We start from the raw sequence: 57671 nt of genomic DNA on the forward strand, positions 1-57671 counted from the left end.
TTCAAGGCGCGACGTCTATCGCGCTGACGAACCTTGACGTTTTGGGCTACTTGGATGTCATTCCGGTTTGTACCGGCTATCGTTTGGCGAACGGCTCCGTGACCGGCCGCTTCCCCGTGACGCCGCTGCTGGAGGACGCTTTGCCGATCTACGAGTGGTTGCCGGGATGGAGAAGCGATATTTCCGCCGCGTCTTCGTTCGAGGAGCTGCCTCGGGAGGCGCAGGCGTACGTCGCGTTCGTCGAACGGGCGACCGGCGTTCCGGTCACCCGGATATCCGTCGGTCCGCGGCGAGAGCAGTTGATCGAGCGGACGCGCATGAACGTGTGAGCCTCGGCAGATGCGTAGAGCTGAACGGCGGTACCAGACTGAGGGGCGCGGCCAGGAACGGCTTCAGCCGCCTGCGGAACCGCCCGACCGGCCGCGCGATGCCGCGCCGCCAAGGCAGCGGCCCCGAACGCCGCCGCCGAACTTCGCGTATGCTAATCAGGCCTGGCCCCGCAAGGCGGCAGGGCCTGATTTTTTTTGCCGTGGCGCGAACGGGCGGCATTTGATTTTCCATGGGCGGGAATGGTAAGATTCCTCTACGAGAAATGCGCCGGGCAGAAGGAGATGAGGAGAGACTTCTTGGAAAATCGTGCATCGGTCGTCGCGATGTGGGTCTCGCTGCTCAGCAACGTCTTGTTGACGGGCATCAAGCTGATCGTCGGCATCTTGTTCGGCAGCCAGGTCCTCGTCGCGGACGGCATCCATAACGCGGGCGACATCATCGCCACCGCGACCGCGTACAGCTCCATGCGGGTGTCCGGTAAGCCGCCGGACGAAGATCATCCGTACGGGCACGGCAAAGCGGAGGTGTTGGGCGCCGGCATCGTCGCGTTCATCCTCGTGCTCGCGGCGCTGTACATGGGCTACCACGCCGTGCTGGCCTTCTTCCATCCGCCGGGCAAAGCGCACGTAATCGCGCTCTTCGCGGCCATCGTCTCGCTCGTCGTGAAGCAGGTTTTGTACCTCTATACGAAGCGGGTCGGCCAGTCGATCAACAGCAAGGCGCTCATGGCGACGGCGTACGATCACTTGGCGGACGTGTACGCGTCGCTTGCGGCGTCCGTCGGGATCTTCCTCGCATGGATCGGCGAGCGCGCGGACATCGCTTGGCTCAGCTACGGGGACCCCGCGGCGGGCGTGATCGTCTCGTTCCTCGTGCTGCGGCTCGGCATCGAGATGTCGCGCGAAACCGTCGACGTGCTGATGGACAAAAGCCTCAGCCCCGACAAGATCGAAGACATTCTCGAGCATCTGCGCGAGGTGAAGGAAGTGAAGCGGATCGACCGGCTCCGGGCGCGGGAGCACGGGCATTACGTGCTGGTGGACGCGCGGGTGGCCGTGCTCGGAACGCTGACCATCCAAGAGGGGCACGACATCATCCGCAAGATCAAGAAGAAGGTGCAGGACGCGCATCCCGAGGTGGACGAAGTGCTCGTGCATCTGAATCCGTGGTACGAGAACGAATAGCGGCGGCCGGCCGGCATGGGAAACCATGCCGGCCTTTGCGTGTCCGAGGCTGGGCCTTTGGTCGCAAAAACGCAACCGCTGCAACCTTTTTCGAAAACCCGCCGTCAAGGGGCGTGTAAGATCTTACAACCCCACTACGCGACGATTTGGAAGGAGCAGAAGATTATGAACAAGAAGAAAGTCATTATCGCGGCAACGCTCGTCGGCCTGATGGGCTCGGCGGTCGCTGCGGAAGCGTCCAGTTTTTTCCAAAAGGTCAACGGTTTCGTACGCAGCGACATCAAGGTCATCGTCGACGGCGAGAAAACGTCCATGAAACCGGTCTTCATTAACGGCCAAGCCTATCTGCCGGCGAAGAGCGAAGCGGATGCGCTCGGATACGACGTCAAGTATAGCGCGAAAGACAGAAGCCTGACGCTGACGTCCCGCGATCAAGGCAACGAAGGCGGCAACGGCGGCGAGGAGGCGCAATTAATGAAGCTGTCCGGCGTCGTGCAAAGCGTGACCCCGCTCGACAACGGCGCGTACCGTCTGGACGTCGTCGGCCGCGGAACGAACAGCTGGGTGCTGCTCACCGTCGACAAAGAAACGAAGCTGACGGACGCGAACGGCAAGCATGTCAACGCCAAGGACCTGAAGGCCGGCACGGAAATCGAAGCCGATTACGGTCCGGTCATGACGATGAGCTTCCCGGGGCAATCCCACGCCGTGAACGTCACGGTCGGCAGCCAGCGCCTCGTCAAGGAAGACGTCGTCACGAACGTCAAGCATACGGATGACGGCTGGCAGGTGACGATCGGCCAAGCGAAGGACGGCAACGGCCTGTCGCAAGTCGTGCTGAACGCCGGCAAGGAAACGAAGCTCATGAACGCCCAAGGTTCGTCGATCGAATGGGAAAGCCTGAAGCCGGGCACGAAAGTCGTCGCGTACTACGGTCCGGAAATGACGAAGAGCCTGCCGCCGATCAGCCCGGTGTTCTACCTGGTCGCGTTGACCGACAAGCCGGCCCAAGACACGCTGGCTCCGGCCCAAGTCAGCGAATTCCGCGCGCTCGCGTGGAGCAAGCTGCCCGACGGCCAAGCGTCCCACGTGAAGACGAAGAAGGACGAAGCGGCCGTCGAGGTCGTGAACGCCTCCGAGTCCGGCGTGCTGGCGACGACCGAAGACGCGAAGAAGCTGCTGCAAGCCGTGAAGGACAAAGGCGGCAAACTGGTCACGGTCACGTATGAAACCGACCAAGACCAGCTGCTCGGACCGCTGACGGTCGTATTCGACCTGGAAAGCAAAACGTTCATCGGCTACAACGCGCGCCGATAAGCATAACGAACGCGAATAACGAACGCCCCGCGGCATGACGCCGGGGGCGTTTTTTTGCGATGTCGAGGCCGGCGGATCCGACGGTCGCTTTGTGAGCTTCCGCGCGATTCGGCCGCTATGCCATGCGGACTTCAGCTTTCTCGCCGCGGCTTGCAGGCGCCATGCGGAGCCGCTTTGCGCGCCGTGCAGCGCGGCGTTCATCCCCCGTGCAGCGCGCGGTATTCGGAAGGACTCTGCCCCGTCTCCTTGCGGAAAAACTTCGCGAAATGGTTCGTTTCCTTGAAGCCGGTCTGGTCCGCGACGTCCTTGATGCTGAGCGACGTGGTCGACAGCAGGATCTTCGCCTTGTCCGCCCGCCGGCGGCTGATGTACTTGAGCGGCGGAACGCCGAACTGCTTTTTGAAATACGCGATGAAATAATTGGGATGCAGGTGGGCGGCCTTTGCCAAATCCTCGACCTTGAGCCCGCTTTCCATGTGCGTATCGATGTACGATTGAATGAACTGAATCCGCTTCAGGTCCTCCGAGCGGTGCTGCAGGATCGCGATCGGCACGTGCTCGAGGTAGCGCGAGATGATTTCGAGCAGCACGGACTTCTCGCGCAGCCGCGCCACCACGGAGGCGTTGCCGTACGAGCCGACGAGCAGCTTGAACAGCGCCGTCATTTCCTCGCGGTCGGCCACGGGAATCGCGAGCGGCACGCCGATCCATTGGAACAGGTCGAACGGACCGATCGAGGCCGTGAAATGGCACCAGTATTTCAAGTAGGGGGGACGGTTCTTCAGCGTCGCGTAGGACTGGTTGACGTAGGCGGGCAGCAGGCACAGATCGCCCTGGACCGGCCGCAGCTCCGTATCGCCGGACTTGACCCAGCCTTCCCCTTCGAGAATATAGTAGAGTTTGTTGTATTCGGGCACGAAGTCGTAGTCCTGCCACTCGCGGGTCACCTGCGTCCGGTAGGCGACCTGCAGGTCGATTTGCAGCGAATGCAGCAGGTCGGTCAAAGCGCCGTGCTCGCGTTTCATGTTCATGCTCATGCGGGAATCTCCTCACTGAGGCCCGAACGGCGTCGTTCGGAAGCGTATGGATTCATCATAGACGATTTGGGCGGCCCTGAAAACGGATACCTTAACTTTGGCACCTTCATTCTTAGCCCTAGCCATTTGAATGCGCTTGGCCGGATCCTATAATGGGGAGGAAAAGAGAACCGAGGAGGACGATGGGCCATGACGCAGCGCCAGCCGCTTTTGCTGACCGACGAACAAATGAAATCGTTTATCGTGAACGGATTTTTGATTTTGAAGACGGATTTTCCGAAGGAATTCCATGAACGGCTCGTCGGGCAGCTGAACGAGATCTACGATAAGGAAGGCAACCCGGGCAACAATATTTTGCCGCGGATCCGCGACCTGCAGCGGGTGTTCGAGCATCCCGTCGTGACCGGCGCGCTGACGAGCGTGCTGGGGCAGAACTACCTGCTCCATACGCACCGTCACGGCCACTACAACGCCGTGCCGAAGCCGGGCGCGTGGCATAAAGACAGCTACTGGGGCTACGACCGGCTCCGCAACCATCACCCGTGGTGGGCGATGATCATGTACTTCCCGCAGGACACGCCGCAGGAGCTCGGACCTACGGGCGTTCTGCCGGGCACGCAGTTCGAGGACGGCCGCAACTTCGCGTCGGACGAGATGGAAGAGGAAGCGACGGCGAAAGGGGAAGCGGGCACGTTCGCGCTCATCCACTATGACATCTGGCATCGTTCCACGCCGAACCTGCTCGGCAACCCGCGCTTCATGCTGAAGTTCGAATTCATGCGGACGCAGGCGCCGACGGCCCCGTCCTGGGATAACCGGACGGCGGATTTCGCTCAGGTGGCCGGCGGCGAGCCCTTCGCTCACCGCGAGATCGCCGAGGACGTCTGGAACTGGTTGTCCGGCCGCACGGCGTCCCGAGCGGGCACGAAGCCGGGCGACGCGGCATCGGTCGAAGCGCTGGCGGCGCGGCTGAAGGAATCGAAGGAGCCGGATGCCCTCGCGGCGGCGTACGACCTGGCGGCAAGCGGACCGGCCGGCATCGAAGCGCTGCTGGCCGCGCTGAGCGGCGGCTACAAGAAGCGCGCGCGCATCGCTTCGTACGGCTTGTCGACGGCCGGCGCCGACGCCGTGCCTGGACTGACGGCGCTGCTCGGCAGCGAGGACGAGACGGCCGTGAATAACGCCGTCTTCGCGCTCTCCGAGCTGCGCGGCTTCGCCGATAGCGCCGTGCCGCGCGTCGCGGCGCTGCTGGATCATCCGGCCGCGGAGGTGCGGCGCACGGCCGTGGAAGCGCTCGGCATCATGAGCGCCGACGCGGGGGCCGTCGTCCCGGCGCTCGTCAAAGCGCTGTCGGACGCGGACACGCAGGTGCGCTTCACGGCGGGCTTGTCGCTCGTGCGCGTCGGTCCCGGCGCCGCGGATGCCGTGCCGGCGCTGGCGGGCGTGCTCGAGGACGGGAACCGCTACGTGCGCGGCCACGCGCTGGAAGCGCTGCGCGCGATCGGCACGCCGGAAGCGCACGAGGTGCTGATGCACGAGCTCTTCAATACGCGCTGGTGCTCCGACACGACGCCGGCGAGCACGTTCTAAAGCGGGTCGGCCGGGCCGGGTTCGGCCGCGAACGCGCAAAGAGGCGATGCGTATGCATCGCCTCTTTGCTTTGCGCGCCAATCGAGGGCGGCTAGCCGCGCCGGCCTAATCGCCGGGGCGGCTTATCCGAGCTCCGCCATCGTCGGCATGCCGTCCTGCGCGCCGAACACGGTCACGGAACGGGACGCGGCCTTAACGGCCAGCGGCAGCGTGTCCTCGAGAGGCCAGCCGGCGGCGAGGCCGTAGCAGAGCGCGGCGTTGAACGCGTCGCCCGCGCCGGTCGTATCGACGACGTCCACGATCGGCGCGGGGACCGTGACGGGCTCGCCGCCGTCCGGCGCGAGGCAGGAGATTCCGTGCTTGCCGCGCGTCACGATCAGCGTCTGGCGGGGATGGCGCTCGCGCCACGCGCGCATCCGGGCGAACAGCTCGTCCTCGTTCGCGGCGGGGCTGCCGCAGTAGTAATCGAATTCCGTCTCGTTCGGCGTAAAATAGTCGCCGAGCGCGATCTGCTCGTCCGTCAAGGCCGCCGCCGGCGCGGGGTTGATGATCGTGCGCACATCGGCCTCGCGGGCGATCCGCAGCGCCGTCTCCACCGCGGGCAGCGGGATTTCGAGCTGCACGATCAGCGCGTCCGCGCCGGCGATGACCGCCCGGTGCGCCTCGATCATGTCCGGCGTGCAGCGTCCGTTCGCGCCGGGCACGATGACGATGCAGTTGTCGCCTTCGGTATGGAGAATCGTGGCGGTGCCGGTCGCGGCGTCTTTCAATTCGGCGATCGCCGCCGTATCGACGCCGAAACCGCTCATCCGCGCCAGGATTTGCGCGCCGAACGCGTCGCCGCCGACGGCGCCGATCATGCCGACGTCCGCCCCGAGACGCGCGCAGCCGACCGCCTGGTTCGCGCCTTTCCCGCCGGAAATATAGTGAATGCTGTCCCCTTGGAGCGTTTCGCCCATCCGAGGCATGCGCCCCATCGTGAGGACCAAGTCCATGTTCAAGCTGCCGACAACGGCGATTTTCGGCTTCCGCGCCATCCGAATCATCCTTTGGCTTTGAATTTCGGCACCGGGTAGCGTTTGGTACCGTTTGCAAGTGATCTACCGCGACTATAGCACGGTCCGAAAACGACCGTCAATTCCGGCGCGAGCCGAAACCCGGACGGCAATAAAAAAAGCCCGGGCGGCGCCCGAGCGTTTGATTACAACCGAATGCGTTGAAGGTTACGAGATGAAGCATCAGGCTCCGAAATCGGAGTATGGATGGTCGGGACGACACGATTCGAACATGCGACCTCCTGGACCCGAACCAGGCGCTCTACCAAGCTGAGCTACGTCCCGTTAAGTAGAGAAATCGATAAGCACAAGAGGAATATTATCATAATCTTCAAAAAGGATGCAAGTCCTTTTTTTCGGTCCGCTTCGCGTACCAGAACCGGAATCCCGGCTTCGGCGCGGCGGGACGTTCCGAAGGCGCAGGGCGGTATCGCGGGTTGTCCCACCGCAGGCGCCTATCCGCGTCGATGGCGAAGCCGAACTTGCCGTAAAAGTGCCGCAGCCGCTCCGCATGGTCCCGATGCTCGGCCTGCTGCAGCCGGCCTTCGATGCGGGCGACATTGCCGCGTTCCGCGAGCGCCAGCAGCTGCTTCATCATCAGCGAGCCGTAGCCGCGGTTGATCTTGTCGCCGAGGATGCGGATATACTGCAGGCTCCACGCGTTGCCGGTCCCGCCTGCCGGCGTTACGTGCATGACCGGATCGTTGAGATGGCGCTTCGTGGCAATGCCGCTCGCGTAGACGATCCGCGCATGGATGTCGAGCCGGCCGGGCGGCGAATACAGAATGACCGTGTCTCCGGTCCGCGACGCGGCGACGTCGTGCACGGCGCACCGGTCGGCACGGAGCAGTTCGAGCTGGCGCTTGACGATGGCGTCTTCCATCGGAGTCCCTCCTTGGTCGCGGCTCGGCGGCCGCCGTTTGTACAGCTTATTACCACCGCCGGCCGCTCATGACGCCCTCCCATTGCGAAATGCGCATTATAAACGCCGTCCTCCCTTCGGGTCGCAGGCGGAGGTTGGCTTCCTCACGGGCCGCGTCGTCGCCCTACCATTATAAATAGAGGCGCGGCGTGCGAACGGTCGCTCGCGAACGTGCGGCGTCGTGGTATATATGGGCCGCGGAACGAAGAATCTATACACGTTATGGAAGCCGCTCGGCGACATCCGGTCTGCGAAACGGCGGTGCTGCCGGGCAGCGGCCGGGTACGAAGCCCTACCGCGGAATTCCGCCGCCGCTGCTCCTAGGGATGGCTCGAATCCGGCTTGCCGCCCGGGCTCCGGGACGGATGGAGGGGCTTTTCGGGGCGGATTCGCCGCGAAAGGCTCTTTTCTTGGTTCGGTTTTGTATGGTAAATTAAGGGTAACCAATGGCAAGGAGGGAGAGACTTGCCCGCGACGGAGGCATGAAGCTCCTGCGCGGCGTTTCCCGCGGCTGGGACCGCATGCCCATCCGGACCCCCTTCGCGCGTCGGCCCGCCATCAAGTCAGGCAACGGCGTCCCCGGCGTCTTGGAAGCGGGAGCCGGAAGGGTTCGAGGAAGTCCCGTCTTCGCGATTTATTTTTGAAACGCATGCTCTCCCGCGGCCGTAATAGGTAACATAAACGCTGACGAACAGCATACCCCAAGGAGGAAAAAGAACCATGTCTGTATTCAAACGCCTGCGCGACCTTACGTTGTCCAACGTGTACGCCCTGATCGAGAAAGCCGAAGATCCGATCAAGCTGACGGACCAATATATCCGCGACATGCAGGAAGACCTCGAAGACGCCGAGAAAGCGGTCGCCGCGCAAATCGCGATCGAGAAACGGTTCAAGCAATTGTACGAAGAGCAGGACGCGCTCGTGCAGAAGCGCTCGGAGCAAGCGCACACGGCGGCCTCCATGCAGAACGTCGAGCTCGCGCGCCGCGCGCTGGAAGAGAAGAATGCCGCCGAACAGAAGCGCGACGAATACAAGATCAGCTACGATTCGAACAAAGCGTCCGCGGACAATCTCCGCGCGAAGCTGAGCGAGATGCGCGACCAGCTGACGGAAATGAAAAACAAACGGGAAACGCTGGTGGCACGTTACAAAGCCGCGAAAGCGCAAGCCGACATCAACAAGTCGATGGCGGGCTTCAGCTCCGACTCGGCGATGTCCGGCCTGAAGCGGATGGAAGAGAAAATGCTGCAAGCCGAAGCGCAAGCCGAAGCAAGCAACGAAATGAACAGCAAAGCCAAATCGCTCGACGACGAGTTCGAGTCGCTCGGCCGGAACAAAGCCGTCGACGACGAACTGGCGGCGCTCATGAAGCAATACGAGAAAAAAGAATAAGCTCGTAGTATACTACAAGTAAGTACCGCAGCAGCCAGCTCATGGAAAGAACGTCTGCCGGCATGGACCGCAAGCTTTGCGCGCTTCCATGCGCGAGGACGTTTTTTCTTTGGTCTTGCGGCCGCTGCGGCAAAATAGACGATGGAGGCTCTTGACGAATGACACTTGACCAGATGCTCGGCATTCTCGTATGGACCGGAGCCGGCGCGGTGCTGCTGATCGTGCTGATGGCGATCGACTCGCTGTTTACCCGGTACAAGGACTTGGAAGAAATCAAGAACGGCAACGTGGCGGTCACGACCCGCTTCATTATGAAGCTGATCGCGCAGGCCTTTATTCTCTCGCGCTCCATCGCGACGTCGGACGACCTCTGGGAAGCGCTGGTCGTATCGGCTATCTCGTTCGTGATTCTGCTGCTCATCGAGAGCCTCGTCGAGTTCGCGCTCCGGGCGATGGCGGGACTGGACTTGACCGAAGGAACGCGGAAGAACCAGATCGCCTCGGCGCTGTTTACGGGTTCGCTGCATTTGGCCGGCGCCCTGATCATCGGAGCCTGCCTGTAATCAAGAAATCGTAAGGAGCGATCGCCATGGGCATTTTCTCACGTATCAAAAACATTATCGCGAAGCCTGAACCGCCCCGCGCGGAGAAGAGCATGCTGACGATCGGACCGGGCGACGTCTGCGAGGTGTCGCTCGTGACCTACGAGGTCATCGGCCGCTTGCAGAACCGCCAGCGCAACCTCATCGTATTGACGCTGCGCGACGGCTCGTCCATCCGCTACTTGACGATCGAGGAACGCGAACGGACCGTCTACGCGCTGTACGAACCGATCGACGGCCGGCTCGATTCCGTGGAGGAAGTTCCGACGGAGCTTGAATTGGACGACCGGACCTACCACCTTGAAGAACAATATTCCGGCTTCGTCGCCGCCGTCGGCAAGACGCCGTTCGTCCAGGGCGGCGAGCAGTACGTGTGGCAGTACCAGTCCGACGACCAGAAGCTGCTCCGCATCGAATGGCAGGACGGGCGGTTCATGCTGTACGAAGGCGATAGCGTGCTTCCCGCCGACGTCCGCGTGCTCCGCGGGACCTAGGAGAGGATGAGGAGGATGCGCAGCAAAGGCTCTTATTTACTCAAATTCCTGCTGGTCTTCACGCTCGTCTTCCCGCTGCTCGCCGCCTGCGGCGTCAATCAGAAGATCGAGGAGCAGTACCCGCTTGAATCGGTGAACGGCAGCGGCGCCAGCACGTCGTACGTCTATCGCGCGGCCGGGGTCAGCGTGCCGGAAGTCGCGAAGGCGCTCGTCGATCAGCAGAAGCCGCAGCAGGAATCCGCCGAGGCGAAGGATCACATGTTCCTCGTCTACAACGACCGGATCATCCATCTGCAGCAGGATACGGAGAAGCCGGAAGACACGCTGATCGAAGTCGACTCGCAGGAATACGTCCGGCAGAACTACAGCTCGAGCTTCCTGGAAGGTTACCTGCTGGCGAGCTTCCTGGGCAACCTGTTCGACAACGGGCGCTACGGCCACGGCTCGTACCGCGGCTACGACGACCGGGGGACGTACAAGCCGACCGGCGGCAGCTACCACGCGCCGACGGCGCAGGAGAAGAAGGCCGTCCCGCCGATGACGGTCACGCGCACGGGCTCGATCTTCAAGCGGTCGAAGAACGCCGATACGACGAGTCCGTCCGGCGCCGGCAGCGTGACGAGCAATCCGTCCAAAGGCAAGATCACGCGCGATACCGACGGCGGCAAGAAGTCGGGCAGCTGGCTGACGCCGCGCAAGTCGTCCAAGCCGAAGACGCGGGTCGGCTTCGGCCGGGTCAGCCGAAGGCGATGACGCTGCAAGCCGCGTTCAAGACGAGGCTGCTTCTGTGAAAGCATTCGGAATTGGCAAAAGTACGGCAAGGAACGGCGAAGAACGGATGAAGGAGCCCGGCGGGCTCGTTCATCCGTTCTTTTTTGTTGGCTTCAAGCTCTTCCGGCGGGAGTCCCCATACGGTATGATAGGTAGGTTATGGTTGACGAGGGTACAAGCATGGAAGGGGAAACGACATGAAACGTTTGCTGTCGCCGCTGAATACGGTCGTGCTTACGCAGTTTTTGAGCGCATTCGCGGATAATTTGAATTTCTTTCTGATCGTGGGCATGGTGAAGCGCCAAGGGGCGGCGAATCCGGACATCGCGGTCAACTATATCCAGATCGCGTTCCTGGCCGCATACATCGTCCTCGCGCCGATCGTCGGCGCGTTCGCCGACAAGAAGGCGAAGTCGAACGTGCTGCTGCTCGGCAACGCGCTGAAGGCCGCGGGCATCGCCATGCTGCTGTTCGGCCTGCCGCCGGCGCTCTGCTATGTCTTCGTCGGCATCGGGGCGGTCGTGTATTCGCCGGGCAAATACGGGATCTTGACGGAGCTGACGACAACGGAGAGCGAGCTGCTGCGGGCGAACGCGAAGGTCGAGGGCTCCACGATTCTGGCGATTCTGCTCGGCACGGTCGCGGGGGGCTTCCTGGCGCAGAATTCAGACTTGCCCGCCGTCGTCGCCTGTCTCGCCGTGTATGTGCTGTCGCTGCTGATGACGTTCCTCATTCCGGCCAAGCCCGGGAACGCAGACCTGCGCTACGGGAAGGAAGCGATGCAGTTCCTCCGCGACTTCGGCACCATGTTCCGCAATCCGCGGGCGCGGTTTTCGCTCATCGGCACCGGTTCCTTTTGGCTGACGGCCGCCGTGCTGCGCATTGCCTTGATCGCGTGGCTGCCGCTGAACCTCGGCATTACGGACACGGACCAGCAATCCATGATGATCGGCATCACGGCGATCGGCGTCGTCGCGAGCGCATTTCTGACGCCGAAGCTGGTGCCCGCGGGCAAGCTGCATCGCGCCTTCTTCTACGGGCTGTTCATGGTGGCGGCGGTGATGCTGGCCACGATGACCTACGTCCTTTGGCTGACCGTCGCGCTGCTGTTCCTGATCGGCGTGTTCGGCGGCATCTTCGTGATTCCGCTCAATACGATGCTGCAGGAGGAGGGCAAGACGACGATCGGCTCCGGCAAAACGATCGCGGTGCAAAATTTCAGCGAAAACGTGCTGACCGTCACCGGGCTGCTGATCTACCTGACCTTGAGCCAGATGCACGTCTCCGTCAATGGCTCCGTCATCGGCATCGGCTTGGTGCTGCTGGCGTTCATCCTGTTTCTCGCGACGCAGCTTCGCGCCATCGCGGGGACGAAACGGCAGAGCCAAGCGGACGGCAGCGGGCAGACCTCGAAGCGGGGCTGACGGCGTTACAACGGCAAGCGGAATGTTGCGTTATTATTAATAGAAGAAACACGTCGCGGCGGAGGCAGGAGAGGGAAAGATGACCGGTTCTTGGGTCGAGTCACGATTGCCTCTATATTGAAGCGCGGAGCGCTGAACGGATGCTTGCCGAATGCGAAGAAAATATAAATTTTTACTAAAAATTACCTAAACGATCCTTTCGCTTTTGACGTCCTTTCGGGCGCGGCGAAAGGATTTTTTTGCTAGATTAACTTTTTTTAAGCATCCTAGCTGTTTCGTTCGGGCTCTCGCGAGGGTAAAATGATTGCCGGATACCAAATTGGGTATGGAGGGCAATCATTCATGCTGGTCAACACGTTTCGAAGGATGAAGTGGATGCTGCGGCACGGCAAGGGCGGGCGTCCGCTGCGCGAGCTTCCATGGATCAAAGGAAAATTGTACGTCAATCAAGGCGGTACGCTGCGCGTGGGCAACCGGGTCCGGTTCGTCGGCAAGCCTTGGGCGTCGCAGCTGACCGTCGAGAAAGGGGCGGTGCTGGAGATCGGCGACCGCACGTTTATCAACGCCGGCGTCGGGATCGCCTCCCGCAACCGGGTGACGATCGGGCGCGACGTGAAGATCGGGCCGCGCACGAGCATTCTGGACAGCATGTACCATCAGCTGGACGCGAGCGACTCCCCGGGCGGGAGCAAGCCGGTCGTGATCGGCGACAACGTCTGGATCGGCACGCGCTGCACGATTCTTCCGGGCGTGACGATCGGCGATAATGCGGTCGTGGCCGCCGGCAGTCTCGTCAACAAGGACGTGCCGCGGAACGCGCTGGTCGCCGGGACGCCGGCCCGCGTCATCCGCGAGCTCGATATTCCGGAAGGATGGATTCGGGAGTAGCGCGAACGCGGACGCCGTTATCCGTTCGGAGCGACGCGATCGGACGCTTGACCGGGCGAATAACCGAACGTTCGGGCCTCTCAGAAATCTCATGGTGACCCCGTATCGTCGCGCGAAAGGACCATGGACGATACCCCATCCTGAGTAGCTTTTGGTATTATTAGGTTGTTTTACTAAACAATAGAAGGAAAATGGTTGATTGCGTTGGCTTGTTTATCCGGAAAATGTGTCTAAGTTGTGAATGGAAAAGGCTGCCGGCGGCGACGGACGCGGTCCGAAGCCGAAAAATGCCCGCGAAAAACCGGGATGCCGCCTGGGTAGAGAGGCCCGTGGTCCTGCCACATTCCGTCACAACGAAAATGGGCTGTTCTGAAACGCTTTCAATTCTTACAGATTTCTTTCAGATCCGGCATTTCGAGCGTTTTTCGCTTCGGCTCCGGGAACGGTTCGAAGCCGGCGGAAAAAGAAGCCGGTCGACAAAATCTCCGAATGCGAATTGAGACCAAGGTCACTGTTAAAGCGCGGACGACCAAGGATTAAATTCAGTACTCCTGATGTATGTCCATGTCCATTTCTTCGCGGTATGTTGGGAATATAGAGCGCTGTCCGATTTTGAGGATAAATGGCGAAAACATTAAGGCTTTCTCATACTTTCCGCAGCACGTCAGGTCGTTTGCGGAACGGATCAGGTCAACTGTCGCGCTGATCGCATAACCGGCTATTGTGTTGAACGAGGGCAAGAAAGGTGATGATAGCGATGGCAATTCAGATCGAATCAAAACGGCTTCTTATCGAGGAACGCAACCGGATCGCCGAAGAGCTTCACGACCGCGTTTCCCAGCATTTGTTCGGCATCATTTACGCGATTCATTCGATGACGTGCGGCTGGAAAGACCTGACGGATCAACAAAAACTGGAACAGCTGAAGGAAATTCAGCAGGCGGCTTCTACGGCTTCCGGCGAGCTGCGCGCGACGATTCACAGCTTAAGCTCGTCCAAGGGCGGGAACGACTCCTGGATCGGCCTCGTCCGTTCGCATCTGGCCAACCAGGCGAAGCTGAGCGGCGTCAATATCGCGTTCAGCGCCGCGCAGACGGTCGGCCAGCTGGCCCTGAACCTGCAGAAGGCGCTGTACCGCATTATCCTGGAAGGCGTGGGCAACGCGATTCGCCACGGCGCCAGCCAGTGCGTCAACATCGAACTCACCGTCAAGCAGGGCGCCGTCCGGCTGACGATCGAAGACGACGGAAGGGGCTTCGACGTCCGGGCGAAGACGGTCAAGACCGGCTCGGGCTCCGGCTTCGGACTGTCCAACATGCGCGCGCTCGCCGTATCGCTCGGGGGCACCTTTGATATCGAAAGCAAGATAGGAAGCGGAACGCGGATCCTGATCTGGCTGCCGCTCGCCGATATTGCCGGCGTAAGCGAAGGCACTACTCAAACTACGAAAAGCGGGTGATAGCATGCGGGTCGTTATCGTTGACGATCATCCATTGGTCCGCAAAGGACTGATTGCCGTACTTGAAAGCGAAAAAGAAGTCGAAGTCGTGGGCGTATCGGAGTCCGTCGAGGACGCCATGACGCTCATCGCGCAAACGGAGCCCGATCTCGCCATCGTCGATATTCGGCTCGGAGACCGGACCGGATTCGAATTGGTCGAGCATTTCGGCGACATGCCGTGCCGGTTCATCATGCTGACCTCGTCCGCGGCGGAGTTCGACGTCCGCAGGGCCGAGGAAAGCGGCGCCTTCGGCTACGTATTGAAGGATTCGATGCCCGAGGAACTGCTGCTCGCGATCAAAATGGTCGACAGGGGCCGCAAGTATTTCGATCAAGGCTTGATGGAAGTGTTGATCCGGAAGGAAGCGGACGATCCGCTCGAGAAGCTGACGCCGAAGGAGCGGGAAGTGCTGATCGCGCTCGGCGAAGGGTTGTCGAACGGCGCCATGGCGAAAAAATTGACGATCAGCGAGTTCACGGTGAAGAAGCACGTCAGCCGGATTTTTCAAAAACTAAACCTGAACGACCGCACGCAGGCCGCGCTGTACGCGCAGTCGCGGGGCATGACGGCCTATTCGCCGCCGGAAGACCGGAAGGAAGAGAATCTGGATCCGACTGGTACGAAAGTATAACAAGAGATGGCTAAATGGCGGTAGGGTGAGCTACGACGGGAGTAGATTTAAAATCATCCTGCCGCGTAATAGTCTTGTAAGGCTTTGTCGCTATAGAATGAAAATAGCGCAAGCGACTTGCAGAAATTTGATGAAATTACAGGCGTCAATGCGAAAAACGACCAACTGAACTGTCATCATAAGTCAGAATATTCAGAAAAAATTTACATTTCGTTCGTACTACGCGAACGAGATCGGTATGGAGGATGCATCTTGGAACTGCTGCGATATTGGCGTTTTATTAAGAAAAGGCTGTGGCTGATCGCCCTGATCGTCATCGTCAGCTGCACCGCCGTCGGCTACTACACGAACCACTTCCTGCAGCCTCAGTATCAGGCTACCGCCCAGCTGATCGTAAGCGGACAGCTGACGGATCCGAAAGCGGACGCCGCGAACGTCGACATCGGCGCCATCAACTCCAACATCGCGCTGATCAAGACGTACAAAGCGATCGTCCGCACGCCCCGCATCATGTCGAAGGTCGCCGAGCGGTTTCCCGATCTGCATGCCAGCGCGGACGAGCTGATCGCGAGGGTATCCGTCGGCTCCGTCAGCGACACGCAGGTCATGACGATTTCCGCGACGGACACGAACTACACGCGGGCCGCCAAAATGGCGAACGCGGTCTCGACGGTGTTCCAGCAGGAAGTCAAGACGCTGATGAAGCTCGACAACGTGTCGATCCTGAACCCGGCGGACACGACGAAGCATCCCGGCCCGCTCTCCCCGCATCCGACGACGAACATCATGGTCGCGTTCATCGTCTCGGCGCTCATCGGCATCGGCATCGCCTTCGTGCTCGATCAGCTCGACAATACGGTGAAGACCGAGGAAGACGTCGCGGAGCTGCTCGGCGTGACCGCGCTGGCGGCCATTCCGAAGGCGAAGCGCCACAACCTGGCCGACCGCCGGCCGAAGGCGCAGATTACGAATTTGGCAGGAGGGAAAGAAAATGTCTCGTTCGACGCTTAACCGCAGCCTGATCGTCGAAACGCATCCGGGCTCCGCGATTTCCGAAGCGTTCCGCGGCCTGCGGACGAATCTGGAATTCTCGGGCGGCGGCGAAGAATACAGAACCGTCTCGGTCACGTCTTCCCTGCGCGGCGAAGGAAAAAGCACGACCGCGGCCAATTTGGCCGTGACGTACGCAAAGGCAAACCGCCGCGTGCTGATCGTCGACGCGGATCTGCGCAAGCCGGCGCTGCACGAGCTGTTCGGTCTGCCGAACCGCCTCGGGCTCAGCAACGCGCTGATGAAGCACGGCAAGCTGGACGAAGTGATCCAGCGCACGAACGTGGCGAATCTCAGCGCGGTAACGGCCGGGCCGATCCCGCCGAATCCGTCGGAAATGCTCGATTCGGACGCCTTCTCGGCTTTGCTGCAGGCGGCGAAGGAGCAATTCGACCTCGTCATCGTCGACACGCCGCCGGTAACCGATCTCTCGGACGGGCTGGTCGTGGCGAGCCGCTGCGACGGCGTCGTCCTGGTCATGAAGGCGGGCAGAGTGAAGAACGAAACGGCGCTGAAAGCGAAAGCGGCGCTCGACTACGGCAAAGCCAAGATCATCGGCGCGGTTCTGACGAACGTCAATCGATAACCGGAAGGGGCGCGCCGCCCGGCCGGCTGTCAGGAAATGTCTCCTGTTCCTTTATCATCGGAGGCACTCGGTCATGCTGTGGGTCAGCCGACCTTAGACGTTCATCGTCAAGGGTATGACGTGAGGACGGGTTGAATGCCCGGTGCTCTATGATCGATCTAAAAGTACGAGCTATGTTTACTCGTCACAAGAGAAAACATAGCTCGTGTTTTTAGCACCATGATAGACAAAACACATAGAACACATAGAAAAAAACGGATAGGGTGAGACATATGAAAAAAGTGAGAAAAGCGATTATCCCAGCGGCCGGACTCGGCACACGGTTCCTGCCCGCAACCAAAGCAATGCCGAAGGAGATGCTGCCGATCGTCGACAAGCCGACCATCCAGTACATCGTGGAAGAGGCCATCGCGTCCGGCATCGAGGACATTATCGTCGTCACGGGCAAAGGGAAACGGGCTATCGAAGATCACTTTGACATTGCCTTCGAGCTCGAACAGTCGCTGCTGGAAAAAGGAAAGCTGGACATCTTGAAGAAGGTTCAGCAATCCTCGAACGTGGAGCTCCACTATATCCGTCAGAAAGAAGCGAAAGGACTGGGACATGCCGTATGGTGCGCGCGGAACTTCATCGGCGACGAGCCGTTTGCGGTATTGCTCGGCGACGACATCGTGCAGTCCGACATACCTTGCACGAGGCAGCTTATCGAGCAATACGAGCAAACGGGAAAATCGGTCATCGGCGTCCAGACGGTCGGGCCGGAACAGACGGACCGCTACGGGATCGTGGATCCGCTGGAGAAATTCGAACGGCTCTACAAGGTGAACCGCTTCGTGGAGAAGCCGCCGAAGGGACAAGAGCCGTCGAACCTGGCGATCATGGGCCGGTACGTATTGACCCCTGAAATCTTCGACTACCTGGGCCGGCACGAGACCGGATCGGGCGGCGAGATTCAGCTGACCGACGCCATTCAGAAATTGAACGAAGACATGGGCGTGTACGCGTACGATTTCGAAGGCATCCGCTACGACGTCGGCGAGAAGCTCGGCTTCATCAAGACGACGATCGAGTTCGCGCTGCGCAACAGCGAGCTCCGTTATACCCTCATCGAAGAATTGGAGGGAATACTCGAACGCGAGAAAGTGAGTGAGCAACATGGCCCAACGGTATGACCGCGAGGCGGTCGCGACCGATTCCGATTCGTTCCGGCTTGCGCTGACGAAGGAGAGCGATCTGTCCTACCTCGTGGTCAAGCGCGTCATCGACATTGCGGGCGCGCTGTTCGGCCTCGTGTTCTTCCTGCCGCTCTTCCTGCTCGTCGCCCTCTGCATCAAGCTGGAGGATCCGAAGGGTTCGGTGTTCTTCTACCAGACCCGGATCGGCAAGGACGAGAAGCCCTTCCGCATGTTCAAGTTCCGTTCCATGGTCTCGAACGCGGAGGAGCGGCTGAAGGAACTGCTCGCCAAGAACGAAATTCAAGGCGCGATGTTCAAGATGAAGGACGACCCGCGCATCACGAAGGTCGGCAAATTCATCCGCAAAACGAGCATCGACGAGCTTCCGCAGCTGATCAACGTGCTGCGCGGCGACATGTCGCTCGTCGGACCGCGGCCGCCGCTGAAGCGCGAAGTCGCGGAGTACACGGAACACGACAAGCTGCGTTTGACCGTGACGGGCGGCTGCACCGGCCTCTGGCAGGTGAGCGGCCGCAACGACCTCAGCTTCGAGCAGATGGTCGAGCTGGACCTGAAGTATATCCAAAACCGCAGCATCGCGGGGGATATGAAGATCATATTCAAGACATTCAAGCTCCTCGTCGGGGCGAAGGACGCTTTTTAAACGAATGGGACGGGAGTTATCATGAAGAAAATCATGTTTATTACGAACCGGCTGCCATTCCCGAACACGGACGGACGCAAAAACATGCTGCTGCAGTACATCCGTCAGATGAAGGAGCTTCATCCGGGCAGCGAGCTCGTGAATCTGTCGTTCGTGGACGACGTGAAGTACTTGAAGGACCGGCCGGAAGAGATCGACGAGCTCGTCTGCATCGAGCTGCCGGGCCTGCCCGAGAAGCTGTTCAACATCGCGGTGTACTCGCTGCTGCTGCGCAAATGGCCGCTTCAAGTGTCCGTCTACTATTCCCGCAAGACGCACCGCAAGGTCAAGGAGATCGTGAAGGCCCAGAAGCCGGAGGTCATCCTGTACGACATGGTGCGGGTCGCGGAATACGCGACGCATAGCGGCGGGCAGCACGTCATGAGCTATGACGACCTGCTGTCGCTGCGCTACAAGCGGCAGCTGGAATGGTTCCAGTACATTCCGTCGATCTTCGGCGGCTTCGCGAACAAGCTGCCGGGCAGCATGAAGAAGCTCGCGGACATGAAGTTCGTGCAGAAATGGCTGATCGAGTTCGAGAGCCGGCTGCTGGACAAGTACGAGAAGAAGGTGGCGCCGCGCTTCGATCATCTCGTCTTCACGTCGCCGGTCGAAGCGGAGAATTTCCGGAAGACGACCCGCCACGAATCGTGCTACGGCATTCCGATGAAGTTCGAGCCGGACCATGCGCGGGGCAAGGGACCGCGGCGGTACGACCGCAACAAGCTGGTGTTCGTCGGGAAGATGGACATTCCGCATAACAGTTCCGCCGTCGTGTACTTCTGCGAGCGCGTATGGCCGAGCATCAAGCGGCAGGCGCCGGACACGACGTTCTACATCGTCGGGAAAAATCCGACCCCGCAGGTGCTGCGGCTGCAGGAGACGTATCCGGGCGTCGTCGTGACCGGGGAAGTGGACGACGTGAAGCGGGTCGTCGGCGACTCGGCGCTCATGATCGCGCCGATGCTGTTCGGGACGGGCATCAAGACGAAGATCGTCGAGGCCATGTCCTGGGGCGTGCCGGTCGTGACGAACCACATCGGCATCGAGGGCATCAACGCGAGTCACGGCGAGGACCTGTTCGTCTGCGATTCGGACGACGACATCGTGCGCAACGTGCTGCTGCTGCTGAACAACGACGAGCTGAACGAGAAGGTATCGCGCAATTCGGTGCGTTACGTGGCCAGCAACTTCAGCAGCTCCGCGACGCGCAAAAACATGGAGCTGATCTTATCGTAACGCCGTATATTGCCAGCAGAGCGAAAGCCGACATGGTTCGAAAGCTCATCATCGTGCTGTTTCTCTTCTCGATCGCCGTCATCTCGTACGATAGTTTGCCGTATTTCCACTTTTCGGTCTACCGGCCGCTTTCGATGTTTTCGATGTTCGCCGCCTCGTTTCTGCTGCTGTTTACCGGCTATCGGTTCAAGACGGGCGATTATTTCCTGGTCGCGTTCGCGATGTACAGCGTCGCCCATTCGCTCATCGTCTCCGTAGGCTACGGAGACACGGGAAGCAGCTTCAAGCATGTCATAACGCTTCTGTTCGGGCTAAGTATGTACCGAACGTCGGTTTATATCGCGGAGCAGACGAAGGAAGATCCCGAATTGATCGGCTGGATCGCCAAGAGCCTGATGGTGGCGTTCATCCCGCCGATCTTCGCCGGGTTCCTGCAGCTGATGGACTCGCTGGTCCTGCACAGCGGCTTCTCGATGCCGTTCACCGGCCTGTTCTCGGAGAAGGTGTACAAAGGCCGGATCCAGCTGCTGTCGGGCGAGCCGTCATGGGGCGCCATCCATATGCTGAGCGGCGGCCTGCTGATGTTCTTCCTGTACAAGCGCGGCTTCCGCAAGCAGCTGCCGCTCCTGATCGGCACCGCCGTGCTGCTGGTGCTGTCGTTCTCGGCGTACGCCTACAGCGTGCTGCTGACCGCGATGCTCATCTACGTGCTTATCGCGAACAAGAACCGCGGGAAGATGCTGCTCGTGCTGGGCGTCTGCGTGCTGGTCGTCGCCGTCGGCGTGCCGTATCTGCTCGAGACGTTCCACGTCAGCGGCTATTTCACCGAGCGGTTCCAATTTAACTTCAATCACTTGATCAAGACGGACAACTCCATGTTCATCCGGGTTTATTTTCCGGCGATCGGGTTCATCGAGTTTGCGCAGCATCCCGTATTCGGCGTCGGCGGCGGGTTTTACTACCGGGAATTCGCGGATCTGCTGCTCCGGCATTTCAGCGACGGGCTGAAGTTCAAGGAAGTGGCCGATCTCGTATTCGACCGTCCGGACATGGCGACGTCGCGGAACCTGCTGTCCAAAGTATTCGCGGAGGAAGGATTGATCGGCGCGGTGCTGATCGGCGGCTTCATGGCCGCGATCCTGAAGAGCGCCGGAAAGAGCCCGTACGCCAAGTTCGCGTTCGCGCTGTGCGTCGCGCTCGTCATGAATTTCGATTCCTATTCCTTCGTGAACTTCTGGCTGCTCATCGGGTTCATCCGCGGCGGGTTCTTCCAGGAACGGCCGGCCGTCCTTGCGGCCGCATCGGATACGCAGAGCATGAAGGGAATGAAACGGATCGCATGAAAATCGTCATCGTAAACAGTCTGTACACGCCGCATATCATCGGCGGCGCGGAAATCTCGACGCAAATCCTGGCGGAGACGCTCACGGCGGCGGCGGAGGTGCACGTGCTGACCGTCGGCCCGCAGCGGAAGCACGCGGGGACCGAAACGGAGGTCATCAACGGCGTCAACGTGCACCGGCTCCCGTACAACAACCTGTACTGGATCGGCGAAGGCGGCGGCGCCGGGACGCTGAAGAAGACGGTTCGCCGGCTGATCGACCTCTACAATCCGGTCCAAATCCGGACGGTGCGCGGGCTGCTCGACCGGATCGGCCCCGATCTGATCCACACGCAGAACCTGTCGGGCCTCGGCGCGGCGATCTGGACGGCGGCGAAGCCGGACGTGCCGATCGTGCACACGCTCCGCGATTACTCGCTGCTCTCGCCGGTCAGCTCGCCGATCTCGAATCCGGCGCTGGCGCGGACGTATCAAGCGAGCTCCCGCGGCGTCAGCAAGCGGGTGGCCGCGGCCGTCGGCATCTCGTCGCACATCCTGCGGCGCCATACGGACGCCGGGCTGTTCCCGAACGCCGCGCGGCTGGTCATCCCGAACGTCGTGGACGGCGAGATCGCCGGCCAGGCGAAGGACTTCGACCGCAAGCCGCTGCGCCTCGGCTACTTCGGCCGGATCGAGCCGGAGAAGGGCGTCCGCGAGCTGGCCGAAGCGGTGCTGGCGCTGCCGCGGGAAGTCGTGGAGCGCGTCGTGATCTGCGGCGAAGGCGGCTTCCGCGAGAAGCTCGCGGAGCTGTGCGGCGGCGACGACCGGTTCCAGTTCACCGGCAAGGTGACGCCGAAGGAAGCGCGCGCGTTCATGGGCCAGGTCGACGTCACGTTCGTGCCGTCGATCTGGGAGGAGCCGTTCGGCCGGGTCATCATCGAATCGTACCAGGTCGGCACGCCGGTGTACGCCTCGGAAGTCGGCGGCATCCCCGACGCGGTCTGGAATCCGGGTTCGTACCTGTTCAAGCCGGGCAGCGCGGAGGCGATCAAGGCGAAGATCCTCGAGTACCACGCGCTGACGGGCGAAGAGAAGCGCCGCGTCCAGGCGGAATGCCTGAAGCACTGCGGCGGCTTCACGAAGGCGTCGCTGCTCGAGAAGCATCTCGGCCTGTACGCGGGCCTCGCCAAGCAGAGCGGCCGGGCGTTCGCCCTTGCGGCCGCGGACGGGAGGTAGCCGAGCATGGGCAACCCGACCGTGTACATGTGGCCCAAGCACAGTCCGGACAACAAATACAGCGAGCTGCTCACCCGCTCGATCGAACGGAACGGCCTGACGGTCGAGCACTACGACCAGAAGGCGGCGTTCAAGCCGCGCAGGGGCGACATCGTCCACATGCACTGGCCGAGCAACTCGTATACGGCGTCGGCCTTCCCGCTGACGATGGTGAAATCGGTCTTCTTCGCCCTGCTGCTGCTGTTCTACCGCGCGAGAGGCATCCGGCTGTTCTGGACGGTGCACAACGTGTGGCCGCACAGCGGCAAGACGCGGTGGGACCGGGTCATGCGGAAGTTCATCCTGTCCGTCTGCCAGAAGGGCTTCGTGCTGAGCGAAGCCGTGAAGACGGAGGTCGCGGAGACGTTCGGCGTGTCGCCAAGCAAGCTCGTGGTGACGCCGCACGGCCATTACGTCGACGCCTACGCCAGCAAGGGCACCGACATTCGCAAACGGTTCGGCATCGCGCCCGATACGTATCTGTACCTGTTCATCGGGCGGATCAACCCGTACAAGGGCGTCGACAAGCTCGTGGACGCGTTCGCGGCGCTCGGCGAGGCGAACAGCGAGCTCTTGATCGCCGGCAAAGTCGACAAGGGCTACAGCCTCGACTTCATCGACCGGGTGAACGACGGCCGGATCCATGTGTATCCGCAGTTCGTGGACGATCACGAACTGGCCGACTACTTGGCGGCGGCGAACGTGATCGTGCTGCCGTACAAGCAAATCTCGACCTCCGGCAGCGCGATCCTCGCGCTGTCCTATAAGAAGCCGGTCATCGCGCCGAGGCTCGGCGCGCTCGGCGAATACGTCTCCGACGGCTGCGGCATCCTGTACGATCCGGACGATCCTGACGGCCTGCGCCAAGCGCTGCGCGCCTCGATGGCGATGGACGCGAAGGAGACGGAGCTGCACATCGCGGCGAAGCTCCGGGAATTGGACTGGGGCCGGATCGCCGGCAAAATGATCCAGGTATATACCGGCACGAAGAGGTACGAGGTGAACGCATGAAAGCAAGCATAGCGATTTGCACGCATAACCGGGCGGCGGACGTGAAGGAAGCGCTCGTCAGCCTGATGGAGCAAAATTTCGACGGTCCTTTCGAGGTCATCGTCATCGACAACCGGTCGACCGACAACACGCGGGAGGTCGTCGAGGAGTTTCGCAAGATGGTGGATATCCCGGTCCTCTACGTCTACGAGGAGCGGCTCGGCCTGTCGGTCGCCCGCAACCGCGCGATCCGCGAAGCGAAGGGCGAGTACATCCTCTTCCTGGACGACGACGCGGTCGCGTCCCCGGACTGGATCCGCTGCATCGTGGCGCTGTTCGAGCTCGACAAGCGCATCGGCGTCGCCGGCGGCAAGATCGAGCCGGCCTGGGAAGGCAGCGAGCCCGAGTGGCTGCCGGAAGAGAACCGGACGCTGTACACGATTCTGGACTACGCGGACGAGATCGTGGAGATGAAGAAGCCGCACATTCCGTTCGGCGCCAACGTCGCGTTCCGCATGTCGGTGTTCGGCGAGACGGCGCCGTTCCGGGAGGATCTCGGCCGGGTCGGCAGCAACCTGCTGTCCAGCGAGGAATCCGAGCTCATCGAGCGGATCCGGGAGAAGTACACCGTGTTCTACACGCCGCACGCGTCGGTGCTGCACAAGATTCCCCGCAGCCGGATCAGCCGGAAGTGGCTGCTGCGGCGCATCTATTGGCAGGGCGTCAGCCGGGCGGTCTCCTCGAACAAGAAGTCGGGGCTCGTCGTGCACTCGCTCGTCAGGCTGCCGGTGTTCGCCGTGCTCACGATCGTATTCGCCTACGACAAGCGGAAGATCTTCCGCAACGTCAGCAAATTATTTTACAACAACGGATTGCTCAGAGGCGTGCTGAAGCTGCACCAATGAAGCGATACGCGCAAGAAGGATGTCGAAGCCATGGGTAAACTGCAAGCCGTCCTGAAGCGGCTCGCCGGACGCGGATCGTTCAAAGCGATTCTGCACACCAGCGCCGCCAATCTGTTCATCATGGTCCTGAGCACGCTGACCTCGATCGTGACCGCGCGCCTGTTCGGCGTCGTGGGGAAGGGCGAATTCTCGGCCATCCTCTTCTGGCCGACGCTGCTGTCCGGTCTCGTCAGCTTCGGGCTGCCGACCTCGCTGATCTTCAACATGCGGACGGACAAGCGCCTCGCGCCCGAGTTCGTCCGGGCCGGGTTCCTGTTCCAGATTCCCGTCAGCATCGTCGTCGGCATCGTCGCCTGGCTCTTCCTGCCGATCTGGCTCGGCAACTATTCGGACGCCGTGGTCGAAACGGCCAGGTGGTACACCGTGCTGACGCTGCCGATGCTGTTGGCCGTCAATCTGCTGGCCGCGCTGACGCAGAGCCTGGACAAGTTCACCTTGTACAACGGGCTGCGCCTGTACGTGCCGCTCTCCAATCTGGTCGGGCTGCTGCTGCTGTGGGCGATCGGCAAGCTGACGATTCCCTACGCGTCGATCGCCTACTGCGCGACGAGCCTGATGGTCATCTTCTGGGCGCTCTTCCGGCTGCGGCGCGAGCTGACCTTCAACTGGATCAAGCCGTTCAAGGACAAGCTGGTGTTCAGGGGACTGTTCGGCTACGGCGGCCGGGTGTTCGGCGTCGAGCTGCTCGGCACGCTGTACGGCCAGTGCGACAAGCTCATCATCCTGTCGCTGCTGACGCCGCGGGATTTCGGGCTGTACACGGTCGTCTACACGCTGTCTCGGGTGTTCAACGTCGTGCAGATGGCCATCTCGAACGTCATCTTCCCGAAGGTGACCGGCATGGACAAGGACAAGATCATCGCCACGGTCGGCCGGGCGTTCCGGCTTTCGTTCCTGCTCATGACCGCCGCGGTCGTGCCGGGCATGATCATCGGCCGCTTCCTGCTCGGCTTGCTGTTCGGCTCGCAATTTCTGGAAGCCGGCACGGCGTTCTACCTGCTCTCGCTCGAGTGCATTCTCGGCGGCGGCTCGTGGATTCTCGCCTCGTCGTTCAACGCCATGGGCCGTCCCGGCCTGGTGGTGATCCGGCAAGCCGTCGCGCTTGCGATTACGGTCGGCCTGTTCTTCGTCTTCACGCCGCTGTACGGATTGAACGGCATCGCGTTCGCCCTGCTGCTCGGCGCGGTCATCCGGATCGTCATTACGATCGCGGCCATGCGGGTCGTGTTCAAGGTGAGAATCGCCGACATCGTGTTCGACAAAGACGATCTCCGTTTTCTCTTCAAGCGATTCTCGCGCAGCATGCCAAACTAGAAGAACGGAAGGAATCGATGTGAAAAATAGCGTGGCTACGAACAAACGGAAACGAAGCGTCAAGGATTACGCCAAATACGGGTACCGCCTCGCGCTCGGCCTATTGTTCCGGCGGAAGGTCGACCGCTGCGGAAGGCTGCTGCGGGTCGCGGGCGGCGTGACGGTCTCGAAGGCCAGGAACGCCAAGCTCATCATCGGCGACAACGTGCTGCTGTTCCGCAACACGGGGTTTTATCTGGATTCCAGCGAAGCGGTCATCGAGATCGGCGACCATACCTTCATTAACCGCAGGACCGAGATCATCTGCAAGAAGCACGTCAAAATCGGCAGCCATTGCGCCATCTCGTGGGACGTCGCCATCATGGATACCGATACGCACCGCATCGAAGGCATGTCGGAAACGAAGCCGACCGTCATCGGCGACCGCGTGTGGATCGGCAGCAAGGCGACCATCCTGAAGGGCGTGACGATCGGCGAAGGCGCCGTCGTGGCGGCGGGCTCGCTCGTGTCGAAGGACGTGGCCCCTTACGCGCTCGTCGCGGGGGTGCCGGCGAAGCCCATCCGGGAGAACGTGAGCTGGGAGATTTGAACGGGCCTGGTCCCGGAAGAGAGAAGATACGCCCACAGGAGAAGGAGACGGATTGATGGAAACCGTACAGTTCGCTCATCCGATGGATGAGCTCAAAAATCGGCTTCGGCATATTTTGAACGTGATCCCGCCGCATTCGAAGATTTACTATATCGATTACCCGGTGCACGGGAACGGCGGCGATCTGCTCATCATGAAAGGAACCGAAGCGTTTTTCAGGGATCACCGCATCCACGTTCAGGCGCGGTACAGCGTGCTGGACTTCCCGGACGGCCTCGCGATTCCGAAGGACCATATCCTCGTGCTGCACGGCGGCGGCAACTTCGGCGACTTGTATCCGGCGCACCAGAAGCTGCGCGAGAAGATCGTGGCCGATTACCCCGGGCACCGGGTGGTGATGCTGCCGCAGACGATCTTCTACAAGAGCCAAGCCGAGTTCGACAAGACGGCCGCGGTGTTCAACCGCCACAAGGATCTGCACCTGTACGTCCGCGACACGCTGTCCCAGGAGATGGCGAAGGCGCGCTTCAAGACCTGCCAGGTTCACCTGTCGCCGGACATGGCCCACCAGCTGTGGCCGATCCGCGCCAAATCCGAGCCGGGCAAGGAGCTGCTCTGCTTCCTGCGCACCGACATCGAGAAGACGAAGGAACAGGAACAGCTGGAAGCGTCCGGCAAGGGCGATTACTTGGACTGGGGCACGCTCTTCAACACCGTGGAGCACAAGTCCATCCGCGTGTTCAACAAGATGATGCAGAAGGGCAGCGGCAAGCTTCCGCTCAGCTCGTTCTGGGGCAAGTACACGGACTATCTCGTGAACAAGGCGGTTAACCGGTTCAGCAATTACAAAACGGTGCAGACGTCCCGGCTTCACGGCCATATTCTCTCGTGCCTGATGGACAAGCCGAACATTCTGCTCGACAACTCGTACGGCAAGAACGCCAGCTACTACCGCACGTGGACCGGCGGAATCGCCTCGGCGACGCTGATGGCGGATCCCGCGGGCAAATAGAATGGAGGAAGAATCGTATGAAAATCGTACTTCTTTCGGGCGGATCGGGCAAAAGGCTCTGGCCGCTGTCGAACGACTCCCGCTCCAAGCAGTTTCTGAAAATCCTCAAGAACGGCGACGGCAAGCTGGAATCGATGATCCAGCGGGTCTGGGGACAGCTGGAGAAGGCGGGACTGCAGCGTGACGCCTACGTCGCGACGAGCAAGCCGCAGGTCGAGATGATCTACAGCCAGCTGGGCAGCGACATCAACCTCATCGTCGAGCCGGAGCGCAGGGACACGTTCCCGGCGATCGCGCTGGCGGCGACGTACCTGTACGCGATCGAAGGCGTGTCGCTGAACGAGACGATCGTCGTCATGCCGGTCGATCCGTACGTCGAGGATTCGTTCTTCGAATCGCTGAAGCGGCTCGAGCACGTGCTCGACCGCTCGGACGCCGACCTGGCGCTCATGGGCGTGAAGCCGACGTATCCGTCGGAGAAGTACGGCTACATTATTCCGAACGGCGAGATCAGCGCCGAGCAGCCGTTCGTCGACGTGCTGAGCTTCCGCGAGAAGCCGCGCAAAGAGGACGCCGAAGCGATGATCCGGCAGCACGCGCTGTGGAACTGCGGCGTGTTCGCCTTCAAGCTCGACTTCCTCATCACCATCCTGATCGCGAACGAGCTGCCGATCCAATACGAGGAGATGCTGAAGCGTTACGGCACTCTGCCGAAAATCAGCTTCGACTACGAAGTCGTGGAGCGGGCCAACCGCGTCGCCGCCATTCAATACGACGGGCCGTGGAAGGACCTCGGCACGTGGAACACGCTGACCGAGGAGATCGAGACGTCGCTGATCGGCAAGGGCATCATCACGGAAGGCTCGGTCAACACGCACGTCATCAACGAGCTGGATCTGCCGATTACGCTGATGGGCCTCTCCGACGTCATCGTGGCGGCGAGCCCGGACGGCATCCTCGTCGCCGACAAAGCGTCGAGCCCGCAGATCAAGGAAGTGATGAAGCATTCCGACCAGCGTCCGATGTACGAGGAGCGGCGCTGGGGACGGTACCGGGTGCTGGATTACATCCGCTACCCGGACGGCCGCGAAGTGCTGACGAAGCGGATCTTCATCTCGGCGGGCAGAAACCTGAGCTACCAGTACCACAGCCTGCGCGACGAGGTGTGGACGGTCGTCTCCGGCAGCGGGGACATGATTCTGAACGAGAACCGCTTCTCCGTCAAGGAAGGCGACGTCATCTCGATTCCGAAGGAAAACAAGCACAGCCTGCGGGCGGAGTCGGACATCGAGATCATCGAAGTGCAGACCGGCTCGCAACTGATCGAAGAAGATATCGTGCGGCTCGAGCTCGACTGGAGCGAAATCGTGCAGCTGTGCCGCGTATAGCGGAAAAAAAGCCAAAACCAAAGCCTATGCTTACGAAGTCGCGTTTTCTTCGAAAACGCCAGCCTATGCTTACGAAGTCGCGTTTTCAAAGAAAACGCCAGCCTATGCTTACGAAGTCGCGTTTTCTTCGAAAACGCCTGAGGAGTGATCAGTCCATGAACATCACAGTCATCGGCACCGGCTACGTCGGGCTCGTCTCGGGCATCTGCTACGCGGAGCTCGGACACCGGGTCGTCTGCGTCGACAAGGATCTCGCGAAGGTCGAGACGCTGCAAAACGGGGGCATCCCGATCTACGAACCGGGCCTGCAGGAGCTGTCGGTCAAGAACATGGCGGCCGGACGGCTGAGCTTCACGGGCGACCTGCGCGACGCGGTCGGCCAGTCGGAGTTCGTCATTATCGCGGTCGGCACGCCTTCGCTCCCGAACGGGGAAGCGAACCTCGCCTACATCGACGGGGCGGCGATCGAAATCGCCGAGGCGATGAACGGGTACAAGATCATCGCGGTCAAGAGCACCGTGCCCGTCGGCACGAACGAGCGCGTCGCGAAGCTGATCCGGAGCCGGACGCCGGAACGGTTCGACAGCATCTCGCTGCCGGAATTCCTCCGCGAGGGCTCGGCCGTCCAGGACACGATGCATCCCGACCGGATCGTGATCGGCGCCGATTCCGACGCCGCGGCGGAGACGCTTAAGCAGCTGCACCTTCCGCTGACCGACAACATCGTCGTCACGGACATCCGCAGCGCGGAGATGTTGAAGTACGCGTCGAACGCCTTTCTCGCGACGAAGATTTCGTTCATTAACGAAATCGCGAACATCTGCGAGAAGGTCGGCGCCGACGTGACCCGCGTCGCGGAAGGCATGGGGTTCGACAAGCGGATCGGCCACGCCTTCCTGAAGGCGGGCATCGGCTACGGCGGCTCCTGTTTCCCGAAAGACACGCGGGCGCTCATCCAGATCGCCGGCAACGTCGATTACGAATTCAAGCTGCTGCGCGCGGTCGTCGAAGTGAACCAGGATCAGCGGATGAGCGTCATCCGCAAGCTCGAGTCGATCTTCGACGGCGAGCTGCAGGGCAAGACGATCGCGATCTGGGGCGTGGCGTTCAAGCCGAACACCGACGACGTCCGGGAATCGCCGGCGCTCGAAATCATCCAATATTTGATCCGCAGCGGGGCGCACGTCAAGGCGTACGATCCGATCGCGATGCGGAACTTCCGGACCATGTACGGCGACAACGGCGTCATGTGGTGCGACGAGGCCCTCGAGGCCGCGGCGGGCGCCGACGCGCTCTGCCTGCTGACGGAATGGGAAGAATTCGTCCGGACGGACCTCGGACAGCTGCAAACGATTTTGCGCAAGCCGATTCTGATCGACGGACGGAACGTGTTCAAGGAAGCGGACGTGGCTGAAACCTCCTTCATTTACTACTCCATCGGCCGGCCGCGTTTGAACCAAGGCGTCAAGGAGGAATTGTCGGCCCTGATCAACTAGGGGCCCTTGAATAAAGGAGAACCGATCGTGAAAAAAAAGTTGGTGTGCCTGGCGGCGCTCGGCTTCCTCGCCGGTATGATTCCGGCGCATGTGCTCGGAGACGCCGTCCCGCCCGCCTATGAAATCGAAGTCGATTCCTTGCAGAACTGGAACGCGGTTTACGCGTACTCGCCGTCGCTCAGGCTGCAGAGCCTGCCGGGCGACGCCCGGGACACGACGCGCGTCGCCCCGAGCGGCGCGGCCGGCGAGTACATGAGCTACAGGACGAAGGAGAAGAGCTATCTCCGCTCCTTCTCGATCTACGCCTACTTCGGCGAGAGCGGCGAGCGCGTCCATCCGGTCGTCTCGATCTCGGCCGACGGGAAGACGTACAAGACGATCACGCCGGACATCCACGACCACGGCGGCGGCGCCGTCGTATACGAGTCACGGGCGTTCTCGGGCAGCACGCGGTTTCTGAAGATCACCTTCCCGGGCGGGACGGAAGGGGTGCCCGCGATCGGGAAGGTCGTGCTGAACGGTCCGTTCAGCGTCGGGGCCAGCGTCCCTTCGGGGAAGGTGTACTACGGCCGGATGGTCATGCTGAACCGGTCGGAAGCGGGCGAGACGGTCTATTACACGACCGACGGCAGCGACCCGCGCAGCTCGAAGACCCGGAAGCACTATTTCTCGCCGATTCCGGTGCTCGGCAGCATGACGCTGAAAACGACGGCCGTCAAGCATTCCGGATCGGGCCAGTCGGCGGCCGGCCAGGTGTCGACCTACCGATACGACGTCACGACCCCGGCCGCGGCGCCCGCGGGACTGATCGACGAGCTGGAAGGCTTCAAGCAAAGCGCCGGCCGCTCCAACCTGTACATCGCGAAGAACGATCCCAGCTACTTCGACAACGACGCCGGCCGTATCGCGCGCACCGGCGCGGGCCAAGGCTACATCGTTTACCGCACGGAGTACGACATTACGTCCTTCACGGTGTACGGCAGCTTCTTCACGGGCGTGCCGCTCGAGGATCAGCGGTTCTACGCTTCGCCGGACGGCAAAGCCTACACCGAGGTGCGGGCGGAAGACGCGGCGGCCGGGTACCCGCAGAGCAACTGGCAGCCGTACGCCTACGAGGCGGCAGCGCTGCCGAAGGGCACGCGGTACCTGAAGATCATGCTGAACGGCGCGGCGAATACGTGGTCGCCCCAGGTGACGAAGGTCGTGCTGAACCGCAACACGGCATCGGTTCGGCTGGCGTCGACGGCAACCGGCGGAACGGCCAAGGTCGACCTCTCCTCGGAGACGCCGGACGCGCGCATCTATTACCGGTTGAACAAAGGGTCCGATTTCATCCCGTACACATCGCCGCTCGACCTCGCGGGCTATAACGTCATCGAGACGTACGCGGTCAAGGACGGCTTCGTGCCGAGCCCGATCCGCAAATACACGGTGAACGCGAGCAGCGACGTCGCGATCGACAAGTACGGACAGATGAAGAAGGCCAGCTTCTCCGGCAAGGTGACAAGCGAAAGCCAGCTGGCCGCCGACGCGAAAGCCGACGCGGCGTATTACGGGAGCCTGCAGGCGCCGGCCGGCCGCGACAGCTACGGCGGCTTGGCCGGTAGCGCGGCCAAATACGGGCTGAAGGCGAAAGGGTTCTTCGCCATTCAGCAGCTGAACGGCCGCAAGGTCATGACCGCGCCGAACGGCGACCTGTACTTCAGCCTGGCGGTGAACGGCGTGACGCCGAACGAGACGTACACGAAGGTGAAGGGCCGGGAGCAGAAGTTCGAAGCCATCCCGCCGTACGAGGGCGAATTCAAGAACGCGTACCTCGGGGAGGACAACTTCTCCTTCTACATGGCCAACGTCTTCCGCAAGACCGGCAAGTTCCCGACCGAGCATTCCGTCTATATGACGGCGGTCGACCGGCTGAAGAAGTGGGGCTTCAACGGCGTCGGCAACTATTCGCCCGAGAAGTACGGGGAAGACGGCACGATGCCGTACGTGCGGATGCTGCCGCTCAGCACGATGAATTGGGCCAAGCTGAAGGGCATCGCGATCTTCGACATTTTCGCGCCGGACGCGGAAGCGAAGCTCGACGACGCGTTCCGCAAGACGTTGACGCCGCACAAGAACGATCCCATGCTGATCGGCTACTTCATCGACAACGAATACGATTTCCACAAGTTTTATTCGGACGTGCCGAAGCTGAAGGCCAGCAGCGCCGCCATCAAGGGGAAGCTGGTGCAGCGGCTGGCGGACAAGTACGGGACGGTGGCGAAGTTCAACGCGGCGTGGGGCACGGGCTTCAAGTCGTTCGCCGACGCGCGGGAAGCCGAGCTGACGGTCAAGACGTCGGCGTCGTGGGCGGACATGGACGATTTCTACGCCTACTATCTCGATACGTTCTTCGGCACCGTCTCGCGGATCTACCGCAAGTACGACCCGAACCATCTGCTGCTCGGGGACCGGTGGATCACGTCGACGTTCCATAACGAGAAATACCGGGCGCCGCTCGCGAAGGCGGAAGGGAAGTACGTGGACGTCCTAAGCATCAATTACTACAGCTACAAGATCGAGACCGATCTGCTGAAGGACGTCTACGAGGAATCCGGCGGCAAGCCGATCCTGCTCAGCGAATTCGGCTACGGAACGGGCGAGCAGGGGCTGCAGCCGCTGCTGCCCAACTCGGCGACCAACCAGTTCCAGCGCGGCATGCGGTACCGCAATTACGTGGAAGGCGTCGCGACGCTGCCTTACATCGTCGGCGCGCACGTGTTCAATTACGTGGACCAGGCCGGCCTCGGCCGCTACTGGCAGGACGAGTGGGGCGAGCATTACAACTCCGGGCTCGTCAACGTCGCGGACCGTCCGTACAAGGATTACTTGGCGGGCGTCACGGTGACGAACGACGACATCTACAAGGTGATGCTCGGGGAGCGGCCGAAATTCTACTACGATTTCAACAAAGGGTGAGCTGCAATGGTCGATTCGAACGGCAACAATCTCGTCTTTCTGCTCTGCACGCCGAGAAGCGGAAGCTCCTTGGCGACGGTGATGCTGCAAAATCACGGCAAAATGTTCGCTACGCAGGAAATGTGGTTTCTGATGAGCCTCCGCGACTTGCAGGCGCCGCAGCGCCGGGCGTACGGCGGCACGGGCATCATCAGCCAATTCTACAACGGCGTGCTGCCGCAGGCCGCGTTCGAGGACGCGTGCCGGGCCTTCGCGCTGGAGGCGTACAACGGCTTGCTGCAGAGCAGCGAGGGAGCGGAGCTGGTCATCGACAAGTCGCCCCGGTATTACTATATGCTGGAATTTCTGGACGCGCTGTTCCCGCAGTCGAAGCGGATCTGGCTGATCCGCAATCCGTTCGCGGTGCTCGCGTCGAACAAGAAGGTGGGCCGGCAGCGCGGCGACGCGTTCGATTTCGCGGAGGCGCTGCGGCAGCCGGCGATGGAGATGAAGACCGTCGATCTGACCGTCGGGCTCTTCCGCTACTATGATTATTTCGCCAAGGACCATCCGTACGCGCACCGGCTGCACTACGAACGGTTGGTGACCGATCCGCGCGGGCAGCTGGCGGAAACCTGCCGCTTCCTCGGCCTGGAGTACGAAGAGGGCATGGAACGGTACGGCGATCGCATGCACACGGCCAAGTCCGAGCTGTACTTCAGCATGGGCGTCGGCGACCCGTTCGTCGCGGATCACCAGGCGCCGAACCGGGATTCCGTGGACCTCTGGAAAGAGGTGCTGGACAAGCGCGAAATCGAGCTGTACGGCCGCGCCCTCGGCGCCCGCCTCTTCCGCGAGCTCGGCTATGCGGAGGAGCTCGCGGAAGCGGAGAAGCTGACCGGCGCCCGGTTCGGGGACGAACCGGACGCGGAGCTGCTGGCGCTGCGAACGCGCCAGCTGACGGAAGCGACGGGCTGCGTCTGGACGCCGGGCTACGCGCTGAAGGCCGAGCCGCTTGCGGGCGGCCCGGCGGCGGCGCGGACGGGGCAGCCGGCCGCGAAGGAAGCGGACGCGAGCCGGGCGGAGACGGTCCGGCTGCAGATGCGGGTGCGGGCCCTCGAGCAGCGGCTGCAGCTCGGCGCGATGGAGCAGCGGCGGCTTAAGGCGCAGCTGGACGCGACGAGCCGCAAGATCAACCGGCTCAAGTCGCTCATTCCGTTCGGCAACCGGCTTTCGTCCTTGGCGTCCGCTTATCTGGGCGGCGGAGGCAAGAAATGAGCGCGATCGCCGGGCTGCTGCGGTTGGACGGCGGGACGGCCGGCCGCGAGGAAGGCGCCGCGATGATGGCGGCCATGGAGCGGTACGACGCCGACGACGTCCGGACGTGGACGGACGGCCCCGTCTTCCTCGGCTGCCGCGCCAAGTGGATCACGCCGGAATCCATGCATGAGCGGCTGCCCTTCCACGACCCGGCGAACGGGCTCGCGATCGTCTCCGACGCGATGCTCGACAACCGCCGGGAGCTGTTCGGCCTGCTGGACGTGCCGCAAGGCCTGCGCGCCGGCATGCCGGACGGCGAGCTGATCCTGCTCGCTTACCGGAAGTGGGGCCGGTCCGCGCCGGAGTACCTGATCGGCGACTTCGCCTTCGTCCTCTGGGACGAGACGAACCGGCTGCTCTTCGGCGCGCGGGACCTGCTCGGCCATCGCTGCCTCTACTACAGCCAAAGCGGCGGGCGGTTCGCCTTCGCGACGGCGATGGCGCCGCTGCTCGCGGTGCCGGGGGCGGCGAAGGCGCTGAACGAAGCCTGGCTCGCGGAGTTCATGGCGATCCCGGAAATGTACGAATCCACGGACGTCGGCGCCACGCCGTACCGGAACGTGCACCAAGTGCCGCCGGCGCACGCCGTCGTCGTCGCGGACGGCCGGGTGTCGCTCTTCGGCTACGGCTCGCTCGAGCCGAAGGAGATGCTCCGGCTGAAGTCGGACGGCGAGTACGAGGAAGCGTTCCGGGACGTGTTCCGGGAAGCGGTGAAGTCCCGGCTCCGGACGCATCGCCAAGTGGCGGCGACGCTGAGCGGCGGCCTCGATTCCGGCGCCGTCGCGAGCTTCGCGGCCCGCGCGCTGCGGGACGAAGGCAAGACGCTGCATACGTACAGCTACGTGCCGGCGGGCGACTTCGAAGATTGGACGCCCGCGAGCGCGACGGCGGACGAGAGCCGGTACATGAAGGCCACCGCGCGCCACGTCGGGAACATCTCGGACCGGTACCTGGATTTCGACGGCATCAGTCCGATGGCCCAGGTCGACGAATGGCTCGACATCCTGGAGACGCCGTACAAGTTCTTCGAGAACTCGTTCTGGCTGAAGGGGGTGCACGAGCAGGCGGCCGGGCAGGGCGCGGGCGTGCTGCTGACCGGAGCGAGAGGCAACTTCACGGTATCGTGGGGCCCCGCGGTCTACGTCTACGCCCGGCTGCTCCGGGAGATGAAGTGGGTGCGGCTGATGCGGGAATTCCAGCTCTACCGCGCCAACAAAGGCATCGGCGGATCGCGGCTGCTGTCCTTCATCTGCCGCGAGGCGTTCCCGGCGCTCGGCAAGCGCGGCGGCGGGGAAGCCGGTCCCGGCATTCCGGAGCTGCTGATCCATCCCGACTTCGCCGAGCGGACCGGCGTGTTCGGCAAGCTGCGGGACAACCGGATCGGCCCGAACGGCACGCTGATCGACGATCCGGTGGAAGTCCGGAAGGAGAAGCTGAAGAGCCTGCCCGTCGGCAACAAGAACGGCGCCTCGGCGACGAAGCTGTCCCTGCGCTACGGCGTGTGGGAGCGGGACCCGACCAGCGATCCCCGGGTCGTCAAGTTCTGCTTCTCGGTGCCGGTCGAGCAGTACGCGAAGGGCGGCTTGGACCGCGCGCTCATCCGCCGGGCGACGAAGCATTACTTGCCCGACGAGGTGCGGCTGAATCAGCGGGTGCGGGGCATCCAGGGCGCGGATTGGGTCCATCGGATCCTGCCGGCCTGGGCGCCGCTCGAGCGGGAGCTGCGGCAGCTGTGCGCGGATCCCGTTGCGGAAGCGTACCTGCACACCGGGCGGATCCGCGAGACGCTTGCCGCCCTCGGCGGCGCGCCGCGCCCGGAGCACGCGTTCCGGCCGGAGCTGCGGATGCTGATGCGCAGCCTCATCATCTACCGGTTCCTGAAGCGGTTCGCGTGACCCATACTACATGAAGGGAGGTGAAACGAATGGCAAAGAAGGAATGGACGATCCCGACGCTGGAATCCCTCGAAGTTAGCGAGACGATGTACGGCAAAGGCAACACGACGATCGACTACGTAACGACGGACGACATGGACATCTACAACCCGAGCTAGTACCCGCATCATACTTAAGAATGTCGACGAATGTCCTTATATAATCCGCTACCGGGTTATATAAGGACATCTTCTTCATTCGGGCGAAAAGGAGCTGAACGGCATGATATCGGCATTGCGGCAAACGGCTTACGCGTACGCGGCGTTCGGCTTGCGCTTCGCGAGCGAGATTCCGCTTCCCGAGCTTTCCGCGCCCGCTTACGGCGGCGAAGGAGAGCAGGCGGACGTCACGATCGCGTACGGCGCCGTCGACCGGCTGGAAGACGAGCTGGACGAAGCCGGCAGCAATTTCTCGCGCATCGGCAACCGGTTTCTCTTTCTGATTCCGGAGACGGCGTTCTACAGCATCGAGGACGGAACCCGCATCACGGTATCCCCGCTTCCCGGCGCGGATCCCGAGAAGGTGCGCGTTTATCTGCTCGGCACGTGCATGGGCGCGCTGCTGCTGCTGCGCGGCGTGCTGCCGCTGCACGGAAGCGCGGTCGAAATCGACGGCAAAGCGTACGCGTTCGTCGGCGATTCCGGCGCGGGCAAATCGACGCTCGCGGCGGTGTTCGGCGACGAGGGGTACCGGCTCGTGAGCGACGACGTCATCGCGGTGACGCCGGACGGAGCGGGCGGGAGGCCCGTCGTGGCGCCGGCTTATCCGCAGCAGAAGCTGTGGCGCCAGAGCCTCGAGCAGCTCGGCATGAACGCCGAACGGGAGCGCTTGAAGCCGATCTACCGGGAAACGACGAAATTCGCCGTCCCGGCGTCCGCGCGGTTCTGCGAGACGCCGCTGCCGCTTGGCGGGGTGTTCGAGCTGCTGCCGGCGCAAGTCGGCGCGATCGCGATCCGGCCGCTGCCGAATCTCGAACGGCTGCGCGTCCTGCTGCTCCATACGTACCGCAACCGGCTCATACACCGGCTGGGGCTGGCGCAATGGCATTTCAAGACGGCGGCGGACATCGCCAATCATACGGACTTGCATCAGCTGAGCAGGCCGGTCGAAGGGTTCACGGCCCGGCGGCTTGCGACGGCGATCTTACACACGATACGAGAAGGAGAGCGACGGCAATGACGCATTTATCCCTGGTAGAACAAACGGTGGTTCAGTCGGCGGGCAGCGTGGTCAGCGACATGAGCGGCGAGAAGGTGATGTTCAGCATTAATTCCGGGAAGTACTACAACCTCGGCGCGGTCGGCGGACGGGTATGGGAGCTGATGGCTTCGCCGATTCCGGTCAAGCGGCTCGTGGACGAGCTCGTGGCGGAATACGACATCGACCGCTCGGCCTGCGAGGAGCAGGTGACGGCGTTTCTGAAAAACCTGCACGGGGAAGCGCTCATCGAGGTGCGGAAAGGTGAAGGGTAAGCTGGCGAAGTTCTGGTCGCTGCCGCTCGGGAAGAAGCGGCTGATGGCGGAAGCGCTGCTCTACCTGGGGCTTGCGCGCGTCCTGAAGGCCTTGCCCTTCGCAAGGATCGCGCCCTCCCTGGGGCGCCGCATGCAGGAGACGCCGCTCGCGCACGAGCCGGCCGACGAAGCGGCGATCCGGCGCGTGGCGCAGGTCATTCAGACGATGAGCCGCCATACGTTCTGGGAAAGCCAATGCCTGGTGCGGGCGATCGCCGCCAAGAAGATGCTGGAGCGGCGGAGCATCGCGAGCACGTTGTATTTGGGAACGGCGCGGGACGCCGAAGGGAAGATGATCGCGCACGCCTGGCTGCGCAGCGGACCCTTCTACGTGACCGGCGCCGAGGAAATGGGACAGTTCACGGCCGTGGCCTCGTTCGGAACGGCTAAACGCGCGGAGAGGATGGAAGGTGCCTGATATGGAACACGATTGTACGCTGGATTTAAGCGCTTTTCCGGAGGAACTGCACATCATGCTGGCTTTCATGCGGTCGGATGCCGAAGCGCGGGAGCGGCGATCGGACGGGCCACCGGTGCCGCACATCGATTGGAATCAATTCCTGGCGCTTGTCCGGCATCACCGGGTCTACCCCCAGCTGTACGCCCGGCTGAAGGCCAGCCAATTGATTCCGGCCGATGTGCTGCAAGCCCTTCATGGCGATTTCATGCGCAATGCGTTTCAAATGCTGCGGCTGAGCGGAGAGATGGAGCGCGTCTGCGCCGAGCTGCGGGAACGCGGCATCCGGCCGATCGTGCTGAAAGGACCGGTGCTCGCGAAGGAGCTGTACGGCGACCTCTCGCTGCGCACGTCCAAGGACCTCGACGTCCTCGTGCCGATGGCGGACGTCGAAGCCGCCGAAGAGCGGCTGCTCGGGCTCGGCTACCGGAGCGACGGCGGCGCCCCGCGCGTCTTCAACTGGAAGTGGAAGGTGCATCACATCTCCTTCACGCATCCGGAGACGCGCGTCCAGGTGGAGCTGCATTGGCGGCTCAATTCCGACATGGGCAAGGAGCCGCCGTTCGAGGAGCTGTGGCGCCGGAGCCGCCGCAGCCCGCTCTCGAAGCGGGACGTGCATCTGCTCGGCGGCGAGGACCTGTTCATGTACCTCGTCTCGCACGGCGCGCGCCACGGCTGGTTCCGGCTGCGCTGGCTGGCCGACATCGACCGGCTCGCGCGCCTCGGCCTCGATTGGGGCATGCTCGCCGCGATGATGCGGCGCTACGGCTGCCTGCAGCTTGGCGGCCAGGCGCTGACGCTCGCGGCCGCGATGTTCGGCACGCCGGTTCCGCCGGAGGCGGCGCCGATGCTCGCGGGCGGCCACCGGCGCGAGTTGGCGGAGCGGTCGCTCTATTTTATACAGGACATGGTCTCGTTCGCGCCGGCCGACAAGGAGCTGGACCGCGTGTACAAGCGATATTTGTTCGCCTTGAAGACGAGGCGGCAGAAGTCGGCGTATCTAATCAGCCAGCTGTATCCGAGCTTTCGGGACACCGAGGCGCTGCCGCTGCCGAAGCCGCTGCACTTCCTGTATTTCCCGCTGCGGCCTTTCGTCTGGCTGTGGCGTCAGGTGAAGCAGGGGGCATGAGCCGACCCGCATCCCAATATTCCCTTATATTGCAAATTTCGGCATGACCCCCATAAAATAGCGGGAATCGTCGAATCGTATAAGGGAACGCAGCGATAAAGCGCTAAAGCGCGCTGCCGCGGCGATGATCGAGTTATCGAACGACAACGGCGTCCGGGAATGCGGGCGCGCCGCGTACGAGCATGATGAAGGACAACCATACAGAAGCACGGACAGGCCTTCGCCGCGGTTTTGGCCTCGCGGTCGCGCAGCGGCGAAGGGCCGGAAGCACCGGAGGACATCATGAGCGCAATTGCCGGAATTTTCAATTATGACGGCGGACCGGTCACGGAAGAAGACGGCGGCCGGCTGATGGAGGCGCTGCGGCGCTATCCGGCCGACGACGACCGCGTCTGGCGGTCCGGCCCCGTCTTTCTCGGCTGCCGCGTCCAATGGATCACGCCGGAATCGGTCGGCGAATCGCTGCCCTACTACGACAACGGCGGGCAAGTGGCCGTCGCCGCGGACGCGATTCTCGACAACCGGGACGAGCTGTTCGGCCTGCTCGGCATCGAGCCCGGGCGCAGGGGCCGCATGGGCGACGCCGAGCTGATCGCGGCGGCCTATCTGAAGTGGGGCAAGGAAGCGCCGCGCCGGCTGATCGGCGATTATGCCTTCGTCCTGTGGGACGAGCGGAAGCGCATGTTGTTCGGCGCCCGCGATTTGCTGGGCAGCCGCACGCTCTATTACCGCCGGGACGCGGGGCGCTTCGCGTTCTGCACGGCCGTGCATCCCTTGCTGGAACTGCCCGGCGCGCGCAAGGACGTCAACGAATCGTGGCTCGCGGAGTTTCTCGCGATTCCGGTCATTCTCGACGCCGTCGACGTGCGCGGCACGGTCTACCGGTCGGTCGGGCAGCTGCCGCCGGCGCATTGGCTGGCGGTCGAGGACGGGCGGCTGACGGTGGAGCAGTACGACGCGCTCGACGCGCCGCGGGAGCCGCTCCGGCTGCGGACGGACGGCGATTACGAGGAGGCGTTCCGCGACGTGTTTCGCGAGGCGGTCTCGTCGAAGCTGCGCACGTTCCGGAAGGTCGGCGCGAGCTTGAGCGGCGGCTTGGATTCCGGCGCGGTCGTCGGCTTCGCCGCCGGGCCGCTGCGGGAAGCGGGCAAGACGCTGCAGGCGTACAGCTACCTGCCGGCGCCGGATTTCGCGGACTGGACGCCGAGAAGGCTCGCGGCCGACGAGAGCCCGTACATTCGCTCGACGGTCGGGCACGTGGGCAATATGGCGTACAGCGGCCTCGACTTCGCGGGCCGGGACTCTTACGGCGAGATCGACGATCTGATCGGACTGCTGGAGGGACCTTACAAGTTCTTCGAGAATTCGTTCTGGATCAAAGGCATTCTGGAACGGGCGCAGGCCGACGGCGTCGGCGTGCTGCTGACGGGAGCGCGGGGCAACTATTCCGTCTCTTGGGGTCCGGCCATGGATTATTACGCCCGGCTGCTGCGCGGGCTGCGCTGGATCCGGCTGTACCGCGAGCTCAAGCAGTACGGGCGGCGCGTCAACGTCGGCCGTTCGCGGCTGCTGCCGGCGATCGGGGAGCAGGCGTTTCCGTTCGCGGCTGGCATCGCGAACCGCCGGCGGGCGGCCGCCCCGGAGCCGCGGCTCATCCATCCGGGCTTGGCCGCCAGAACGGGCGTCTACGCCCGGCTGGCCGGCCACGACGTCGGCCTCGAGGGCGCCGACTTCGACGAGTTCGCGGCGCGGGCCTACCAATTCGGAGGTCTGGCGTATTCCAATCACCAGGGCACGTCCGTCACCAAGTTCTCGTTGCGCTACGGCGTCTGGGAGCGTGACCCCACGGCCGACCCGCGCGTCATCCGGTTCTGCCTGTCGGTGCCGGACGAGCAATATGTCCGCCACGGGATGGACCGCGCGCTCATCCGCCGGGCGACGGCTTCGTACCTGCCGGACGACGTGCGGCTGAACCAGCGCGTGCGCGGCGTGCAGGGCGCGGATTGGCTGCACCGGATGCGGCCGGCCTGGCCGCGCTTCGTCGACGAGCTGCGGCTGCTCTGCCGCGACTCCGCCGCCGCCGACTATTTGAACGTGGCGCAGGTCAAGGCGTCGCTCGAACGGATCGGAACGGAGCCCCGGCCGGAGTACGCGTACGACCCGGATGCGCGGCTGCTGATGCGGGCGCTGATCGCTTGGCGGTTTTTGAAGAGTTTGGCTTGAGGCCGGCGCGCTTTGAAGGGAGGTGAAGCAGAATGGAACGGAAAGCTTGGCAGGAACTGACGCTGGAGATTTTGGACGTCAGCGCGACGATGGGCGGACCGAACGGCGTCTTCCCGGACAAGAACGGCAAAGGCGGCAACAACGGTCATGCGCACGAGAACGAATCCTAAACGGAAGCGGTACGCGTTCAACCTTAGGCCCTTATGCGCGGTAGGCGTATAAGGGCCTTTCATCATAGATCGGGACATGACAACGAAGAAAAGGTGAGGAAGATGAATGTTGCGGCACAGCGCATGAGATATCGGGCGTTCGGGCTCGCGATCGCGAGCGGGATCGACCTCCCGGAGCTGCTTGCGGACGCGGATCCGGCCGGCGAGGCGGACGTCGTTATTCGCAGGGAGGATTTGACGGCCCGTTGGCGCGAGCGGGCGGAGGCCGACGATTACTATGCTTTCGGCGACGGCGAATTCATGCTGCGCATCGAAGGAACGGGCATCTACCGGGTACGGGACGGCCGGGAAATTACCGTCTCGCCGGAGGAGGGCGCCACGGAAACGGCCATTCGCCTGTATCTGCTCGGCACCTGCATGGGCGCGCTGCTGTTTCAGCGCCAGCTGCTGCCGCTCCACGGCAGCGCCGTCGTGATCGGCGGCCGGGCGTACGCGTTCGTCGGCGATTCCGGCGCGGGGAAGTCGACCTTGGCCGCCGCCCTGCTGCAGCGCGGCTATCCGCTGCTGACCGACGACGTCGTGGCCGTCACGCTGACCCGCGACCGCGTCCCGTACGTCATTCCCGCCTATCCGCAGCAGAAGCTGTGGCAGGAAAGCATCGACCGGCTCGGCATGCAGGACGGCCGTTACGTGCCGCTGTACGCGACGAAGTTCGCGATTCCGGTCGCGCAGCGGTTTTGCAGCGACCCCGTCCCGCTCGCCGGCGTGTTCGAGCTCGTGAAGACGGACGGCGACCGCGCGGAGCTGCGCCGCCTTCGCGGGCTGGAGCGGCTGCCGACCGTCCGCTATCATACGTACCGTCAATTTTTGATTTCCCGGCTCGGCCTGGACCACCGGCATTTCTCGACGTCCGTCTCGGTCGTCGACCGCATCGCGATGTACCAGCTCCGCCGGCCCGAGAGCGGCTTCAGCGCGGACGAGCTGGTCGCGCTCGTGCTGGAGGCGGCCGGCGAAGGCGCGGGAATCTCGCACGGATAAGGAGGGAGAGCAGACCATGAGGCATTTGCTTCATTATATCGACAAGCTTCGCCGGTACGCCGGCTACAAGCTCTACGTGAATCTGATCGGCATGACGCTGATCAGTTTCCTGGAGGGCATCGGCATCTTCATGCTCGTCCCCGCGCTCGGGCTGATCGGGATATTCTCGCTGAATACGAGCGGCATTCCGTTCGTGTCCGGGCTCGTGGAGCCGCTGAAGGCGATCCCGGAGAAGACGCGGCTCGCGGTGCTGCTGGGCGGGTTTATCGTACTCATCACGGGGCAGGCGCTCATGCAGCGCAAGCAGTCGAACCTGAACCTGGAAATCCAGCACGGCTTCATCCGCTACCTGCGCGAGGACCTGTACCGGGGCTTGCTGCAGGCCGGGTGGCCGTTCTACCTGAAGAACCGCCGTTCCGACTTCACGCACGTCATGACGAACGAGCTGCTGCGCGTCAGCATGAGCACTTACCTGGCGCTGCGCCTGACGACGACGCTGCTGTTCACCGCCGTGCAGATCGGCTTCGCGCTGTGGCTGTCGGCCAAGCTGACGGCGATGGTGCTGGTCTGCGGCATCGCGGTCGCGGTCTATTCCAGCAAGTTCATCAAGCGCTCGAAGTCGATCGGGGACGAAACGACAGAGCTGGCGCAGCAGTACATCGGCGGCATGACCGACCATTTCAACGGCATGAAGGACATCAAGAGCAATATGACGGAAGCGCAGCATATGTCGTGGTTCCGCGCGCTGTGCGGCCGGATGAAGCATAACCTCGTGCATTTCGGCCGCACGCAGTCGGCCTCGCAGTTCGTCTACAAGGTCGCGTCCGTCGTGCTGATCTCGCTGTTCGTGTTCCTGTCGCTCGAAGCGTTCAAGGTGCCGGCCGAAAGCCTCGTGCTGATCATCGTCATCTTCTCCCGGCTGTGGCCGAAATTCTCGGCGCTGCAGGCCAATTGGGAACAAATCGCGCAGTCGCTGCCGGCCTTCAAGAGCCTGGCGGACTTGGAGCGGGAATGCTTGCTCGCGAAGGAGCTGGCGGATGTGGACGCCGCGCAGGACGCCAAGCCGCTGCGCATGAACGAGGGCATTGAATGCCGCGGCATTCATTATAAGTACGAGAGCGGCGGCGCGGGTTACGCCCTCGAGGACGTCAGCCTGGCGATCCCGGTGAACAGCATGACGGCGATCGTCGGCAAGTCCGGGGCGGGCAAGAGCACCTTGATCGATCTGCTGATCGGGCTCATCAAGCCGCAGGAAGGCGAAGTGCTCGTGGACGGGAAACGGCTGGGGCAGGAGGACGGCTTCTCGCTGCGGCGTTCCGTCAGCTACGTCTCGCAGGATCCGTTCCTGTTCCACGCGAGCATCCGGGAAAACCTGCTGATCGCGGCGCCGGACGCCAGCGAAGCGCAAATGTGGGAAGCCTTGGAATTCTCGGCGTCGGACGAATTCGTGCGGGCGCTGCCGCAGGGGCTCGATACGGTGCTCGGGGACCGCGGGGTGCGGCTGTCGGGCGGGGAGAGGCAGCGGATCGTGCTGGCGCGGGCGATTCTGCGCAAGCCGGCGATGCTGATTCTGGACGAGGCGACCAGCGCCTTGGACAGCGAGAACGAAGCGAAGATCCAGCATGCGCTGGACCGGCTGAAGGGCAAAACGACGATCATCGTCATCGCCCACCGGCTGTCCACGATCCGCAATGCGGACCAGGTGCTCGTGCTCGACAAAGGACGCGTCATCCAGCGGGGCGGCTACCAGCAGCTGTCCGCGGACGCCAGAGGCGCGTTCGGCAAATTGCTGGAATTTCAAGCCGGGGCGAACGCATAGCCCCGGCTTTTTTTGGCGTGTTCTTCTTCATGGCCGGCGTCCACGCCCGGCTGGGCGTTTCCGCGCTTAACCGTTCGCGAGGACGTTCCGTTCCTCCAAATACCCGAGCAGCAGCCGCACCGCTTCCTCCACCGGCGTCCGTTCCGTATCGATGACGAGCTCCGGGCTGCCAGGCACGTCGTATTTGGCGTCGATGCCCGTGAAGTTGCGGATCTGCCCGCTGCGCGCCTTCTTGTACAAACCTTTCGGATCCCGCTTCTCGCACTCCTCGAGCGAGCATTTCACGTAGACCTCGGCGAACTCGCCCGGCGCGAACAGCTCCCGGACCATCCGGCGGTCCTGCTCGTCCGGCGAGATGAACGCCGACAGCACGACGAGACCGGCATCCGCGAACAGCTTCGACACTTCCCCGATCCGACGCAGATTCTCCTTGCGGTCTTCCTCCGAGAAGCCGAGGTCGCGGTTAAGCCCGTGCCGGATGTTGTCGCCGTCGAGCACGTACGAGCCGATGCCCCGGTCGTGCAGCGCCTTCTCGAGCGTCAGCGCGAGCGTCGACTTGCCGGCGCCGGACAAGCCGGTGAACCACAGCGCGAGACTGCCGTGGCCGTTTCTTCGGTTGCGGTCCTGCCGCGTCACCATGGATTGCTGCCAGGTAATGTTGCTGCTCTTCTGTTCCATGCTGTCATCTCCTCCGTATGCGGTTAGCCGCTCGTACTTATTCTAGCACAGCCCGGGACCGAAGTTGCCGCCGACCGCGAGAATGAGGCTTCCGGACCGGGTCCGGATAGCGCTTCGGAGCCGCCGTCCGGAAAATTTCGGGACCCGGCGTCTTTTTTCCGTTTTTGTATTCCTCGCGCCGGCTATGTCTGCTAAAATATACGGGCAACAAGACTATTCTCGCACATCGCTACTGGGGGGCTTCCGGCTTGTCGTCCGCACCGCTGCTTACCTTTCTTTCGCCGCCGCTGCCGTATTTCATCGAGTCCAATCGCGGAACGTATTCGAAAGGCGGCGAGCATCCGAATCGCCGGAACATCGGCGTGTTTGACCTGCTCTTCGTTCACAGCGGCACGCTGCACATCGGCGAGGAGTCCGATACCTGGGAAATCGGCCCCGGCCAAATGCTTATTCTGCGGCCGGACCTGTGGCATTACCCGACCAAGCCCTGCACGGAAGAGACGGTGTTCGACTGGGTCCACTTCCAGACGGCCGGGCCGTGGGAGGAGCACGAAGGAAATAGCTGCGGCTCCCTTCGCGGCGACTACTACTCCTACGCCATCCGGCTGCCGAAGACGATGACGGTCTCGTATCCGGAGGAAGCGATCTCGCTCTTCGGCAAGCTGCACGACGCGGCGCTCGGCACCTCGCATGCCGCGTTCTGGCAGCGCCAGCAGTGGTTCCTGCACCTGCTGCAGCTGTTCGACGAAGGCTGGCGGAGCGACGCGGCGAAGGCGCCGATCTCCGTCGCCGAGGAAGCGGCCGCCTACTTGAAAATGAATTTCCGCACGACCGTGACGAACAGCAAGCTCGGCGAGGTCATGGGGCTGCACCCCAACTACATCGCGCGCTGCATGGGCGAGGTGTTCGACTGCACGCCGCAGCAGTATTTGCTCGCGTACCGGATGGATCAAGCGAAGCTCATGCTGATGAAGACGAACTGGCCGATCTCGCGGATCGCCGACGAGACCGGCTTCAAGCAGACGCCGCATTTCTCCCGCTCGTTCGCGGAGCATGTCGGCATCACGCCGCTCTCGTACCGGAAGCGGTTCACCGGAACGTCGCTGTCCCGGCCGAACCGGCCGGACGAGGAAGACGAATAGGCCGGGCGGTCCGCACGCGGACGCCGGCGGCGAAAGAAGCACGGACGCCTCGTCCGTGCTTCTTTGCGCTGTCTGCCGGAAGATTGCCCGGCGGCTGCGGATCGACCGGCAGCGCGGCCGCGGCGCTGTCGACCCGCCGAAGGCAGCACGCCTGAGGCGGTTCGTCCGGCGGGATGTCCGCCCGGCGCCTGCCTTCCGGGGCAGCGTGCTTGAGACGGCGAGCCCGGCCGCCGGGCGAACAGCGGCCGGTCCGCGTTCACGGCGCGTCCAGCCAGCGGAACCACCGGCCGTGGGCGTCCGTCTCGGCGGCCGCGAGCCGCTGCGCGCGGCCGCCTGCATGGCGGTCCAGACGGAGCAGCGCGTCGCCCATATTATTATAAAGATGATAGACGGCGCGCTGCTCGGCGATGGCCTCGAGCCGTGCCAGGAAGGCCTGCTTCCCTTCCGGCGAGAACTGATTGGCGACGTGCGTGTGGAAGACGACCAGCGCCGCGTCCCCCGGCATCTCCGCGGCCGCTTCGCCGAGCAGCGCGATCGCGTCGCCCTCGACGAGAAGCGGCGGCTGCGCCTTCAGGCTGGCGGCGGCCTTCGCGAGGTTCGTCCGCCGTTCGCGGTGCTCCGGCCAGACGAGGGCCTGCAGCCACCGGTAATCGTCCTCCCGGCGCAGGTCGCTCACGCGCAGGTCGATCCCGACGCGGGCGGCCACGGGCGGGCTGCGGCGATCGAGGAACGGCATCGTCCCGCCGCGAGGCTCCGACTTCAGCGCAAGGGCGGGGAACGGGCTGCCGAAGATTTCGCCCGTGCCGTAATCGTACGCGTAGCGGTCCCACAGCAGATTAAGTCCCGCGCTCGCGCCGGCCTCGATCAAGGCGAGCGGCTTGCCGGCGTCGCGGTGGATCAGGCAGAAGGCGGGATACAGGAAGGCGCAGCGGTTCACCTCGTTCGTCTGGACGCGCCGTGTCCCGATGAGCCGCGCGAGCTCGCCTCGCCTCGCGCGGCAGTAAGCCTTGAACGGCCGGACGGCGAGCTCGGGGTCGCCGGGGTTCGGCGTCAAGCTCGGATAGAAGTACCGGAGCGGATGCTCGTCGCCCCGGAGGAGCAGGTCGTGGACGGCCCCGAACAGCATGTTCGGGGGCAACTGGCCGGGCTGTGCCTTGGACGCGAGCCCGAGCAGCTCCGGATCCTCCGCGACGGCCAGCGAGAGCCGTTCGTAGAGCGGGCTGGAGCCGCGGAAGCAACGTTCGGCGAAATGGCGGAACAGGTCCGGCAGCGGCTGTGGCAGCGGCATAGGGGAGAAGCCTCCTTGTCAGAGCGGATGGTATACGTAGTATATACGCCGATAGCGATAAACGGAATTTTAACTATTTTATCTTTCATATAAAATAAGTTGATCGCGTGTCGCGGCATCGGCGATATAAGCACACGCAAAAAAGATCTCCCCCTCCGTTAACGGAGGGGAGATCTTTTGCGTTCATTCGACAACGGGCGACATTCGCGGCCGAGATTCGGCGCATCGTCCTTCAACCGGCGTCACGGCCCGAAGTCGAAACGCCGCCTGCGTATCCTGCCCCGGCTTCCAACCCCGGTTCTCTAGACCGCCAGCCCGCCGGGCTTACAGCGCCAGCGTCAAAATTTCCTTCACGTCCTTCTCGTTCAGCTTCTTGAAGCTGCCGATCGGGCCGAACAGGACCGCTTCCCGCGCCATGACGTCCAAGTGCTCTTCGCCGATGTCGTAGAAGGACAGCGTCGCCGGCGCGCCGATCCGGGTGAAGAACGCGCGCGTCGCGTTGATGCCGGCGAGCGCCATGTCTTCGTCGGACTTGCCGCCGCGTTCGATGCCCCAGACGCGCTCCGCGTACTGCACGAACCGGTCGATCCGCGATTCGTACACGTAGCGCATCCAGTTCGGGAACACGATCGACAGGCCCGCGCCGTGCGGAATGTCGTAGATCGCGCTGATCTCGTGCTCGATGCCGTGGGACGCCCAGTCGTTGGCCATGCCGACGCTGATCAGGCCGCCGTTCAGCGCCATCGTGCCGCACAGCATCAGATTGGCGCGCGCCGCGTAATCGTCCGGCTTCTCGAGCGCCTTCTCCGCGTTCTCGATGACCGTGAGCAGAATCGATTCGCACAGCCGTTCCTGCAGCGGCACGTCCGTCGTCAGCGAGAAGTACTGCTCGAACACGTGCGACATGATGTCGACGACGCCGTTCACCGTCTGGTCGCGCGGCACGGAGAACGTCAGCGTTGGGTCAAGAACGGAGAAGCGTGGGTAAGTATGTATGCTGCCGAACGAACGCTTCTGCTTCGTCTCCCAGTTCGATATGACGGCGTTGCCGTTCATTTCCGAGCCGGTGGCCGACAGCGTCAGGACGGAGCCCATCGGCAGCGCGTCCGCGATCTTCGCCTTGTGCATGAAGAAATCCCAGACGTCGCCGTCGTAGCGCGCGCCCGCCGCGATCGCCTTGGCGGCGTCCAGCACGCTGCCTCCGCCGACGGCGAGCACGAAGTCGACGCCTTCCGCGCGGCACAGCTCGATCCCGCGGCGGACGGACGTCAGCCGCGGATTCGGCTCGATGCCGGACAATTCGACGACCTTGGCGCCGACGGAACGGAGCTGGTCCGCGACTTCGTCATACAGGCCGGTTCTTTTTATGCTTCCGGATCCATATACAAGTAAAACCGTCTTTCCGAAAGGCGCGACCAGGCCGCCGAGCTGCGACACGGTCCCTTTGCCGAATACGATTTTCGTCGGGTTGTGAAAAGCGAAATTTTGCATGCTGCACCTCCAAAATGGTTTCGAACCTCTTTATCTTAGCGATACCAAAAACGCGAAGTCAAGCCGGCCCGCGGGGGAGCGCGCGATCGCCGCGTGGAGCGGAGCGAGGGGAAGAAAGAAGCTTGACGAGATTGCCGCGTCCCTTTTATAATAGTTCATATACGAACAGTTCTTTGTCGAACTATGTAAACTCGGTGTCGAACGGACGAAGGAGAGAGTGCGATTGGACTATTCCGATCCGAAAGTGAAACAAGCCGCCGACGTGCTGCAATCGTTCATGGCCGTGACGCGGGCGGCCTCCGAGTTTACCCGCCGCAACGCGGAGAGCCTCGGGCTTACCCTGCAGGGCATGGCCGTCGTCAACACGCTGCACCGCGACCCGGGCCTGACGCTGAAGGAGCTGACCGAACGGCTGCACGCCTCGAAGAGCACGCTCAGCGTCAGCGTCGAAGGGCTGGTGCAGGCGGGCATCGCGGAACGGACGCAGGCGGAGGGCAACCGCCGGGAGATTAACGTGAAGCTGACGCCGAAAGGCGAGGAGCTCGCGGGCCGGTCGATCCGGCAGGCGTATTCGTACCGGGCGATGGCGGCCGCGCTGGAAGCGATGGACGAGGGGCAGATCGGCGCGCTGCTGGACGGGCACAGGCGCATATTGGACGCGCTCGAGGCGTACGAAATCGACATGGAACGCGTCTAAAGACCCGGGTTCCCAAGCTACAAGAATTTTCTGAAAATAAGTGCCAAGACCGGGCGGGGCGTGTATAATGGAACCATGGTCGCGTTGCGTTAGCATTTTTGACAAAACCTTTACAAAGAAGCTACATATGGGAGGTGGATGGCACTTTATGGCGAACGCGGCAACGATCGGAATCTCTTTGCGCGATTTGTTTCTCTTCAATAACGGCGATCTCTATCACAGCTACCGCACATTCGGTGCGCATCCCATCCGTCTGGCCGACGAGCAGGGCGTGCGCTTCGCCGTATGGGCGCCGAACGCCCGCAGCGTGCGGGTCGTGGGCGACTTCAACGGCTGGGACGGCAAGCGCCACGTCATGGAGCCGATCGGCGATACGGGCGTTTGGAGCCTCTTCGTTCCCGATTTGAGTACGGGCACGGTCTATAAGTACGAAATACATACGCAGGACGGGGCAAAGCGGCTGAAATCCGATCCGTACGCGTTCCAGGCCGAGGTGCGGCCGAACACCGCGTCCGTCGTGGCCGACTTGTCCGATTACGCGTGGAAGGACGCCGCCTGGCAGAAGCGCAAGCAGGAGGTCAGCCCCTACCACGAAGCGATGCTCGTGTACGAGGTTCATCTGTCCTCCTGGCGCAGCTGGGGCAAGGAGCTCTTCTGGACGTACGAGGAAATCGCGGACGAACTCGTCGATTACGTCGCCGGCATGGGCTACACGCATATCGAGCTCCTCCCGGTCACCGAGCATCCGCTCGACATGTCCTGGGGCTACCAGGTCATCGGCTATTACGCCGCCACGAGCCGGTTCGGCACGCCGCAGCAGCTCATGTACCTGATCGACCGGTGCCATCAGAAGGGCATCGGCGTCCTCTTGGATTGGGTCCCCGGCCATTTCTGCAAGGACGACCACGGGCTTCGCCTGTTCGACGGCACGCCGATCTACGAAGGCGCGGACGCGAAGCGGGCCGAGAAGCCGCTGTGGGGCACGCTGGCCTTCGACTTCGGCCGGACGGAGGTCCAAAGCTTCCTGATCTCGAACGCCGTCTTCTGGATGGACGTCTACCATATCGACGGCCTTCGCGTGGACGCCGTCGCCAGCATGATCGACCTTCACTTCGACAAACCCCCCGAAATGTTCACGTTCAACGCCTTCGGCGGAAACGAGAACATCGACGCCATCCGCTTCCTGAAGCGGCTGAACGAAACGGTGTTTCGCTATTATCCCGACGCGCTCATGATCGCGGAGGATTCCTCTTCCTGGCCGGCCGTCACGTCCCCGACGTACATGGGCGGACTCGGCTTCAATTTCAAGTGGAACATGGGCTGGATGAACGACATGCTCCGTTATATGGCGCTCGATCCGCGCGAGCGGATGCGCCACCACAATTTGATTACCTTCTCGCTGCTTTACGCCTTCTCGGAAAATTACGTGCTGCCGCTCTCCCACGACGAAGTCGTGCACGGCAAAAAATCGCTGCTCAACAAAATGTCGGGCCCGTACGACCAGCGCTTCGCGCAGCTGCGCCTGTTCTACGGGTATTGGATGACGCATCCCGGCAAGAAGCTGCTCTTCATGGGCGGCGAATACGGCCAATTCGACGAATGGAAATACGACGAGCCGCTCGATTGGAAGCTGCTGCTGTACCCGAAGCACGCGGCCATGCACGCTTACGTCAAGGCGCTGAACAGGGCCTACGGCGAAGAGCCTTCGCTGTGGGAACGGGACTGCGATCCCGGCGGCTTCGAGTGGATCGACGTCCACAACGCCGCCCAGAGCGTCATCGTCTTCATGCGGCGCGGGCACGCGGCGAACGACTTCTCGGTCGTCGTCTGCAACTTCTCGTCGAACCACTACCCCGAATTCCGCGTCGGCGTTCCGGAGCCCGGCCGTTACCGGGTGGCTTTGCACAGTGAGGCGGCAGCTTTCGGCGGTGCCTTGGCGCATGCGCCGGAAGTCCTATACAGCACCAAGACATCCTGGCATGGAAGGCCCTGCAGCCTGCTGCTCGATCTTCCGCCGCTTTCGTTTCAACTGTTCGTGTTTGCCCCAGGGGAACATGGCCGCAGCGAACGCTTTTCCGCTTTGCATGGAAGGACGTAAGGCACAATTTGCGCTGCAGCGGGCCGCTGACAGCCGAGAAGGAGAAGGTGTCCATGGGCAGAAAAAGAATGATCGCCATGCTGCTAGCCGGAGGCGAAGGCAAGCGCCTCGGCGTGCTGACGAAAGACCTGGCCAAACCCGCGGTTCACTTCGGCGGGAAGTACCGCATCATCGATTTCACGTTAAGCAACTGCGCGCATTCGGGCATCGACACGATCGGGGTGCTGACCCAGTACCAGCCGCTCGTGCTCAACACGTACCTGGGCATCGGTAGTCCGTGGGGCTTGGACCGGAGAGACGGCGGCATGGCGATTCTCCCGCCGTACGTCAAGTCGAAGGGCGGCATGTGGTATAAAGGCACCGCGAACGCCATTTACCAGAACATGGGCTTCATCGACCGCTACGAACCGGATTACGTGCTCGTCATTTCCGGCGATCACATCTATAAAATGGATTACGATCTCATGCTGCGGGAGCACGAGGAGAAGGGCGCCGACGTCACGATCGCCTGCATCGAGGTCGCCTGGAAGGAAGCGAGCCGCTTCGGCATCATGCACGTGGACGACGACGGCGCGATCGTCAATTTCGAAGAGAAGCCGAAGGTGCCGACGAGCAATCTGGCGTCCATGGGCGTCTATATTTTCTCGTGGCCGGTGCTGCAGCAGTATTTGATCCGCGACGAAGCGAACAAGCATTCCGGCAACGATTTCGGCAAGGACATCATTCCGGCCATGCTGCATGACGGCGTCCGCCTGCAATCTTATACGTTTGACGGCTACTGGAAGGACGTCGGCACGCTCGAGAGCCTGTGGGAAGCGAACATGGATCTGCTGTCCGAGCAGCCGGCCCTCGACCTGCACGACCGCGATTGGCGGATCTATTCCGTCAATCCGAACCGTCCCGCGCACTACGCGGCGGCGACGGCGGAGATCGCCGACTCCCTCGTGACCGAAGGCTGCTTCGTCGAAGGGCTCGTCCGGCGCTCCGTGCTGTTCCACGGCGTGGAGTGCGGCGCCGGCAGCGAAATCCGCGAATCCGTCGTCATGCCGAACGCCAAGATCGGCAAAGGCGCCCGCATTTATAGATCCATCATCGGGGAAGGGGCGATCATCGCGGACGGGGCCGTTATCGGAAGTCCGGACGGCGAGACCGTCACCGTCATCGCGAGCGACGAGCTCGTCGCCGCCAATCCTACGCTGCAGGGGGTAGAGCACACATGAACTCCGCGATTTTGGGCGTCATCAACCTCATTCACGAATCGGACGAGATGGAAACGCTGACCGCGAGCCGTTGCCTGGCCACGGTGCCGTTCGGGGCGCGCTTCCGGCTGATCGACTTCACGCTGTCGAGCATGGTCAATTCCGGCATCAACAAGGTCGGCGTCTTCGCGCAGACGAAATACCGTTCCCTGATGGACCATCTCGGCTCCGGCAAGCATTGGGACCTCCACCATCGCCAGAGCGGGCTGTTCATCATGCCGCCGGTGACGGACGACGTCAACGAGGTGCGCCGGGGCGATCTCTACCACTTCTACCAGCACCGCGATTTCTTCGCGCGCAGCACGCACGAATACGTGCTCGTCACGCGCAGCCACATGATCTGCAATCTCGATTTCGAAGGAGTGCTGGCCTCGCATAAGGCGAGCGGCGCCGACATTACCGTCATCTGCAAGGAGCAGACGGAGCTGTTCGGCGGCCGGGCCCGCAAGGTGCAGGTCGACGAGCGGGGGCGCGTCACGGCGATGCAGGATCATTTCGGCCGCATGGAGAGCGACCTCGTCTCGATGGAGATGTACCTGATGCGCAAGGAGCTGCTGCTGGAGCTGGTCGACACGTCGCTGGCCCAAGGCCAGGACCATCTGGTCCGCCACGCGATCATGTCGCGCGTCGACAAGCTGCACATCCAGTGCTACGCGTTCGAAGGCTATCTCGGCGTCGTGAACACGCTGAACAGCTATTACCAGAACAGCATGCAGCTGCTGCGGCCGGAAGTGTGGAAGAGCCTGTTCTACGAGCCGGGCCCGGTCTTCACGAAGGTCAAGGACGAACCGCCGGCGCGCTACGCGGAAGGGGCGAAGACGATCAATTCGCTCGTCGCGAACGGCTGCATCATCGAGGGCACGGTCATCAACAGCATTTTGTTCCGGGGCGTGCACGTCCGCAAAGGCGCGGTCGTGCGCAACAGCATCGTCATGCAGAACGGCGTCATCGGCGAGAGCAGCTCCGTCAACCACGCGATCTTGGACAAAGACGTGACGGTCGAGCGCAGCCGCGAGCTGTACGGGGCGGAAGCGTCGCCGTTCATCGCGATGAAACGGAGAGTCATCTGATTCGACTCCGCAATAAACGGCCGCGCCGGAGAAGCCGCGGCCGCATTCGAGGTGAAAGAAACGATGAAAATCTTATTCGCTGCATCCGAAGCGGTGCCGCTCGTCAAAACGGGCGGCCTCGCCGACGTCGCGGGCGCGCTGCCGAAGGCGCTCCGCGAGAAGGGCGCCGACGTTCGCGTCATCCTGCCCAAATACGGGACGATTCCGCACGAGCTGGCGGAGAAGTTCGAACGCATCGCGACGTTCCCGGTGCGCCTGGGCTGGCGGAGCCAGTACTGCGGCCTGCTGAAGGCGGAGCTCGACGGCGTCGTCTACTATCTGATCGACAACGAGCAGTACTTCAAGCGGAGCGGCTTGTACGGCTACGACGACGACGCGGAGCGGTTCGTCTTCTTCTGCTACGCCGTCGTCGAGTCGCTCTTCCATTCCGATTTCGTGCCCGGTATCATCCACTGCCATGACTGGCAAACCGGCCTGATCCCGTTCCTGCTGAAGACGCGCTACCGGTACGAGCCGGGCACGCGCGACGTGAAATCGGTCTATACCATTCATAATTTGCGCTACCAAGGCGTCTTCGGGCGCCAGCTGCTGATGGACCTGCTGGGCTCGGGCGAGGAGCTGTTCAGCTCGGAGGGCATCGACTTCCACGGGGCGGGCAACTGCATGCTCGGCGGCCTGCGGTACGCCGACAAGCTGACGACGGTCAGCCCGTCCTACGCGCAGGAGATTCAGACGGAATATTACGGCGAGAAGCTCGACGGCCTCCTGCGCTGGCGTGCGGGCGATCTGAGCGGCATCGTGAACGGCATCGACACGAGCCTGTTCGATCCGATGAACGATCCCGCGCTGTCCGTGCCGTACCGCGGCTCGCTGCCGCGCAAGCGCAAGAACAAGCTGGCGCTGCAGCGCGAGCTCGGCTTGACGGAGTCCGAGGAGACGCCGCTCATCGGCATCGTATCGCGGCTGGTCAGCCAGAAGGGCTTCGACCTGATCGAGGCGGTGCTGGAGCAGATCCTGGCGGAAGACGTCCAGCTCGTCGTGCTCGGCTCCGGCGATTGGCACTACGAGCAGATGTTCCGCCGCGCGGAGGCGAGCCGCCCCGGCCAAGTGGCGACCTGGTTCGGCTTCAACGACGGGCTGGCCCGCCGGATCTACGCGGGAAGCGACATGTACCTCATGCCGTCGCAGTTCGAGCCCTGCGGGCTAAGCCAGCTGCTCGCGCTGCGCTACAAGTCCGTGCCGATCGTCCGGGAGACGGGCGGCCTGCGGGACACGGTACGCGCGTACAACGAATATACCGGCGAAGGCAACGGCTTCAGCTTTACGAACTACAACGCGCACGACCTGCTCTACACGGTCCAGCGGGCGATCGGGTTTTACCGCGATTCCGAGGCGTGGCAGCGCATCGTCGCGAACGGCGCGAAGGACGATTACAGCTGGACCCGTTCGGCGAAGGCGTATCTGGCGCTCTACGCGGCGATCGCGCCGCAGCGAGAGGAGAGTGACGCATGGCCCGTCACCTCGTAATCGGGAACGGCAAGATTCTGATGAATCTGGACCGCAACTGCTACATACGGGATATTTACTATCCGTTCGTCGGGCAGCTGAACCACGTCGGCGGCCAGTACTGCCGGTTCGGGCTGTGGGTCGGCGGCCAATTCTCCTGGCTGGAGGATCCGGAATGGCAGTTCAAGCTGTCATACGTGGCGGATTCGCTCGTGACGAACGTCATCGCCCGCAACGACCGGCTCGGCGTCGAGCTGCACATGAACGACGGCATCCACCAGCGCGAGAGCATCTACATCAAGCGTATCCTCGTCCGCAACCTGGGGACGGAGGCGCGCGAGTGCCGGCTGTTCTTCCACCACGATCTGATGATCGACGGCTCCGAGGTCGGCGATACGGCGGCGTATTATCCCGAGAACCATACGCTCTTCCATTACAAGCGTTCCTCGTACTTCATGTTCAACGGCTTCTCCGACGAAGGCGGCATGATGCAGTACACGACGGGCATCAAGCGGTTCCAGTCCGCGGAGGGCACGTGGCGCGACGCCGAGGACGGCAGCCTGATGGGCAATTCCATCGCGCAGGGCTCGGTCGACAGCACGATCAGCTTTCGTACCGTGGTCCCGCCCGGCGGCGACCAGACGGTCTACTACTGGATGTCGATCGGCAAAAACCTCGAGGAGGTCAAGTCGCTCAACCAGTACGTTCAGGACAGCCATCCGGAGAAGCTGCTCAGCCGGATCGTCATCTATTGGAACCATTGGCTGCAGCGGGCGAAGCAGAACCTCGGCGACCTGCCGGCGGAGGTCGTCAACCTGTACCGCCTCAGCCTGCTGATCGTCCGGACGCAGACCGACGAGCGCGGCGCGATCATCGCCGCGAACGATACCGATATTTTGCAGTACAACCGCGACCATTACAGCTACATGTGGCCGCGGGACGGCGCGCTGATCGCGGACGCCATGTCGGCCGCAGGCTTCCAAAGCGTGATCGCGCCGTTCTTCCATTTCTGCGCGCAGGCGCTGTCGCCGGACGGCTATCTGTTCCACAAGTACAACCCGGACGGCACGGTCGGCTCCAGCTGGCATCCTTACATCGTCCAAGGCAGCCGGCGCCTGCCGATCCAGGAGGACGAAACCGCGCTCGTGCTGTTCGCGCTCTGGAAGGATTACACGCGCCATCAGGTCATCGAGCTGCCGCAGGCGCTGTACAACAACCTCATCCGGAAGGGCGCGCTGTTCCTGAGCCAGTACATCGAGCACGCGCTGTCGCTGCCGAAGCCCAGCTACGACCTGTGGGAGGAGCGTTACGGCATCTGGACGTACACGGCGTCGTCCGTGTACGGCGGCCTGATGGCGGCGGCGTTCTTCACGGAGCTGTTCGGCGACTACGAGCGGAGCGACCATCTCCGCAATACCGCCGAGGGCATCAAGCAGGGCATCCTGAAGCATCTGTGGGACGAAGAGGCGGGACGCTTCGCGCGGGGCTTGATCCAGAAGGACAACCGCTGGGTGAAGGACATGACGCTCGAAAGCAGCCTGTTCGCCGTCTGGGAATTCGGCGTGCTTCCGGTCGAGGACGAGCGCGTCGTCAAGACGATGCACGCGATCCGCGACGGCCTGACGGTCAAGACCCACGTCGGCGGCGTGGCGCGCTACAC

Annotated in this window: 51 protein-coding genes and 1 tRNA gene (2 of these 52 cut by a window edge); 45 read left to right on the forward strand and 7 right to left on the reverse strand. The window is 62.6% G+C overall.

Features of this window, described 5'->3' with window-relative positions:
- The 3 genes from I8J29_RS11870 to I8J29_RS11880 all read left to right on the forward strand — a co-directional run.
- A protein-coding gene (locus I8J29_RS11870) for an adenylosuccinate synthase (RefSeq protein ID WP_208847829.1) crosses the window boundary here: on the forward strand, window positions 1-329 show its 3' end. It extends 967 nt beyond the left edge of the window; the window shows 329 of its 1296 coding nt (coding positions 968-1296); the start codon falls outside the window, past its left edge; its stop codon occupies window positions 327-329.
- A gap of 282 nt (window positions 330-611) precedes the next feature.
- Window positions 612-1514: a cation diffusion facilitator family transporter gene (locus I8J29_RS11875; RefSeq protein ID WP_090635620.1), complete on the forward strand. Its 903-nt coding sequence runs from the start codon at window positions 612-614 to the stop codon at window positions 1512-1514.
- Between the two features lie 165 nt (window positions 1515-1679).
- Window positions 1680-2831, forward strand: coding sequence for a hypothetical protein (locus tag I8J29_RS11880; protein WP_208847830.1), 1152 nt, complete (start codon window positions 1680-1682; stop codon window positions 2829-2831).
- A gap of 197 nt (window positions 2832-3028) precedes the next feature.
- Here I8J29_RS11880 and I8J29_RS11885 read toward each other — a convergent pair whose 3' ends face one another.
- Window positions 3029-3868 carry an AraC family transcriptional regulator gene (locus I8J29_RS11885; protein ID WP_240546121.1) on the reverse strand — a complete coding sequence of 280 codons (840 nt, stop codon included), beginning with the start codon at window positions 3866-3868 and terminating at the stop codon, window positions 3029-3031.
- Window positions 3869-4057: 189 nt separating this feature from the next.
- Between I8J29_RS11885 and I8J29_RS11890 the strand changes: the two genes are divergently transcribed.
- Entirely contained in the window at window positions 4058-5458 is a 1401-nt protein-coding gene (locus tag I8J29_RS11890) for a HEAT repeat domain-containing protein (RefSeq protein ID WP_208847831.1), read from the forward strand.
- A gap of 122 nt (window positions 5459-5580) precedes the next feature.
- On the opposite strand, the gene I8J29_RS11895 is transcribed toward I8J29_RS11890, so the two are convergent.
- From I8J29_RS11895 to I8J29_RS11905, 3 genes are all read right to left on the reverse strand, one after another.
- A complete protein-coding gene (locus I8J29_RS11895) occupies window positions 5581-6495 on the reverse strand; it encodes a ribokinase (protein ID WP_208847832.1) in 915 nt (304 codons plus the stop codon).
- Between the two features lie 226 nt (window positions 6496-6721).
- Window positions 6722-6798, reverse strand: a tRNA-Pro gene (locus I8J29_RS11900).
- A 46-nt stretch (window positions 6799-6844) separates the two neighbouring features.
- The gene (locus I8J29_RS11905) at window positions 6845-7396 is read right to left on the reverse strand and encodes a GNAT family protein (RefSeq protein WP_208847833.1); all 552 of its coding nucleotides are present in this window, start codon (window positions 7394-7396) and stop codon (window positions 6845-6847) included.
- Between the two features lie 759 nt (window positions 7397-8155).
- Here I8J29_RS11905 and I8J29_RS11910 point away from each other — a divergent pair.
- The 34 genes from I8J29_RS11910 (at window position 8156) to I8J29_RS12075 (ending at window position 44782) form a co-directional block, all read left to right on the forward strand.
- Complete coding sequence (locus I8J29_RS11910; protein ID WP_208847834.1) at window positions 8156-8827, forward strand: PspA/IM30 family protein; 672 nt, start codon at window positions 8156-8158, stop codon at window positions 8825-8827.
- Window positions 8828-8985: 158 nt separating this feature from the next.
- Window positions 8986-9390, forward strand: a complete 405-nt coding sequence (locus I8J29_RS11915; protein WP_090635628.1) for a DUF350 domain-containing protein — start codon at window positions 8986-8988, stop codon at window positions 9388-9390.
- 26 nt (window positions 9391-9416) lie between these two features.
- Window positions 9417-9923, forward strand: a complete 507-nt coding sequence (locus I8J29_RS11920; RefSeq protein ID WP_090635629.1) for a DUF4178 domain-containing protein — start codon at window positions 9417-9419, stop codon at window positions 9921-9923.
- Window positions 9924-9938: 15 nt separating this feature from the next.
- Complete coding sequence (locus tag I8J29_RS11925; protein ID WP_090635635.1) at window positions 9939-10676, forward strand: DUF4247 domain-containing protein; 738 nt, start codon at window positions 9939-9941, stop codon at window positions 10674-10676.
- 215 nt (window positions 10677-10891) lie between these two features.
- A complete protein-coding gene (gene lplT, locus I8J29_RS11930) occupies window positions 10892-12118 on the forward strand; it encodes a lysophospholipid transporter LplT (protein ID WP_208847835.1) in 1227 nt (408 codons plus the stop codon).
- A 342-nt stretch (window positions 12119-12460) separates the two neighbouring features.
- Window positions 12461-13006: an acyltransferase gene (locus tag I8J29_RS11935; protein WP_208847836.1), complete on the forward strand. Its 546-nt coding sequence runs from the start codon at window positions 12461-12463 to the stop codon at window positions 13004-13006.
- A 757-nt stretch (window positions 13007-13763) separates the two neighbouring features.
- Entirely contained in the window at window positions 13764-14465 is a 702-nt protein-coding gene (locus I8J29_RS11940; RefSeq protein ID WP_208847837.1) for a sensor histidine kinase, read from the forward strand.
- Between the two features lie 4 nt (window positions 14466-14469).
- Window positions 14470-15138, forward strand: coding sequence for a response regulator (locus I8J29_RS11945; protein WP_208847838.1), 669 nt, complete (start codon window positions 14470-14472; stop codon window positions 15136-15138).
- Between the two features lie 252 nt (window positions 15139-15390).
- The gene (locus I8J29_RS11950) at window positions 15391-16149 is read left to right on the forward strand and encodes a YveK family protein (RefSeq protein ID WP_208847839.1); all 759 of its coding nucleotides are present in this window, start codon (window positions 15391-15393) and stop codon (window positions 16147-16149) included.
- Window positions 16130-16774, forward strand: a complete 645-nt coding sequence (locus I8J29_RS11955) for a CpsD/CapB family tyrosine-protein kinase (protein WP_208847840.1) — start codon at window positions 16130-16132, stop codon at window positions 16772-16774. The genes I8J29_RS11950 and I8J29_RS11955 overlap by 20 nt, the downstream gene beginning before the upstream one ends.
- Before the next feature lie 272 nt (window positions 16775-17046).
- The gene (gene galU / locus I8J29_RS11960) at window positions 17047-17946 is read left to right on the forward strand and encodes a UTP--glucose-1-phosphate uridylyltransferase GalU (RefSeq protein ID WP_208847841.1); all 900 of its coding nucleotides are present in this window, start codon (window positions 17047-17049) and stop codon (window positions 17944-17946) included.
- Window positions 17930-18613 carry a sugar transferase gene (locus tag I8J29_RS11965; RefSeq protein WP_208847842.1) on the forward strand — a complete coding sequence of 228 codons (684 nt, stop codon included), beginning with the start codon at window positions 17930-17932 and terminating at the stop codon, window positions 18611-18613. Before galU ends, I8J29_RS11965 begins: the two co-directional genes overlap by 17 nt.
- Before the next feature lie 21 nt (window positions 18614-18634).
- Complete coding sequence (locus I8J29_RS11970) at window positions 18635-19891, forward strand: glycosyltransferase (protein WP_208847843.1); 1257 nt, start codon at window positions 18635-18637, stop codon at window positions 19889-19891.
- Between the two features lie 32 nt (window positions 19892-19923).
- A complete protein-coding gene (locus I8J29_RS11975) occupies window positions 19924-21234 on the forward strand; it encodes an O-antigen ligase family protein (RefSeq protein ID WP_208847844.1) in 1311 nt (436 codons plus the stop codon).
- Window positions 21231-22448 carry a glycosyltransferase family 4 protein gene (locus I8J29_RS11980; protein ID WP_208847845.1) on the forward strand — a complete coding sequence of 406 codons (1218 nt, stop codon included), beginning with the start codon at window positions 21231-21233 and terminating at the stop codon, window positions 22446-22448. Before I8J29_RS11975 ends, I8J29_RS11980 begins: the two co-directional genes overlap by 4 nt.
- 6 nt (window positions 22449-22454) lie before the next feature.
- A complete protein-coding gene (locus tag I8J29_RS11985) occupies window positions 22455-23498 on the forward strand; it encodes a glycosyltransferase family 4 protein (RefSeq protein WP_208847846.1) in 1044 nt (347 codons plus the stop codon).
- Complete coding sequence (locus tag I8J29_RS11990; RefSeq protein WP_208847847.1) at window positions 23495-24382, forward strand: glycosyltransferase; 888 nt, start codon at window positions 23495-23497, stop codon at window positions 24380-24382. The genes I8J29_RS11985 and I8J29_RS11990 overlap by 4 nt, the downstream gene beginning before the upstream one ends.
- A 30-nt stretch (window positions 24383-24412) precedes the next feature.
- The gene (locus I8J29_RS11995) at window positions 24413-25756 is read left to right on the forward strand and encodes an oligosaccharide flippase family protein (protein ID WP_208847848.1); all 1344 of its coding nucleotides are present in this window, start codon (window positions 24413-24415) and stop codon (window positions 25754-25756) included.
- Window positions 25757-25775: 19 nt separating this feature from the next.
- On the forward strand, window positions 25776-26345 hold the full coding sequence (locus tag I8J29_RS34190; protein ID WP_338113136.1) for an acyltransferase: 570 nt from the start codon (window positions 25776-25778) through the stop codon (window positions 26343-26345).
- Window positions 26346-26400: 55 nt separating this feature from the next.
- A complete protein-coding gene (locus tag I8J29_RS12005; RefSeq protein WP_208847849.1) occupies window positions 26401-27357 on the forward strand; it encodes a polysaccharide pyruvyl transferase family protein in 957 nt (318 codons plus the stop codon).
- Between the two features lie 17 nt (window positions 27358-27374).
- Window positions 27375-28745 (forward strand): sugar phosphate nucleotidyltransferase, encoded by a 1371-nt coding sequence (locus I8J29_RS12010; protein WP_208847850.1) that lies wholly within the window; start codon window positions 27375-27377, stop codon window positions 28743-28745.
- 155 nt (window positions 28746-28900) lie between these two features.
- The gene (locus I8J29_RS12015; protein ID WP_208847851.1) at window positions 28901-30241 is read left to right on the forward strand and encodes a UDP-glucose dehydrogenase family protein; all 1341 of its coding nucleotides are present in this window, start codon (window positions 28901-28903) and stop codon (window positions 30239-30241) included.
- Between the two features lie 27 nt (window positions 30242-30268).
- Complete coding sequence (locus tag I8J29_RS12020) at window positions 30269-33202, forward strand: chitobiase/beta-hexosaminidase C-terminal domain-containing protein (protein WP_338113137.1); 2934 nt, start codon at window positions 30269-30271, stop codon at window positions 33200-33202.
- A gap of 6 nt (window positions 33203-33208) precedes the next feature.
- Window positions 33209-34459 carry a sulfotransferase family protein gene (locus tag I8J29_RS12025; RefSeq protein ID WP_208847852.1) on the forward strand — a complete coding sequence of 417 codons (1251 nt, stop codon included), beginning with the start codon at window positions 33209-33211 and terminating at the stop codon, window positions 34457-34459.
- On the forward strand, window positions 34456-36396 hold the full coding sequence (locus I8J29_RS12030; protein WP_208847853.1) for an asparagine synthase-related protein: 1941 nt from the start codon (window positions 34456-34458) through the stop codon (window positions 36394-36396). The genes I8J29_RS12025 and I8J29_RS12030 overlap by 4 nt, the downstream gene beginning before the upstream one ends.
- Before the next feature lie 29 nt (window positions 36397-36425).
- The gene (locus I8J29_RS12035; protein ID WP_143088857.1) at window positions 36426-36554 is read left to right on the forward strand and encodes a paeninodin family lasso peptide; all 129 of its coding nucleotides are present in this window, start codon (window positions 36426-36428) and stop codon (window positions 36552-36554) included.
- 103 nt (window positions 36555-36657) lie between these two features.
- On the forward strand, window positions 36658-37614 hold the full coding sequence (locus tag I8J29_RS12040) for a phosphoenolpyruvate carboxykinase (ATP) (RefSeq protein WP_208847854.1): 957 nt from the start codon (window positions 36658-36660) through the stop codon (window positions 37612-37614).
- Complete coding sequence (locus I8J29_RS12045) at window positions 37611-37907, forward strand: lasso peptide biosynthesis PqqD family chaperone (RefSeq protein WP_090635676.1); 297 nt, start codon at window positions 37611-37613, stop codon at window positions 37905-37907. Before I8J29_RS12040 ends, I8J29_RS12045 begins: the two co-directional genes overlap by 4 nt.
- Window positions 37908-37950: 43 nt before the next feature.
- A complete protein-coding gene (locus tag I8J29_RS12050) occupies window positions 37951-38364 on the forward strand; it encodes a lasso peptide biosynthesis B2 protein (RefSeq protein WP_208847928.1) in 414 nt (137 codons plus the stop codon).
- A gap of 55 nt (window positions 38365-38419) precedes the next feature.
- Window positions 38420-39532, forward strand: coding sequence for a nucleotidyltransferase domain-containing protein (locus I8J29_RS12055; RefSeq protein ID WP_208847855.1), 1113 nt, complete (start codon window positions 38420-38422; stop codon window positions 39530-39532).
- Between the two features lie 282 nt (window positions 39533-39814).
- Window positions 39815-41755, forward strand: a complete 1941-nt coding sequence (locus I8J29_RS12060) for an asparagine synthase-related protein (protein ID WP_208847856.1) — start codon at window positions 39815-39817, stop codon at window positions 41753-41755.
- 32 nt (window positions 41756-41787) lie between these two features.
- Window positions 41788-41925, forward strand: coding sequence for a paeninodin family lasso peptide (locus I8J29_RS12065; RefSeq protein ID WP_208847857.1), 138 nt, complete (start codon window positions 41788-41790; stop codon window positions 41923-41925).
- A gap of 102 nt (window positions 41926-42027) precedes the next feature.
- A complete protein-coding gene (locus tag I8J29_RS12070) occupies window positions 42028-42963 on the forward strand; it encodes a phosphoenolpyruvate carboxykinase (ATP) (protein WP_208847858.1) in 936 nt (311 codons plus the stop codon).
- A 16-nt stretch (window positions 42964-42979) separates the two neighbouring features.
- The gene (locus I8J29_RS12075) at window positions 42980-44782 is read left to right on the forward strand and encodes an ABC transporter ATP-binding protein (protein WP_208847859.1); all 1803 of its coding nucleotides are present in this window, start codon (window positions 42980-42982) and stop codon (window positions 44780-44782) included.
- A gap of 66 nt (window positions 44783-44848) precedes the next feature.
- Here I8J29_RS12075 and cysC read toward each other — a convergent pair whose 3' ends face one another.
- Window positions 44849-45460: an adenylyl-sulfate kinase gene (cysC, locus tag I8J29_RS12080; RefSeq protein ID WP_208847860.1), complete on the reverse strand. Its 612-nt coding sequence runs from the start codon at window positions 45458-45460 to the stop codon at window positions 44849-44851.
- Between the two features lie 248 nt (window positions 45461-45708).
- Here cysC and I8J29_RS12085 point away from each other — a divergent pair, with 248 nt between their 5' ends.
- Window positions 45709-46602, forward strand: a complete 894-nt coding sequence (locus I8J29_RS12085; RefSeq protein WP_090635685.1) for a helix-turn-helix transcriptional regulator — start codon at window positions 45709-45711, stop codon at window positions 46600-46602.
- Window positions 46603-46858: 256 nt separating this feature from the next.
- Here the strand turns inward: I8J29_RS12085 and I8J29_RS12090 are convergent, their stop codons facing one another.
- Together I8J29_RS12090 and I8J29_RS12095 are read right to left on the reverse strand one after the other, a co-directional pair.
- A complete protein-coding gene (locus I8J29_RS12090) occupies window positions 46859-47890 on the reverse strand; it encodes a DUF2332 domain-containing protein (protein ID WP_208847861.1) in 1032 nt (343 codons plus the stop codon).
- A 324-nt stretch (window positions 47891-48214) separates the two neighbouring features.
- Window positions 48215-49381 carry an iron-containing alcohol dehydrogenase gene (locus I8J29_RS12095; RefSeq protein WP_208847862.1) on the reverse strand — a complete coding sequence of 389 codons (1167 nt, stop codon included), beginning with the start codon at window positions 49379-49381 and terminating at the stop codon, window positions 48215-48217.
- Between the two features lie 223 nt (window positions 49382-49604).
- Here I8J29_RS12095 and I8J29_RS12100 point away from each other — a divergent pair, with 223 nt between their 5' ends.
- The 6 genes from I8J29_RS12100 to I8J29_RS12125 all read left to right on the forward strand — a co-directional run.
- Window positions 49605-50078, forward strand: a complete 474-nt coding sequence (locus I8J29_RS12100) for a MarR family winged helix-turn-helix transcriptional regulator (RefSeq protein WP_208847863.1) — start codon at window positions 49605-49607, stop codon at window positions 50076-50078.
- 148 nt (window positions 50079-50226) lie between these two features.
- On the forward strand, window positions 50227-52176 hold the full coding sequence (gene glgB, locus I8J29_RS12105) for a 1,4-alpha-glucan branching protein GlgB (protein ID WP_208847864.1): 1950 nt from the start codon (window positions 50227-50229) through the stop codon (window positions 52174-52176).
- Window positions 52177-52229: 53 nt separating this feature from the next.
- Window positions 52230-53396 (forward strand): glucose-1-phosphate adenylyltransferase, encoded by a 1167-nt coding sequence (locus tag I8J29_RS12110; RefSeq protein ID WP_208847865.1) that lies wholly within the window; start codon window positions 52230-52232, stop codon window positions 53394-53396.
- Entirely contained in the window at window positions 53393-54505 is a 1113-nt protein-coding gene (gene glgD, locus I8J29_RS12115) for a glucose-1-phosphate adenylyltransferase subunit GlgD (protein WP_208847866.1), read from the forward strand. The genes I8J29_RS12110 and glgD overlap by 4 nt, the downstream gene beginning before the upstream one ends.
- Before the next feature lie 63 nt (window positions 54506-54568).
- Entirely contained in the window at window positions 54569-56032 is a 1464-nt protein-coding gene (gene glgA, locus I8J29_RS12120; RefSeq protein ID WP_208847867.1) for a glycogen synthase GlgA, read from the forward strand.
- A protein-coding gene (locus I8J29_RS12125) for a glycoside hydrolase family 15 protein (RefSeq protein WP_208847868.1) crosses the window boundary here: on the forward strand, window positions 56014-57671 show its 5' portion. The gene runs 340 nt beyond the window's last position; only the first 1658 of its 1998 coding nucleotides appear in the window; the start codon lies at window positions 56014-56016; its stop codon lies off the right edge, out of view. Before glgA ends, I8J29_RS12125 begins: the two co-directional genes overlap by 19 nt.

Origin of the sequence: Paenibacillus artemisiicola (assembly GCF_017652985.1) — a bacterium.
In the GTDB taxonomy this organism is placed as follows: Bacteria; Bacillota; Bacilli; order Paenibacillales; family Paenibacillaceae; genus Paenibacillus_Z; species Paenibacillus_Z artemisiicola.

Coding starts and splice junctions, on each gene's coding strand:
- glgD (WP_208847866.1), top strand. CDS start 53,393: ATGAACTCCGCGATTTTGGGCGTCATCAACCTCATTCACGAATCGGAC.
- I8J29_RS11885 (WP_240546121.1), bottom strand. CDS start 3,868: ATGAGCATGAACATGAAACGCGAGCACGGCGCTTTGACCGACCTGCTG.
- I8J29_RS12090 (WP_208847861.1), bottom strand. CDS start 47,890: ATGCCGCTGCCACAGCCGCTGCCGGACCTGTTCCGCCATTTCGCCGAA.
- I8J29_RS11925 (WP_090635635.1), top strand. CDS start 9,939: ATGCGCAGCAAAGGCTCTTATTTACTCAAATTCCTGCTGGTCTTCACG.
- glgA (WP_208847867.1), top strand. CDS start 54,569: ATGAAAATCTTATTCGCTGCATCCGAAGCGGTGCCGCTCGTCAAAACG.
- galU (WP_208847841.1), top strand. CDS start 17,047: ATGAAAAAAGTGAGAAAAGCGATTATCCCAGCGGCCGGACTCGGCACA.
- I8J29_RS12095 (WP_208847862.1), bottom strand. CDS start 49,381: ATGCAAAATTTCGCTTTTCACAACCCGACGAAAATCGTATTCGGCAAA.
- I8J29_RS11995 (WP_208847848.1), top strand. CDS start 24,413: ATGGGTAAACTGCAAGCCGTCCTGAAGCGGCTCGCCGGACGCGGATCG.
- I8J29_RS12025 (WP_208847852.1), top strand. CDS start 33,209: ATGGTCGATTCGAACGGCAACAATCTCGTCTTTCTGCTCTGCACGCCG.
- I8J29_RS11965 (WP_208847842.1), top strand. CDS start 17,930: ATGGCCCAACGGTATGACCGCGAGGCGGTCGCGACCGATTCCGATTCG.
- lplT (WP_208847835.1), top strand. CDS start 10,892: ATGAAACGTTTGCTGTCGCCGCTGAATACGGTCGTGCTTACGCAGTTT.
- I8J29_RS11880 (WP_208847830.1), top strand. CDS start 1,680: ATGAACAAGAAGAAAGTCATTATCGCGGCAACGCTCGTCGGCCTGATG.
- glgB (WP_208847864.1), top strand. CDS start 50,227: ATGGCGAACGCGGCAACGATCGGAATCTCTTTGCGCGATTTGTTTCTC.
- I8J29_RS12040 (WP_208847854.1), top strand. CDS start 36,658: ATGATATCGGCATTGCGGCAAACGGCTTACGCGTACGCGGCGTTCGGC.
- I8J29_RS11895 (WP_208847832.1), bottom strand. CDS start 6,495: ATGGCGCGGAAGCCGAAAATCGCCGTTGTCGGCAGCTTGAACATGGAC.
- I8J29_RS12010 (WP_208847850.1), top strand. CDS start 27,375: ATGAAAATCGTACTTCTTTCGGGCGGATCGGGCAAAAGGCTCTGGCCG.
- I8J29_RS11990 (WP_208847847.1), top strand. CDS start 23,495: ATGAAAGCAAGCATAGCGATTTGCACGCATAACCGGGCGGCGGACGTG.
- cysC (WP_208847860.1), bottom strand. CDS start 45,460: ATGGAACAGAAGAGCAGCAACATTACCTGGCAGCAATCCATGGTGACG.
- I8J29_RS11875 (WP_090635620.1), top strand. CDS start 612: ATGAGGAGAGACTTCTTGGAAAATCGTGCATCGGTCGTCGCGATGTGG.
- I8J29_RS12065 (WP_208847857.1), top strand. CDS start 41,788: ATGGAACGGAAAGCTTGGCAGGAACTGACGCTGGAGATTTTGGACGTC.
- I8J29_RS12035 (WP_143088857.1), top strand. CDS start 36,426: ATGGCAAAGAAGGAATGGACGATCCCGACGCTGGAATCCCTCGAAGTT.
- I8J29_RS12060 (WP_208847856.1), top strand. CDS start 39,815: ATGAGCGCAATTGCCGGAATTTTCAATTATGACGGCGGACCGGTCACG.
- I8J29_RS11985 (WP_208847846.1), top strand. CDS start 22,455: ATGGGCAACCCGACCGTGTACATGTGGCCCAAGCACAGTCCGGACAAC.
- I8J29_RS11890 (WP_208847831.1), top strand. CDS start 4,058: ATGACGCAGCGCCAGCCGCTTTTGCTGACCGACGAACAAATGAAATCG.
- I8J29_RS11915 (WP_090635628.1), top strand. CDS start 8,986: ATGACACTTGACCAGATGCTCGGCATTCTCGTATGGACCGGAGCCGGC.
- I8J29_RS11955 (WP_208847840.1), top strand. CDS start 16,130: ATGTCTCGTTCGACGCTTAACCGCAGCCTGATCGTCGAAACGCATCCG.
- I8J29_RS12055 (WP_208847855.1), top strand. CDS start 38,420: ATGCTGGCTTTCATGCGGTCGGATGCCGAAGCGCGGGAGCGGCGATCG.
- I8J29_RS12005 (WP_208847849.1), top strand. CDS start 26,401: ATGGAAACCGTACAGTTCGCTCATCCGATGGATGAGCTCAAAAATCGG.
- I8J29_RS11910 (WP_208847834.1), top strand. CDS start 8,156: ATGTCTGTATTCAAACGCCTGCGCGACCTTACGTTGTCCAACGTGTAC.
- I8J29_RS12045 (WP_090635676.1), top strand. CDS start 37,611: ATGACGCATTTATCCCTGGTAGAACAAACGGTGGTTCAGTCGGCGGGC.
- I8J29_RS12030 (WP_208847853.1), top strand. CDS start 34,456: ATGAGCGCGATCGCCGGGCTGCTGCGGTTGGACGGCGGGACGGCCGGC.
- I8J29_RS12050 (WP_208847928.1), top strand. CDS start 37,951: ATGGCGGAAGCGCTGCTCTACCTGGGGCTTGCGCGCGTCCTGAAGGCC.
- I8J29_RS12075 (WP_208847859.1), top strand. CDS start 42,980: ATGAGGCATTTGCTTCATTATATCGACAAGCTTCGCCGGTACGCCGGC.
- I8J29_RS12110 (WP_208847865.1), top strand. CDS start 52,230: ATGGGCAGAAAAAGAATGATCGCCATGCTGCTAGCCGGAGGCGAAGGC.
- I8J29_RS12070 (WP_208847858.1), top strand. CDS start 42,028: ATGAATGTTGCGGCACAGCGCATGAGATATCGGGCGTTCGGGCTCGCG.
- I8J29_RS11935 (WP_208847836.1), top strand. CDS start 12,461: ATGCTGGTCAACACGTTTCGAAGGATGAAGTGGATGCTGCGGCACGGC.
- I8J29_RS11980 (WP_208847845.1), top strand. CDS start 21,231: ATGAAAATCGTCATCGTAAACAGTCTGTACACGCCGCATATCATCGGC.
- I8J29_RS11940 (WP_208847837.1), top strand. CDS start 13,764: ATGGCAATTCAGATCGAATCAAAACGGCTTCTTATCGAGGAACGCAAC.
- I8J29_RS12015 (WP_208847851.1), top strand. CDS start 28,901: ATGAACATCACAGTCATCGGCACCGGCTACGTCGGGCTCGTCTCGGGC.
- I8J29_RS11975 (WP_208847844.1), top strand. CDS start 19,924: ATGGTTCGAAAGCTCATCATCGTGCTGTTTCTCTTCTCGATCGCCGTC.
- I8J29_RS11920 (WP_090635629.1), top strand. CDS start 9,417: ATGGGCATTTTCTCACGTATCAAAAACATTATCGCGAAGCCTGAACCG.
- I8J29_RS11905 (WP_208847833.1), bottom strand. CDS start 7,396: ATGGAAGACGCCATCGTCAAGCGCCAGCTCGAACTGCTCCGTGCCGAC.
- I8J29_RS11970 (WP_208847843.1), top strand. CDS start 18,635: ATGAAGAAAATCATGTTTATTACGAACCGGCTGCCATTCCCGAACACG.
- I8J29_RS11945 (WP_208847838.1), top strand. CDS start 14,470: ATGCGGGTCGTTATCGTTGACGATCATCCATTGGTCCGCAAAGGACTG.